At 67.5% G+C, this 55,417-nt stretch carries 54 protein-coding genes and 2 tRNA genes (1 of these 56 cut by a window edge); 29 read left to right on the plus strand and 27 right to left on the minus strand.

The annotated features are described in order from the left end of the window. Window positions 1-188 precede the first annotated feature (188 nt). The 4 genes from AADJ02_RS15600 to soxR all read right to left on the minus strand — a co-directional run bounded on the left by AADJ02_RS15600 (window position 189) and on the right by soxR (window position 2,348). Window positions 189-1,115, minus strand: a complete 927-nt coding sequence (locus AADJ02_RS15600) for a pirin family protein (protein ID WP_341213932.1) — start codon at window positions 1,113-1,115, stop codon at window positions 189-191. 87 nt (window positions 1,116-1,202) lie between these two features. Beyond that, window positions 1,203-1,278 (minus strand) — tRNA-Val (locus tag AADJ02_RS15605). A gap of 12 nt (window positions 1,279-1,290) precedes the next feature. Then, window positions 1,291-1,887 carry a histidine phosphatase family protein gene (locus tag AADJ02_RS15610; RefSeq protein ID WP_341213933.1) on the minus strand — a complete coding sequence of 199 codons (597 nt, stop codon included), beginning with the start codon at window positions 1,885-1,887 and terminating at the stop codon, window positions 1,291-1,293. Further along, a complete protein-coding gene (soxR, locus tag AADJ02_RS15615) occupies window positions 1,884-2,348 on the minus strand; it encodes a redox-sensitive transcriptional activator SoxR (protein WP_341213934.1) in 465 nt (154 codons plus the stop codon). Before soxR ends, AADJ02_RS15610 begins: the two co-directional genes overlap by 4 nt. A gap of 80 nt (window positions 2,349-2,428) precedes the next feature. On the opposite strand from soxR, the gene AADJ02_RS15620 reads away from it, so the two are divergent. Continuing rightward, a complete protein-coding gene (locus tag AADJ02_RS15620; RefSeq protein ID WP_341213935.1) occupies window positions 2,429-2,686 on the plus strand; it encodes a hypothetical protein in 258 nt (85 codons plus the stop codon). Between the two features lie 76 nt (window positions 2,687-2,762). Beyond that, window positions 2,763-3,686, plus strand: a complete 924-nt coding sequence (locus AADJ02_RS15625) for a 5'-methylthioadenosine/S-adenosylhomocysteine nucleosidase (RefSeq protein ID WP_341213936.1) — start codon at window positions 2,763-2,765, stop codon at window positions 3,684-3,686. A 41-nt stretch (window positions 3,687-3,727) separates the two neighbouring features. Here AADJ02_RS15625 and AADJ02_RS15630 read toward each other — a convergent pair. The 3 genes from AADJ02_RS15630 to AADJ02_RS15640 form a co-directional block, all read right to left on the minus strand. Then, window positions 3,728-3,802: transfer RNA gene (locus AADJ02_RS15630), tRNA-Val, on the minus strand. A gap of 105 nt (window positions 3,803-3,907) precedes the next feature. After that, window positions 3,908-6,322, minus strand: a complete 2,415-nt coding sequence (gene lon, locus AADJ02_RS15635; RefSeq protein ID WP_341213937.1) for an endopeptidase La — start codon at window positions 6,320-6,322, stop codon at window positions 3,908-3,910. A gap of 204 nt (window positions 6,323-6,526) precedes the next feature. Further along, window positions 6,527-7,624, minus strand: a complete 1,098-nt coding sequence (locus AADJ02_RS15640) for an alkene reductase (protein WP_341213938.1) — start codon at window positions 7,622-7,624, stop codon at window positions 6,527-6,529. A gap of 227 nt (window positions 7,625-7,851) precedes the next feature. Between AADJ02_RS15640 and AADJ02_RS15645 the strand changes: the two genes are divergently transcribed. Next, entirely contained in the window at window positions 7,852-8,286 is a 435-nt protein-coding gene (locus AADJ02_RS15645; RefSeq protein WP_341214025.1) for a GNAT family N-acetyltransferase, read from the plus strand. Between the two features lie 23 nt (window positions 8,287-8,309). Here AADJ02_RS15645 and tgt read toward each other — a convergent pair whose 3' ends face one another. Beyond that, entirely contained in the window at window positions 8,310-9,434 is a 1,125-nt protein-coding gene (gene tgt, locus AADJ02_RS15650; RefSeq protein WP_341213939.1) for a tRNA guanosine(34) transglycosylase Tgt, read from the minus strand. A gap of 82 nt (window positions 9,435-9,516) precedes the next feature. On the opposite strand from tgt, the gene AADJ02_RS15655 reads away from it, so the two are divergent. The 7 genes from AADJ02_RS15655 to tpiA all read left to right on the plus strand — a co-directional run bounded on the left by AADJ02_RS15655 (window position 9,517) and on the right by tpiA (window position 14,523). Beyond that, a complete protein-coding gene (locus tag AADJ02_RS15655; protein WP_341213940.1) occupies window positions 9,517-9,834 on the plus strand; it encodes a metalloregulator ArsR/SmtB family transcription factor in 318 nt (105 codons plus the stop codon). Then, window positions 9,831-10,505, plus strand: coding sequence for an MIP/aquaporin family protein (locus tag AADJ02_RS15660; RefSeq protein WP_341213941.1), 675 nt, complete (start codon window positions 9,831-9,833; stop codon window positions 10,503-10,505). Before AADJ02_RS15655 ends, AADJ02_RS15660 begins: the two co-directional genes overlap by 4 nt. Then, window positions 10,502-10,924, plus strand: coding sequence for an arsenate reductase (glutaredoxin) (arsC, locus tag AADJ02_RS15665; RefSeq protein ID WP_341213942.1), 423 nt, complete (start codon window positions 10,502-10,504; stop codon window positions 10,922-10,924). The genes AADJ02_RS15660 and arsC overlap by 4 nt, the downstream gene beginning before the upstream one ends. 141 nt (window positions 10,925-11,065) lie before the next feature. Further along, a complete protein-coding gene (locus tag AADJ02_RS15670) occupies window positions 11,066-11,422 on the plus strand; it encodes an SUF system Fe-S cluster assembly protein (RefSeq protein ID WP_341213943.1) in 357 nt (118 codons plus the stop codon). Window positions 11,423-11,559: 137 nt separating this feature from the next. Further along, entirely contained in the window at window positions 11,560-13,212 is a 1,653-nt protein-coding gene (locus AADJ02_RS15675) for a mechanosensitive ion channel domain-containing protein (protein ID WP_341213944.1), read from the plus strand. Window positions 13,213-13,275: 63 nt separating this feature from the next. After that, a complete protein-coding gene (locus AADJ02_RS15680) occupies window positions 13,276-13,656 on the plus strand; it encodes an iron-sulfur cluster assembly accessory protein (RefSeq protein WP_341213945.1) in 381 nt (126 codons plus the stop codon). Between the two features lie 117 nt (window positions 13,657-13,773). Continuing rightward, window positions 13,774-14,523, plus strand: coding sequence for a triose-phosphate isomerase (gene tpiA, locus AADJ02_RS15685; protein ID WP_341213946.1), 750 nt, complete (start codon window positions 13,774-13,776; stop codon window positions 14,521-14,523). A gap of 69 nt (window positions 14,524-14,592) precedes the next feature. On the opposite strand, the gene AADJ02_RS15690 is transcribed toward tpiA, so the two are convergent. The 6 genes from AADJ02_RS15690 to AADJ02_RS15715 form a co-directional block, all read right to left on the minus strand. Further along, entirely contained in the window at window positions 14,593-15,003 is a 411-nt protein-coding gene (locus tag AADJ02_RS15690) for a CBS domain-containing protein (RefSeq protein WP_341213947.1), read from the minus strand. A gap of 138 nt (window positions 15,004-15,141) precedes the next feature. Beyond that, on the minus strand, window positions 15,142-16,569 hold the full coding sequence (locus tag AADJ02_RS15695) for a TRAP transporter large permease (protein WP_341213948.1): 1,428 nt from the start codon (window positions 16,567-16,569) through the stop codon (window positions 15,142-15,144). A gap of 3 nt (window positions 16,570-16,572) precedes the next feature. Next, window positions 16,573-17,265 (minus strand): TRAP transporter small permease, encoded by a 693-nt coding sequence (locus tag AADJ02_RS15700; protein ID WP_341213949.1) that lies wholly within the window; start codon window positions 17,263-17,265, stop codon window positions 16,573-16,575. An 89-nt stretch (window positions 17,266-17,354) separates the two neighbouring features. After that, the gene (locus tag AADJ02_RS15705) at window positions 17,355-18,359 is read right to left on the minus strand and encodes a DctP family TRAP transporter solute-binding subunit (protein ID WP_341213950.1); all 1,005 of its coding nucleotides are present in this window, start codon (window positions 18,357-18,359) and stop codon (window positions 17,355-17,357) included. Between the two features lie 215 nt (window positions 18,360-18,574). Continuing rightward, on the minus strand, window positions 18,575-19,822 hold the full coding sequence (locus tag AADJ02_RS15710) for a sigma-54 dependent transcriptional regulator (protein ID WP_341213951.1): 1,248 nt from the start codon (window positions 19,820-19,822) through the stop codon (window positions 18,575-18,577). Beyond that, on the minus strand, window positions 19,819-21,534 hold the full coding sequence (locus AADJ02_RS15715; RefSeq protein WP_341213952.1) for an ATP-binding protein: 1,716 nt from the start codon (window positions 21,532-21,534) through the stop codon (window positions 19,819-19,821). The genes AADJ02_RS15710 and AADJ02_RS15715 overlap by 4 nt, the downstream gene beginning before the upstream one ends. Before the next feature lie 59 nt (window positions 21,535-21,593). Here AADJ02_RS15715 and AADJ02_RS15720 point away from each other — a divergent pair, with 59 nt between their 5' ends. Continuing rightward, a complete protein-coding gene (locus tag AADJ02_RS15720) occupies window positions 21,594-22,760 on the plus strand; it encodes a cytochrome P450 (protein ID WP_341213953.1) in 1,167 nt (388 codons plus the stop codon). A gap of 7 nt (window positions 22,761-22,767) precedes the next feature. Here AADJ02_RS15720 and AADJ02_RS15725 read toward each other — a convergent pair whose 3' ends face one another. After that, on the minus strand, window positions 22,768-23,229 hold the full coding sequence (locus tag AADJ02_RS15725; RefSeq protein WP_341213954.1) for an Lrp/AsnC family transcriptional regulator: 462 nt from the start codon (window positions 23,227-23,229) through the stop codon (window positions 22,768-22,770). A 141-nt stretch (window positions 23,230-23,370) separates the two neighbouring features. On the opposite strand from AADJ02_RS15725, the gene AADJ02_RS15730 reads away from it, so the two are divergent. Genes AADJ02_RS15730 through AADJ02_RS15750 form a run of 5 tightly spaced genes read left to right on the plus strand, consistent with a single transcriptional unit; the run spans window position 23,371 to window position 27,428 of the window. After that, window positions 23,371-23,670, plus strand: a complete 300-nt coding sequence (locus AADJ02_RS15730; RefSeq protein WP_341213955.1) for a DUF2849 domain-containing protein — start codon at window positions 23,371-23,373, stop codon at window positions 23,668-23,670. A 2-nt stretch (window positions 23,671-23,672) separates the two neighbouring features. Further along, on the plus strand, window positions 23,673-25,355 hold the full coding sequence (locus AADJ02_RS15735) for a nitrite/sulfite reductase (protein WP_341213956.1): 1,683 nt from the start codon (window positions 23,673-23,675) through the stop codon (window positions 25,353-25,355). Further along, window positions 25,345-26,088, plus strand: coding sequence for a phosphoadenylyl-sulfate reductase (locus AADJ02_RS15740; RefSeq protein ID WP_341213957.1), 744 nt, complete (start codon window positions 25,345-25,347; stop codon window positions 26,086-26,088). Before AADJ02_RS15735 ends, AADJ02_RS15740 begins: the two co-directional genes overlap by 11 nt. A gap of 47 nt (window positions 26,089-26,135) precedes the next feature. After that, window positions 26,136-26,543, plus strand: coding sequence for a DUF934 domain-containing protein (locus tag AADJ02_RS15745; protein WP_341213958.1), 408 nt, complete (start codon window positions 26,136-26,138; stop codon window positions 26,541-26,543). A 54-nt stretch (window positions 26,544-26,597) separates the two neighbouring features. Further along, window positions 26,598-27,428: a ferredoxin--NADP reductase gene (locus tag AADJ02_RS15750; protein ID WP_341213959.1), complete on the plus strand. Its 831-nt coding sequence runs from the start codon at window positions 26,598-26,600 to the stop codon at window positions 27,426-27,428. 102 nt (window positions 27,429-27,530) lie between these two features. Here AADJ02_RS15750 and AADJ02_RS15755 read toward each other — a convergent pair whose 3' ends face one another. Then, on the minus strand, window positions 27,531-28,112 hold the full coding sequence (locus AADJ02_RS15755; RefSeq protein WP_341213960.1) for a hypothetical protein: 582 nt from the start codon (window positions 28,110-28,112) through the stop codon (window positions 27,531-27,533). Between the two features lie 248 nt (window positions 28,113-28,360). Between AADJ02_RS15755 and infC the strand changes: the two genes are divergently transcribed. After that, complete coding sequence (infC, locus tag AADJ02_RS15760; RefSeq protein WP_341213961.1) at window positions 28,361-28,837, plus strand: translation initiation factor IF-3; 477 nt, start codon at window positions 28,361-28,363, stop codon at window positions 28,835-28,837. Between the two features lie 56 nt (window positions 28,838-28,893). Here the strand turns inward: infC and AADJ02_RS15765 are convergent, their stop codons facing one another. Further along, on the minus strand, window positions 28,894-29,868 hold the full coding sequence (locus AADJ02_RS15765) for an XdhC family protein (protein WP_341213962.1): 975 nt from the start codon (window positions 29,866-29,868) through the stop codon (window positions 28,894-28,896). Between the two features lie 96 nt (window positions 29,869-29,964). Next, entirely contained in the window at window positions 29,965-32,187 is a 2,223-nt protein-coding gene (locus tag AADJ02_RS15770; RefSeq protein WP_341213963.1) for an OmpA family protein, read from the minus strand. A gap of 247 nt (window positions 32,188-32,434) precedes the next feature. Between AADJ02_RS15770 and AADJ02_RS15775 the strand changes: the two genes are divergently transcribed. The 4 genes from AADJ02_RS15775 (at window position 32,435) to AADJ02_RS15790 (ending at window position 36,924) form a co-directional block, all read left to right on the plus strand. After that, window positions 32,435-33,388 (plus strand): hypothetical protein, encoded by a 954-nt coding sequence (locus AADJ02_RS15775; protein ID WP_341213964.1) that lies wholly within the window; start codon window positions 32,435-32,437, stop codon window positions 33,386-33,388. Between the two features lie 74 nt (window positions 33,389-33,462). Continuing rightward, the gene (gene pyrC / locus AADJ02_RS15780) at window positions 33,463-34,515 is read left to right on the plus strand and encodes a dihydroorotase (protein WP_341213965.1); all 1,053 of its coding nucleotides are present in this window, start codon (window positions 33,463-33,465) and stop codon (window positions 34,513-34,515) included. Between the two features lie 25 nt (window positions 34,516-34,540). After that, a complete protein-coding gene (locus AADJ02_RS15785; RefSeq protein ID WP_341213966.1) occupies window positions 34,541-35,215 on the plus strand; it encodes an orotate phosphoribosyltransferase in 675 nt (224 codons plus the stop codon). Window positions 35,216-35,427: 212 nt separating this feature from the next. Next, the gene (locus AADJ02_RS15790) at window positions 35,428-36,924 is read left to right on the plus strand and encodes a replicative DNA helicase (RefSeq protein ID WP_341213967.1); all 1,497 of its coding nucleotides are present in this window, start codon (window positions 35,428-35,430) and stop codon (window positions 36,922-36,924) included. A gap of 4 nt (window positions 36,925-36,928) precedes the next feature. On the opposite strand, the gene cueR is transcribed toward AADJ02_RS15790, so the two are convergent. Both cueR and AADJ02_RS15800 read right to left on the minus strand, forming a co-directional pair. Next, window positions 36,929-37,315 (minus strand): Cu(I)-responsive transcriptional regulator, encoded by a 387-nt coding sequence (cueR, locus tag AADJ02_RS15795; protein ID WP_341213968.1) that lies wholly within the window; start codon window positions 37,313-37,315, stop codon window positions 36,929-36,931. Further along, window positions 37,312-39,777 carry a heavy metal translocating P-type ATPase gene (locus tag AADJ02_RS15800; RefSeq protein WP_341213969.1) on the minus strand — a complete coding sequence of 822 codons (2,466 nt, stop codon included), beginning with the start codon at window positions 39,775-39,777 and terminating at the stop codon, window positions 37,312-37,314. Before AADJ02_RS15800 ends, cueR begins: the two co-directional genes overlap by 4 nt. 171 nt (window positions 39,778-39,948) lie before the next feature. On the opposite strand from AADJ02_RS15800, the gene AADJ02_RS15805 reads away from it, so the two are divergent. Together AADJ02_RS15805 and AADJ02_RS15810 are read left to right on the plus strand one after the other, a co-directional pair. Continuing rightward, the gene (locus AADJ02_RS15805) at window positions 39,949-40,149 is read left to right on the plus strand and encodes a heavy-metal-associated domain-containing protein (RefSeq protein ID WP_341213970.1); all 201 of its coding nucleotides are present in this window, start codon (window positions 39,949-39,951) and stop codon (window positions 40,147-40,149) included. 54 nt (window positions 40,150-40,203) lie between these two features. Continuing rightward, the gene (locus tag AADJ02_RS15810) at window positions 40,204-40,746 is read left to right on the plus strand and encodes a L,D-transpeptidase (protein ID WP_341213971.1); all 543 of its coding nucleotides are present in this window, start codon (window positions 40,204-40,206) and stop codon (window positions 40,744-40,746) included. On the opposite strand, the gene AADJ02_RS15815 is transcribed toward AADJ02_RS15810, so the two are convergent. Continuing rightward, entirely contained in the window at window positions 40,743-41,693 is a 951-nt protein-coding gene (locus AADJ02_RS15815; protein WP_341213972.1) for an NAD(P)-dependent oxidoreductase, read from the minus strand. The two genes, AADJ02_RS15810 and AADJ02_RS15815, sit on opposite strands and share 4 nt — an antisense overlap. Further along, complete coding sequence (locus tag AADJ02_RS15820; protein ID WP_341213973.1) at window positions 41,690-42,706, minus strand: glycosyl transferase family protein; 1,017 nt, start codon at window positions 42,704-42,706, stop codon at window positions 41,690-41,692. Before AADJ02_RS15820 ends, AADJ02_RS15815 begins: the two co-directional genes overlap by 4 nt. A 190-nt stretch (window positions 42,707-42,896) precedes the next feature. On the opposite strand from AADJ02_RS15820, the gene AADJ02_RS15825 reads away from it, so the two are divergent. After that, window positions 42,897-43,505 carry a copper chaperone PCu(A)C gene (locus AADJ02_RS15825; protein ID WP_341213974.1) on the plus strand — a complete coding sequence of 203 codons (609 nt, stop codon included), beginning with the start codon at window positions 42,897-42,899 and terminating at the stop codon, window positions 43,503-43,505. Window positions 43,506-43,542: 37 nt separating this feature from the next. Here AADJ02_RS15825 and argE read toward each other — a convergent pair whose 3' ends face one another. Together argE and AADJ02_RS15835 are read right to left on the minus strand one after the other, a co-directional pair. Further along, entirely contained in the window at window positions 43,543-44,667 is a 1,125-nt protein-coding gene (argE, locus tag AADJ02_RS15830) for an acetylornithine deacetylase (protein WP_341213975.1), read from the minus strand. Further along, window positions 44,664-45,848, minus strand: coding sequence for a M24 family metallopeptidase (locus AADJ02_RS15835; protein ID WP_341213976.1), 1,185 nt, complete (start codon window positions 45,846-45,848; stop codon window positions 44,664-44,666). Before AADJ02_RS15835 ends, argE begins: the two co-directional genes overlap by 4 nt. A 236-nt stretch (window positions 45,849-46,084) precedes the next feature. Between AADJ02_RS15835 and AADJ02_RS15840 the strand changes: the two genes are divergently transcribed. The 5 genes from AADJ02_RS15840 (at window position 46,085) to AADJ02_RS15860 (ending at window position 52,803) form a co-directional block, all read left to right on the plus strand. Then, window positions 46,085-47,908, plus strand: a complete 1,824-nt coding sequence (locus tag AADJ02_RS15840) for a PAS domain-containing protein (protein WP_341213977.1) — start codon at window positions 46,085-46,087, stop codon at window positions 47,906-47,908. A gap of 139 nt (window positions 47,909-48,047) precedes the next feature. After that, window positions 48,048-49,658, plus strand: a complete 1,611-nt coding sequence (locus tag AADJ02_RS15845; RefSeq protein ID WP_341213978.1) for a glucan biosynthesis protein — start codon at window positions 48,048-48,050, stop codon at window positions 49,656-49,658. Further along, on the plus strand, window positions 49,658-49,852 hold the full coding sequence (locus tag AADJ02_RS15850; RefSeq protein WP_341213979.1) for a hypothetical protein: 195 nt from the start codon (window positions 49,658-49,660) through the stop codon (window positions 49,850-49,852). Before AADJ02_RS15845 ends, AADJ02_RS15850 begins: the two co-directional genes overlap by 1 nt. Before the next feature lies 1 nt (window position 49,853). Continuing rightward, the gene (gene mdoH / locus AADJ02_RS15855; protein ID WP_341213980.1) at window positions 49,854-51,614 is read left to right on the plus strand and encodes a glucans biosynthesis glucosyltransferase MdoH; all 1,761 of its coding nucleotides are present in this window, start codon (window positions 49,854-49,856) and stop codon (window positions 51,612-51,614) included. Then, on the plus strand, window positions 51,607-52,803 hold the full coding sequence (locus tag AADJ02_RS15860) for an OpgC domain-containing protein (protein ID WP_341213981.1): 1,197 nt from the start codon (window positions 51,607-51,609) through the stop codon (window positions 52,801-52,803). The genes mdoH and AADJ02_RS15860 overlap by 8 nt, the downstream gene beginning before the upstream one ends. Here AADJ02_RS15860 and nadC read toward each other — a convergent pair. The 3 genes in view from nadC to nadA are tightly spaced (at most 7 nt apart) and all read right to left on the minus strand, a layout consistent with a single transcriptional unit that may run on beyond the window. After that, window positions 52,800-53,642: a carboxylating nicotinate-nucleotide diphosphorylase gene (gene nadC, locus AADJ02_RS15865; protein WP_341213982.1), complete on the minus strand. Its 843-nt coding sequence runs from the start codon at window positions 53,640-53,642 to the stop codon at window positions 52,800-52,802. The two genes, AADJ02_RS15860 and nadC, sit on opposite strands and share 4 nt — an antisense overlap. After that, on the minus strand, window positions 53,639-55,192 hold the full coding sequence (locus tag AADJ02_RS15870; RefSeq protein ID WP_341213983.1) for an L-aspartate oxidase: 1,554 nt from the start codon (window positions 55,190-55,192) through the stop codon (window positions 53,639-53,641). Before AADJ02_RS15870 ends, nadC begins: the two co-directional genes overlap by 4 nt. Before the next feature lie 7 nt (window positions 55,193-55,199). Beyond that, window positions 55,200-55,417, minus strand: partial view of a quinolinate synthase NadA gene (gene nadA, locus AADJ02_RS15875; RefSeq protein ID WP_341213984.1) — the 3' portion only. 835 nt of this gene lie beyond the right edge of the window; only the last 218 of its 1,053 coding nucleotides appear in the window; its start codon lies off the right edge, out of view; its stop codon occupies window positions 55,200-55,202.

A 55,417-nucleotide genomic window follows, 5' to 3' on the forward strand; every position in this document is an offset into this window, starting at 1 on the left:
CGACCCCCGGCGTGACAGGCCGGTACTCTAACCAACTGAGCTACAACCGCGCATCTTGTCGTCCGGCAGCGCCGAACGTGAGGCGGGTTCTAGGCAGTGCGGCGGGGGGCGTCAAGCGTCGATCTGTGCAAAATCGCCCCTTCCGCGAGATTGTCCGGCTGACCCTGGGGCAGCCTCTCGATCGGCCCTCAGGGCAGTGGAATATGCTCGCTTTCCCCCGGCGGCAGGCGAAAGCGCCCATGCGTGAAGTCGCCCGCGCGCCATGCGGCCTTGGCCGCCTCGATCCGTTCGGGCGACGAGGCCACGAAATTCCACCAGATGTGACGCGGTCCCGGCATCGTCGCCCCGCCCAGAAGCGCGATGCGCGCGCCTGCCGGCCCCGCACGCAACGAAATCCGGTCACCGGGACGAAACACCATCATCCGCCCCGCCTCGAACACCTGCCCTGCCACCTCGACGCTGCCCGAGAGCACATGCACGCCGCGGTCTTCGTGCTCGTCGGGAAGCGGCAGATGCGCGCCCGGCGCCAGCTCGGCGTCCGCGTGGAACAATTCGCCCGGCGCGGCGACCGGAGAGGCGGCCCCATAGGCGTTGCCCAGCATGAGGCGCAGCTTCACGCCCCCCTCCTCGATCATCGGCAGTGTTTCGGCGCCTGCATGTTCGAACCGCGCAGGCCCGTCCTCCATGTCGTCGGGCAGCGCCAGCCAGGTCTGCAGCCCGAACATACGGCCGCCATTGGCGCGCGCTTCGCCGTCGACGCGCTCCGAATGGGTGATGCCCTCGCCTGCGACCATCAGATTCACCGCACCCGGCGCGATCCAGCTGTCGGTGCCAAGGCTGTCGCGGTGGTGGATCTGTCCTTCGAGCAGGTAGGTCACGGTCGCCAACCCGATATGCGGATGCGGGCGCACGTCGAATCCCTCCCCGCGCAGGAACTCTGCCGGGCCGACCTGATCGAAGAAGATGAACGGCCCGACCATCTGGCGGCGCGGCGCAGGCAGGGCCCGGCGCACTTCGAAGCCGCCCAGATCGCGGGCGCGTGGCACGATGACGGTCTCGATCGCCTCCGCATCGACGCTGATGTCGAGTGGATCGAAGCTGGGGATCTGGCTCATGTCGGCCTCCTGTCCTTACAGGACCAACATAGCACTTCGCCGCCCGCGCGGTGAGGCGCAGCTTCGCAGGAGGGCTGTGCGGGAGTGTGGTGGGTGGTGAGGGGCTCGAACCCCCGACATCCTCGGTGTAAACGAGACGCTCTACCAACTGAGCTAACCACCCGCGCGGGTCGGTTTAGCGGTCTGCCTCGCGGGCTGCAAGGGCCACGGCGATCCTCTCGTGTCGACCCTGCGCCACCCGGAACACCACCCCCTGCCCGCCCGGCACCCGCGCCAGATCGGCCCGTGTGCCGCCTGTCGCGATGGTGCGCAGCACGCGCGAGGTCATGCCGTGGGTGACGAGGATGGCAGGGCCGTCGAGCGTGGCCAGCAGATCCGCACAGCGCGACCAGAGCGAGGCGAACCCCTCGCCGTTCGGCGCGCGCGCATAGAAATCGATAAAGTGCTCATCCTTTGGGCCGGGCCAGCGCGCATCGATTTCGGCGCGGTCGAGGCCGGACCAATCGCCCATCGCGATCTCGCGCAGCCTCGGGTCGGTCTGCGGGGGGGTGCCGAACGCCAGCCGCGCGGTCTCGACGGCGCGGCCTTGCGGCGAACAGAGCAAGCGATGGGTTTCGGGGCCTATGCCGCGCTGGGCGAGGCACCGCCCCATGGCGCGGGCCTGCGCCTGACCCTGCGCGGTCAGGGGCGAATCGAGCCCGCCCTGCATACGGCGCGCGGCGTTCCATTCGGTCTCGCCATGCCGCATCACGTAGATCTCGGGTATCGTCATGCGCGCTCCTCCCTCGGTCCGGTCCAGCGGCGTGGTCCGGGACCGGATCGGCCCAGCCGGTCGTCGGCGTTATAAAGCGGACAGCTGTCGATCGACAGGCAGCCGCAGCCGATGCAATACCCCATCTGGTCGCGCAGCCGCGTCATCAGCTCGATCCGCTCGCTGAGCATCTCACGCCAAGGCTCCGCCGCTGCGGCCCAATCGCGGGCCGAAACGGCGCGGTCGCGCGGCAATCCGTCGAGCACGTCGCGAATTTGCGACAACGGCACGCCGACCGACTGCGCCACCTTGATGATCGCCACCCGACGCAGCTCGCGCCGGTCATAGCGACGGTGGTTGGCAGGGGTGCGCCAGCTGCGGATCAGCCCTTCGGCTTCGTAGAAATGCAAGGTCGACACCGGCACGCCCGCGCGCGCCGCCATCTGGCCGACGCTGAGATCGCTTGGAACTGGTTTCGACATCGCGCTTGACCTCAACCTTACTTGAGGTCGCAGATTGAGGGCTCCGAAACGGAATCACAAGCCTCCGAGGAGCCCCGAACATGACCGTCACCCTGCCCCACCCGCGATTCTCCCTTCGCCTCCTGCGCCGCCTTGCCGCCCGGTTCGCGCCGCAGGGCCGCGCCCATGATCCGCTCGACGACGCGCTGTGCAACGAGTTGCAGTCGATGCGCCACGCGGATCAGGTGCTGCGCCTGCGGGATCTGCGCCGCGATACGCATCTCGCGCGCGACATGGGGCTCGAACCCGAAGCCGATCCCTGCCCACGCGTGCCGGGGCCGGGCGGCAGGCTCTTGTGAAACGCGGCGTGCGGGCACTGGACCTATATCGCCCGCGCGCCGTAGCAGGGGCCGAGAGACAAGCCCCGGAGTTCGCATGACGCAGTTTCCCATCGCCGCCGCCATCAGCGCCGCCACCAATGACGCAGCCGACACCGCCACCCGCGCCATACCCGCCGCCGCGACGGCGCCCGACGACCACCCGCGCATCGCGGTGATTTCGGCCTTCGCGCCCGAGATCGCGATTCTCGAGGCCGCGATCGAAGGAGCCGAGAGCCGACGCATCGGCCCTGCGACCTACATCACCGGACGGCTCGAAGGGCGCGAGGTCGTGTTGTTCCTTTCGGGCATCTCGATGGTCAACGCGGCGATGACCACGCAGGCGGCGCTCGATCATTTCAACGTCACCTCGATCCTGTTCTCGGGCATCGCGGGCGGGGTCGACCCGAGCCTTGGGATCGGCGACGTGGTGGTGGCCCAACGCTGGGGACACTACCTCGAAGGCGCCTTCGCGCGAGAGACGGAGGATGGCTATGCCCTGCCCGGCTGGATGGGCGCGCCGGTGGCGAACTTCGGCATGATCCACAGCCGCGGCGTCGACGTGGTGCCGCCCGGTGGAACCCTGCCCGAGAGCCGATTCTGGTTCGACAGCGACCCGGAGCTTCTGGAGATCGCGCGCGCGGCGGCGCAGGGCGTTGAGCTGCAAGCCTGCGGCGCGGCAACGCCGCAAGTGGTGATCGGCGGCAATGGCGTCTCGGGGCCGGTGTTCATGGACAACGCGGGCTTTCGCGACCACGCCTTTGCCTGCTTCGAGGCACGCGTGCTCGACATGGAGAGCGCCAGCGTCGCGCAGGTGGCCTATGCCAACGATGTGCCCTTCGTGGCGTTTCGCTCGCTGTCGGACCTCGCGGGTGGCGGCGATGGCGAGAACGAGATCGCGGCCTTCTTGTCGGTGGCGGCCGAGAACTCGGCGCGGCTGATGCGCGCGGTGCTGGCCCGGTTGCCCATACCGAAGGCCTGAGACGCAAAAGGCGCGCCCCGTGGGGCGCGCCTTCCGTATCATGGTGGGTGATAAGGGATTTGAACCCCTGACATCTTCGATGTGAACGAAGCGCTCTACCACTGAGCTAATCACCCGTTGGCGCGTCGTTTAGCGATCCCCGCCGAGCGGCGCAAGACCTCCCAAGCGGCAATTTCACCCAAATGCGAAAAGGGCGCCCCGAGGGGCGCCCTTCGCCTGGGTCAGTGATGCGCGGTCGTGCCCGCCCCGCCACCGGGGGTTTCGAGCGCGCGGGCGGCCGCAGCAGCCTCTTCGGCCTCCTCGTCCCACTCAATCGGCTCGGGCTGACGCACCAGCGCGTGGCGCAGCACCTCCGACACATGGGTCACCGGGATGATCTCCAACCCGTTCTTCACCACGTCGGGGATCTCCGCGAGATCCTTCTCATTCTCCTCGGGGATCAGCACCGTCTTGATGCCGCCCCTAAGCGCCGCGAGCAGCTTCTCCTTGAGGCCACCGATCGGCATGGCGTTGCCGCGCAGGCTCACCTCACCGGTCATGGCGATGTCCTTGCGGATCGGAATGCCGGTCAGGACCGACACGATCGACGTCACCATGGCGAGACCAGCGGACGGGCCGTCCTTGGGCGTCGCGCCGTCGGGCACATGGACGTGGATGTCCATGCGATCGAAGCGCGGCGGCTTCACGCCGATCTGCGGCGCGATGGAGCGCACGTAGCTCGACGCCGCGTCGATCGATTCCTTCATCACGTCGCCAAGCTTGCCGGTGGTCTTCATCCGACCCTTGCCCGGCAGGCGCAGCGCTTCGATCTGCAGCAGATCGCCACCCACGGAGGTCCAGGCCAGACCCGTGACCACGCCTACCTGATCCTCCTTCTCGGCCAGCCCATAGCGGAACTGCTTCACACCGAGATAGTCGGCGAGGTTCTCGGGCGTCACCTCAACGGTCTTGACCTCCTTGCGGACGATCTTGGTCACCGCCTTGCGGGCGATCTTCGACAGCTCGCGCTCGAGGTTCCGCACACCGGCTTCGCGGGTATAGGTGCGCACCATTTCGGTGAGCGCCGCGTCGTCGATCGAGAACTCGGTCGGCTTCAGCCCGTGGTTCTTGAGAACCTTGGGCATCAGGTGCTGACGCGCGATCTCGCGCTTTTCTTCCTCAGTGTAGCCCGCGAGGCTGATGATCTCCATCCGGTCGAGAAGCGGCCCCGGCATGTTGTAGGAGTTCGCCGTGGTCAGGAACATCACGTTGCTGAGGTCGTATTCCACCTCGAGGTAGTGGTCCGCGAAGGTGCCGTTCTGTTCAGGGTCGAGCACCTCGAGCATCGCACTCGCGGGATCGCCGCGGAAGTCCTGACCCATCTTGTCGATCTCATCGAGCAGGATCAGCGGGTTCGAGGTCTTGGCCTTCTTCAGCGCCTGGATGATCTTGCCGGGCATGGAGCCGATGTAGGTCCGGCGGTGACCGCGAATCTCGCTTTCATCCCGCACGCCGCCGAGCGAGATGCGGATGAACTCGCGCCCCGTGGCCTTGGCGACCGATTTGCCCAAGCTCGTCTTGCCGACGCCCGGAGGACCGACGAGGCACATGATCGGCCCCTTCAGCTTCTTGGAGCGCTGCTGCACCGCAAGATACTCGACGATCCGCTCCTTGACCTTCTCGAGACCGAAGTGATCGCCATCGAGCACCTTCTGCGCCAGCGCGAGGTCCTTCTTGGTCTTGGACGGGTTGTTCCACGGGATCGACAGCAGCCAGTCGAGGTAGTTGCGCACGACCGTGGCCTCGGCCGACATCGGGGACATCGACTTGAGCTTCTTGATCTCGGCCTCGGCCTTCTCGCGGGCCTCGTCCGACAGCTTGGTCTCGGAGACGCGCTTTTCGAGCTCGGCGACCTCGTTCTGGCCGTCCTCGCCGTCGCCCAGCTCCTTCTGAATGGCCTTCATCTGCTCATTCAGATAGTATTCGCGCTGGGTGCGTTCCATCTGTGATTTCACGCGGGTCTTGATCTTCTTCTCGACCTGCAGCACCGACATTTCGCCCTGCATCAGGCCATAGACCTTCTCGAGCCGCTGCGCGACGTCGAGCGTTTCCAGCAAGTCCTGCTTTTGCTTGACGTCGATGCCCAAGTGGCCCGCGACGAGATCGGCAAGCTTGGCCGGATCGGTCGCCTCAGTGACGGCCGCGAGCGCCTCTTCGGGGATGTTCTTGCGGATCTTCGAATAGCGCTCGAATTCCTGCGCAACGCTCTGCACGAGAGCGGTCACGATCTCCAGATCGCCCGGCATCTCGGTGAGATATTCGGCCTTGGCCTCAAAGAAGCTGTCGTTCTCCACGAACTCGGCGATGCGCACGCGCGACTTGCCCTCGACTAGCACCTTCACGGTGCCGTCGGGCAGCTTGAGAAGCTGCAGCACGTTGGCGAGAACTCCGGCCTTGTAGATGCCTTCGGACGAAGGGTCGTCGACGCCGGGGTCGACCTGGGACGACAGCAGGATCTGCTTGTCATCGGCCATGACCTCCTCGAGCGCGCGCACCGATTTCTCGCGGCCCACGAACAGCGGCACGATCATGTGCGGGAACACCACGATGTCGCGCAGAGGCAGCACCGGGTAGGAGGGGCTGAGGGGCTCTTGCATGCTCATTGTATCCTTATCTTGGCAAGACGGTCTGACCCCGCTGTGCGGCAGCCGTGTGACCATCTCCTGTCCGGGGTGTTACTTGGGTGAAGGAGCGCGCCAGTTCAAGCGTGTCTCGCCCGGCAGTCGCGCCAATGTGGCCCGGCGCGGCGGCGCGGGCAAGCTCCGAAGGCCTGCCCGTACCGATGTCGTGGCAAGACCCGATCAGGCCGCCTTGGTTTCCTTGAGGGTCGGGTAGTCGAGATATCCCTCGATGCCGCCACCGTAGTAGGTCGACTGGTCGCCCTCGTTGAGATCGGCGTCGATCTCCAGCCGCTCCGCGAGATCGGGGTTGGCGATGTAGGGCCGCCCGAAGGCCACGAAATCGGCCTGACCGTTCTTGACGACGCGGATCGCGCTGGCACGGTCGTAGCCCGCATTCGCGATATAGGCGCCTTCGAACATCTCGCGCAGCCGCGCGGTCTGCTGGCCGCCCTCTTGGTCGAGATCGCCCTGCGCGCCCGGCTCCACCATGTGGATATAGGCGATGCCACGGCGGCTCAGCTCGGGGATCAGGTAGCCATAGACCGTCATCGGGTCGCTGTCCTTCAGCCCCGCGACCTCGATCAGCGGCGACAGGCGAATACCGGTGCGGCCCGCGCCGTAAACCTCGACCACGGCATCAACCACCTCGAGAATCAGCCGCGCACGGTTTTCTGGGCTGCCGCCATAGGCGTCGTCGCGCTTGTTGGCGCCATCGCGCAGGAACTGGTCGAGCAAGTAACCATTGGCGGCATGGATTTCGACCATGTCAAAGCCCGCCTCCTTGGCGTTTTCCGCCGCACGGCGGTAATCCTCGACAAGGCGCGGCATCTCATCGAGTTCGAGCGCACGCGGCTCGGAGACGTCCACAAAGCCCTCTTCGGTCACGGTCTGGGCCTCGGCCTTGATCGCCGAAGGCGCGACTGGCTTCTGGCCGCCCTCCTGCAGCGACACATGGCTGATGCGACCGACGTGCCAGAGCTGCAGCGCGATCTTGCCGCCTTCGCCATGCACCGTGTTCACGACTTTCTTCCAGCCGTCGATCTGCTCGCGGCTGTAGATGCCGGGGGTCTGGATATAGCCCTTGCCCTCGGGGGTGATCTGCGTGGCCTCCGTGATGATGAGACCCGCGCCCGCGCGCTGGCGGTAATATTCGACATGGATGTCATAGGGCGCATCGCCCTCTTTCGAGGCGCGGTTGCGGGTCAGCGGGGCCATTAGCACCCGGTTCTTCAGCTCGACGTCGCCGAGCTTGCTGGAAGTGAAAAGCTTGTCGGTCATTCTTCGGTCCTCTCCGAAAAGGTTGGAGAGGACCTATGCCGCCGCAGCGAAGCCGCAAGCAGGGCATCCGCGCAGGGCGACTGTGCGCCTGCGCACCGCCCGGTAAGGGAACAAAACCGGCAATCTGATACCCTATTCGCAAGCTTCGGAAAAAGCTCGAACATGGGCCCGACCCGAGGAACGCCCTTCACCCGGCGAACTGACAAGGGTGCGACATGGTGACCGGCATGACGGAAGGGGTGATCTATCACCTGCTTGTTCACGGCAATGCCCACCGGCTGCACGGCTGCGACGCCTTCGATCATGCGGTCGATGCCCGCGAACTGGAACGCTTCGTGGGCGACCCCGGTCACGAGCTGGTCTTCGCCACGATCGACGACCTGGTCGTCGGCTTCGCCTCCGGCACGGTGCTGCGCCATCCCGACAAAGCCCCCGCCTTTTTCATCAACGAGGTCGGGGTCGATGTGCCATGGCGCCGCCGGGGCGTTGCGCGCGCCTTGTGCCGAAGGCTGATCGAACGGGCCCGCGCGATGGGCTGCACGGGCATCTGGCTCGCGACCGAAGCGGACAACGCCGCAGCACGCGCACTTTATCGCAGTTTGAGCGCGCGCGAGACTAGGGGCATCGTCGTCTATGACTGGGACGGCGCGATGGACGGCTAAGCGTCCACCGCCCGTGCCCCCGGTCAAAGCCGGTCGATGTCGCCCTCAGCCCGCTGCGCGTGAAACCGCGTCTCGAAGCCCGCGAAATCGTGAGCCGTAATCGCCGCGCGCATGTCGCCCATCAGCTCTTGGTAATAGTGCAGGTTATGCCAGGTCAGCAGCATGCCCGCGATCATTTCCTGCGAGCGGACAACATGGTGCAGATAGGCGCGGCTGTAGTTCGCACAGGCCGGACAGGTGCAGGCCTCGTCGAGCGGGCGCGGATCGTCGGCATGACGCGCGTTGCGCAGGTTGACCTGCCCGCGCCGGGTCCAGGCCTGCCCGGTGCGACCAGAGCGCGAGGGCAGCACGCAATCCATCATGTCGATGCCGCGCTTGACCGCGCCGACGATGTCGTCGGGCTTGCCAACGCCCATGAGATAGCGCGGCTTGTCCTCGGGCAATTGGCCGGGCGCGTAATCGAGGCAGCCGAACATCGCCTCCTGCCCCTCGCCCACCGCAAGGCCGCCGACGGCGTAGCCCTCGAAGCCGATCTCGCGCAGTTTCTCGGCGCTCTCCTCGCGCAGGTCGCGCTCCAGCCCGCCCTGCTGGATGCCGAACAACGCGTGGCCGGGACGGTCGCCAAAGGCATCGCGCGAGCGCTGCGCCCAGCGCATCGACAGGCGCATCGATTCGGCGATGCGGGTGCGATCGGCGGGCAGCGCGGGGCATTCGTCGAAGGCCATGACGATGTCCGAGCCCAAAAGCTTCTGGATCTCCATCGAGCGTTCAGGCGTGATCTCGTGCTTGGAGCCATCGATGTGGCTTTTGAAGGTGACGCCCTTTTCGGTGAGCTTGCGCAGGCTTGCGAGGCTCATCACCTGAAAACCACCTGAATCCGTGAGGATCGGCCGCTCCCAGTTCATGAACTTGTGCAGCCCCCCGAGCCGGTCGATCCGCTCGGCGGTGGGGCGCAGCATCAGGTGATAGGTGTTGCCGAGCAGGATGTCGGCGCCGGTCTGGCGCACGCTGTCGGGCATCATCGCCTTGACGGTGGCGGCGGTGCCGACCGGCATAAAGGCGGGCGTGCGGATCTCGCCGCGCGGGGTCGAGATGACCCCGGTGCGGGCGGCGCCATCGGTGGCGTTCAGGGAAAAGGAAAAGCTCATGGCGCAGCCGATAGCGCCCAATGGCGCGCCGCGCAATCGACATGGCTTGACCGGACCGCATCATATCGATATTTCCCGATACATGGAACAGACAGACGCCATCACCGCCCTCGCCGCCCTCGCCCAGTCTTCGCGGCTCGACGCCTTCCGCCTGCTGGTCAAAGCCGGTCCCGCCGGCATGGCGGCGGGCGAGATCGCAGAAGCCTTGGGCGCGCGTCAGAACACCATGTCGGCCAACCTCTCGGTGCTGCACGGCGCAGGGCTGGTCGAAAGTCGCCGCGAGGGCCGCTCGATCCGCTATTTCGCAGCGATGGAGCGGGTTTCAGCGCTGGTCGATTTTCTCGTCGAGGATTGCTGCGGCGGCCAGCCCGAACTGTGTCGCCCCGGAGCGGAGGCATGAGCCTCGCGCGTCGCCTCGTCGCTGAAGCCCTTGGCACCGGGCTTTTGGTCTGCGCCGTGGTCGGGTCGGGCATTATGGCCGAGAGCCTGACCGATGACGTGGCGCTGGCGCTCTTGGGCAATACCCTGCCCACGGGGGCGATCCTCGTGGTGCTGATCACATGTCTCGGGCCGGTGTCGGGCGCGCATTTTAACCCTGCCGTGACGCTGGCCTTCGCGGTGCGGCGGCACGCGCCGTGGCGCGAGGTCGGCCCCTACATCGCGGTGCAGATCCTCGGCGGCATCGCGGGCGCGCTGCTGGCGCATGGCATGTTCGATCTTTCGCTTTTGCAGACCGCGACCAAGATCCGCACCGGCGGGCCGCAATGGCTGGCCGAGATCGTCGCGACCTTCGGCCTCGTCTTCACGATCTTCGCCGGTCTCAAGCAGGCCCCCGCCGCGATCCCGTGGCTCGTGGGCCTCTACATCACCGCCGCCTACTGGTTCACCGCCTCCACCAGCTTTGCCAACCCCGCCGTCGCCATCGCCCGCAGCTTCACCGACACGTTTTCGGGCATCCGTCCCTTCGACCTGCCGGGCTTCGTGCTGGCGCAGGTCGTGGGCGCGCTGATCGGCGTGGTCGTGGCGGGCTGGCTCTTTGCCGCAGACACCCCTCAGGAGCCCCCCGCATGAGCATCGTCATCCACCACAACCCCGCCTGCGGCACCTCGCGCAATGTGCTGGAGCTGATCCGGGCTTCGGGCACCGAGCCGGTCGTGATCGAATATCTCGACACCGGCTGGACCCGGCCGCAGCTCCTCGCCCTTTTCGCCGCCGCCGGGCTGACCCCGCGCGAGGCGCTGCGCACTTCCAAGTCACCTGCCGCCGAGCTGGGGCTTCTCGACGAGAGCGTCGCCGACGAGGCCCTGCTCGACGCCATGATCTCGCATCCGGTGCTGGTGAACCGACCCATCGTCGCCTCGCCCAAGGGGGTGCGCCTGTGCCGCCCGTCCGAGCTTGTGCTCGATCTGCTCGACGTGCTGCCCCCCGGCCCCGTGGCCAAGGAGGACGGCAGCCTCGTGATCGACTCCCAAGGCCAGCGCGTCGGCTGATCACTGGGCGGCCTTGGAGGAACGGATTCGCGCAATGGCGAATAAACTCCGTGCTCTTTACCAACGGGGCCGCTTTTCCTATATGATCGCTCAGGTATCGGCGCCGCCAAAGCGCGCCACGCTCCAGCCCAAGGACAGCCCATGCCCGACACCCAACTCGAAGGCACGCCGCTGATCGCGCCCTCCACGACCGATCACCCGCTCTACGACCAGGTCGTCGAGGCGTGTCGCTCGGTCTACGACCCCGAGATCCCGGTGAACATCTACGACCTCGGCCTCGTCTACACGATTCATATCGACGCCGAGAGCGCGGTGAACGTGAAGATGTCGCTCACCGCCCCCGGTTGCCCCGTCGCGGGCGAGATGCCGGGCTGGGTCGCCGACGCGGTGAGCGCCGTGCCGGGCATCAAGCAGGTCGATGTCGATCTGGTCTGGGAGCCGCAGTGGGGCATGGAGATGATGTCCGACGAGGCGCGGCTGGAGCTTGGCTTCATGTAATTCTGCGCGCCCTCCGGGATCGCGGAACAGGGCGCCTTGGGCGCCCTTTTTCATGGGCGGGACGCAGTGGCAAAGGCGGAGGCGTTCGAGCGGGGGGAACCGCTTCGCTCCACCCCGGTTTGGCTCACATGTCCGCCATGCCACTCGCCCCCCGCCGCTGGATCGCCGTCGCCCTGATCTGGATCGCCACCGCCTGTGCCGCCACGGCGCAGGACGGCACCGCCTTCTTCGAGGTCGAGAGCCTGAACGAGGGTTTGGGCCCTGCGCCCGAAGGCTTGGACCGCGCCACGCCGCAGTCCACAATGGAGGCGCTCCTCGATCTCGTGGGTTCGGGCGACCGGGTGGCGGCGGCGCATCTGCTCGACCTGTCGGACATCCCCCCGGAGGAGCAGACCGCGAAGGGCCCGCGTCTTGCCGCCGATCTCGTGCAGGTGCTCAATCGCAAGGCGGTCATCAACTGGTCCGAACTTCTGGAGCGCCCCGACGCGCTCGAGACGCGCGGCAGCTCGGACAACCCCGTGGCGGGTCAGCCGCAGCGTTCGATCCTGATCGACATCGTGGATCTCGAAACCCGCCCCGTGGCATTGCGCCTCAACCGCATCAAGCCCGAGGACGGCGAGCCGGTCTGGGTCTTCGCCAGCCAGACCGTCGCCAACATCCCCGCGCTGCATGCGCTCTATGGCCCCACCTGGATCGAAGAGGAGCTTCCCGCCGCTTGGCGCGAAGAGGCGGCTTGGGGCCTGATGCGGTGGGAGCTGGTGGGCCTGCCGATCCTCATCGGCCTCGCGGCGCTGGCGGGGCTTGTTGCGGGGCGAATGCAGGCGGCCGTGGCCTCGCATGTGCGCAGCCGCACCCTGACCGATATTCTGCGCGCCACGCGGATGCCGATCATCATCGCCGTGGTCACCGGCACGGCGGCGCTCGTCACCGACGCGATCTTCATCTTCTCGGGCAAGATCGACACTGTGCTGACGCCGCTCATCGTGATGGGTTTCACGGCGGCGGCCATCGTCTTCGTGCTCAACGGCGTCGACGCGGTGCTCAACCGCATTGTGCCTTTCGACGACGACAAGCTGTTCAACGCCGAAATGGAGGACCGCCGCAATATCGCAACCCGCATCGCTGCCGGGCGGCGCATCCTGATCGTGCTGATCGTGCTGGTGGGCGGTGGCGTGGTGCTGTCGGAGGCAAACCTCACCAGCGCGCTGGGCCTGTCTCTTTTGGCCTCCGCCGGTGCGCTGACGCTGCTGATCGGCTTTGCCGCGCGGCATATCCTGGGCAATATCCTCGCCAGCCTGCAGATCGCGATGAACCGCTCGGCCAAGATCGGCGACACGGTGCTCTACCGCGACTACTGGTGCAACGTGGAGCGGATCAACTTCACCTATGTCCAGCTGCGCAGCTGGACCGGGGCGCGCATCGTCGCCCCCGTCTCGGAGTTCGTGAACGAGCCCTTCGAGAACTGGACCATGCGCGAACCTTCGATCATCCGGCAGGTCGAGATCCGCCTCGCGCATGACGCGGCCGTGGCCCCGCTGCGCGACACGTTCTACGAATTCGTCGATTCGGGCGACTTCGAGGGTCTGGGCGAGCGCGACTCGCACATGGTGCTCACGACAGGCCATGACGTGTTCGGCAAGACCGTGACCTTCTGCGTCGCCTGCGCGGATGCCAACAGTTCCTGGACCACCTCCTGCGCGATGCGCGAGGCGCTATTGGAACGCATGGCCGAGATGCAGGCCGAGGGCCGATCGGTGTTTCCACAGGCGACACCGGCCGAAGCGGTATAAGCGCGCCTTGAGACGGCCCCGCCCTGCCCTTATGTTGAAGGCGAGCCCAAACAGGAGGCACGCATGTTCTCGATCCCCGGCAAGCAGGCCGTCAGCATTTCCCCCGCCGCCGCGCGCCAGATCGCCCGGCTGATGGAGAAGGGTGGCCATGCGGGGCTGCGCATCGGTCTCAAAAAGGGTGGCTGCGCGGGCATGGAATATACCATGGAGTACGTCGACGCTGCCGATTCCAACGACGAAACGGTCGAGCAGGACGGGGCGCGGGTGATGATCGCGCCGATGGCGCAGATGTTCCTGTTCGGCACCGAGATCGACTATGAGACATCGCTGCTCGAGAGCGGCTTCAAATTCCGCAATCCGAACGTCGAGGACGCCTGCGGTTGCGGCGAATCGATCAAGTTCAAGGATGTCGCGGAGCTGACCGCCGAGCGTCAGGGCAGCTGATCCGCACCTCCATCGCCTTGTGAGGGGCCGGTTCCGAAAGGGACCGGCCCCTCGGCTTTTGCCGCTGGACCTTATGGTCTACACAGGCGCAACTCTTCTCACACGAAAGGACGACACATGCGTCGCAAACTTGTCGCGGGCAATTGGAAGATGAATGGCACCAACGCCGATCTCAAGGAGATCGAGGCGCTGGGCATCGCCTGGGCGGCGCCGCGCGTCGACATCGTGGTCTGCCCCCCCGCGACGCTGGTTTCGCGCATGGCCTTCGCCCTCGGCGGCCAGCCGATCCGTGTCGGTGGTCAGGACTGCCATGCCGAGGCCAGCGGCGCGCACACCGGCGACATCTCGGCAGAGATGCTCAAGGATTCGGGCGCGCGCTTCGTCATCGTCGGCCATTCCGAGCGTCGGGCCTCTCACCACGAGACCGACGACATCGTCCGCGCCAAGGCCGAGACCGCGCATAAAGCCGGTCTCACGGCCATCGTCTGTCTGGGCGAATCCGATGCACAGCGCGAGGCAGGCGAGACGCTCGACGTCGTGGGCGCGCAGTTGGAAGGCTCGTTGCCCGAGGGCACGACCGGGGCCAACACCGTCGTCGCCTACGAGCCGATCTGGGCCATCGGCACCGGCAAGGTGCCGAGCGTCGAGCAGATTGCCGAAGTGCACGGCGCGCTGCGTGCCAAGCTGCGCGAGCGTTTTGGCGATGAGGCCGATGCGATCCGCCTGCTCTACGGCGGCTCGGTCAAGCCCGACAACGCCGCAGAAATCTTTGGCGTGGCGGATGTCGACGGCGCGCTGGTCGGTGGCGCGAGCCTGAAGTCGACCGACTTCTCGCCCATCGTCTCGGCGCTCGAATCCTCGCTCTGAGCGGATCCCGAGCCACAAAAAAGGGCCGGCGCCTCAGCACCGGCCCTTTTTTCTCCGTGATTGCCACGCTTACATCGAAACGTCGCGCACCAGCTCGGCGGTGATGTCGCTGTTGGCTTTGCGCGCGATGTCGGCCTGAGCCACCATGCCGCAGCATTTGCCTTCGCCGTCGATCACGACCGCGCGGCGCACCTGACGCTCTTCCATCTTGTCGCAGCACGCCTCCACGTCGTCCTCTGGCGACACGGTCAGCACATCGCGCGTCATGACGTCCGACACCTTCGCGTCGCCGCCGCGGCCCTCGGCCACGCCACGGCAGCAGATGTCGCGGTCGGTGACGATGCCGACCGGGGCGTTGTTCTCATCGACCACCGGCAGCGCGCCGCAGTCGTGCTCGGCCATGAGCTTGGCGCTCTCCGACAGGCTGCTGTCGCTGCGGCAGCAGGCGGGGTTGCCGGTCATGATGTCCTGAACTCGCATGTCGACCTCCATCTAATATGAGTTGCCTTCCAACGCGGCGCGGCCCGCGTCGTTCCCCCCGGAGCCCCCTGCCTGCCCTCGAACGCGAAAGGGCACCCGAACGGGTGCCCTTTGCCTTGCGCCGCCTGAGTGGCCGCATCAGTTCACTATGATTTCCGGTCCCATCGCTGCATTGGGCAGCACCGTCGAGATCCACGGCACGTAGGTGATGATGATCAGGAACACGAAGAGCACCGCGAGGAACGGCAGCGCCGCGCGCACCACCCCCATCACCGACATCCCCGCGACGCCCGAGGTCACGAAGAGGTTGAGACCGACGGGGGGCGTGATCATGCCGATCTCCATGTTCACCACCATGATGATGCCAAGGTGGATCGGATCGATGCCGAGCTGGATCGCGATCGGGAACACCAGCGGCGCCACGATGACGATGAGGCCCGAGGGCTCCATGAACTGACCGCCGATCAGCAGGATCACGTTGACCACGATCAGGAAGGTGATCGGGCCGAGGCCCGCGCTAAGAAGCGCGTTGGCGATGTGCTGCGGGATCTGCTCGTCGGTCAGCACGTGCTTGAGGATCAGCGCGTTGGCGATGATGAACATCAGCACGATGGTCAGCTTGCCGCCCTCGAACAGCGTCTTGCGCGTGTCGCGGTGCACGAAGCCCGTGATCAGCGCCCATGGCGCGCGAAACAGCGAGGTCGGCCTGCCGCCCGGCTCCTTGGCCGCCAAAGGCCCCATGTCACGGTAGACGAATGTGGCCACGAGGAAGGCATAGACGGCGGCGACGGCGGCGGCTTCGGTCGGGGTGAAGGCGCCCGGAGCCCAAGTGATCGGGAAGCCGCCATCGAAGCTGATCCACGGATGGCCATAGATGCCGCCCATGATGATCGCGATCAGGAACAGACCCCAGAAGGCATCGCGGAAGCTGGCCCAGATCTCGCCCCAGCCCTGCCAGTCCCCGGCGGGCATGTCCTTGATCCGTGCCATGACGTAGATCGTGACCATCAGCATGACACCGGCGAGGATGCCCGGGATCACGCCCGCGAGGAACATCCGGCCCACCGACACATCGGTGGCCGAGGCATAGACCACCATGACGATCGAGGGCGGGATCAGGATGCCCAGGGTGCCCGCGTTGCAGATCACGCCGGCCGCGAATTCGCGGGTGTAGCCCACCTGCCGCATCGCCGCGATGACGATGGAGCCGATGGCGACCACGGTGGCCGGGGACGAGCCCGACAGCGCCGCGAACATCATGCAGGCCAGCACGCTGGCGATGGCGAGGCCGCCCTTGAGATGACCGACGCAGGCGATGGCAAAGCGGATGATCCGCTGCGCCACGCCGCCTGTCGACATGAAGGAGGAGGCGAGGATGAAGAAGGGGATCGCCAAGAGCGAGGGGTGACCGGCCATCGACTGGTAGAGCGACTGCGCGATCGAGGCCAGCGAGGTCTCTGAGAACAGCAGCTGGAAGATGATCGACGACAGGCCGAGCGCGATGGCGATCGGTACGCCGATCAGCAACAGCCCGACGATCATCAGGAAGAGAAGTGCGACTTCCATGGTTCAGGAGATCTCCCGGTTCAGATGCGCGACGTCCGCGACGGCATCCTCGGCTTCGTGGCTGACGATCAGGCTTTCGGACTCACCGCGCCAGATGCGGACCGTGGCCTGGATCAAACGGAACAGGATCAGCGCCGCCGAAATCGGTAGGATCAGATAGGGGATCACGCGCGGCATCTTGGAGTAGCGATCGCCGTAGTTGATCCAGTCCTCGAGAAACCGCAGCCAGCCGAACATCGGGATCTGGTCGGTTTCAAAATACGAGGTGGTGCGCGCGGCGGTGTCAAAGCCGGTGGGCAGCCATTTGCCGGTGGTCTTGGGTAGGTCGGCAAAGGGGGCCCAATAGTCCCAAGCGCCCTTCAGCAGCAGCACGCCGTAGGCCAGCGCCGCCGCGCAGGCGATCAGCGCCACGATCCGGCGCGGGCGCGCGGGCAGCAGGTTGATGACGGCGTCGACGCCCAAATGCGCGGTGATCTTGAAGCCGTAGGCGATGCCGAACAGCACCAGCCAGGCGAACAGCACCAGCACGGTCTCGAGGCTCCAGATGATCGAGCTGTTGAAACCATAGCGCATGATGACGTTGGTGCAGGTCAGCAGCGTCATCGCGCCCAGCAGGAAAGCGATGGTGCCTTCCTCGAATTCCTCGACGATGCGGGCGAAACGGCCCTTGTCGGGCCTGTTGTGGACGGCGTTCATCCCCCGTGTCCCCTCGTGTTGCCGTGTTGCGGATATGCGAGGGGCCGGGCCGCACGGCGGCGGCCCGGCCCCTGCTGGTCCAGTCTAGCTTACTTGCCCGCGTTCTGGGCGGCTTCGATCATGTCGGCGCCGACCTCTTCCTCGAACTGCGACCAGACCGGCTTCATGGTCTCGACCCAGGCCGCGCGCTGCTCTTCGGTCAGCTCGCGGATCTCGCCACCGGCGTCGAGGATCGCCTGACGGGCTTCCTCATCGACCTGGGTGACGGCGGCGTTGCGCTCGGCGGTCACTTCCTTGGTGATGGTGACGAACTGCTCACGCACCGCCGGATCGAGGCTGTCGAGGAAGTCGACGGAGGCCACGACCATGTAGTCGAGCACGCCGTGGTTGGTCTCGGTGATGCCGTCCTGCACCTCGAAGAACTTCTGGCCATAGATGTTGGACCAAGTGTTCTCCTGACCGTCGACGACGCCGGTCTGCAGCGCGCCGTAAACCTCGGCGAAGGCCATCGGCTGCGGGCTGGCGCCGAGCGCTTCCATCTGAGCGACCAGCACGTCGGAGGGCTGCACGCGGAATTTCAGGCCGTTGGCATCGCCGGGCTCGAGCAGCGGCTTGTTGGCCGACATCTGCTTCATGCCGTTGTGCCAGAAGCCCAAGCCCTGCACGCCGCGGCGCTGCATCTTGTCGAGCATGGCCAGACCGTCCTCGGAGCCCTGGAAGGCATCGACGGCGGCGATGTCATCGAACAGGAACGGCAGGTCGAACAGGCGGTAGGCCTTGGTGATCGACTCGAACAGCGACAGCGACGGGGCGGCCATCTGCACGTCGCCGCGCAGCATCGCCTCGATCACCTGCTCGTCGGTGTAAAGCGTGGAGTTCGGGAAGACCTCCATGCACATCGTGCCTTCCATCTCCTCGTTGATCCGCGTCTTGAGAAGCTCGGCGGCGATGCCCTTGGGGTGCTTGTCGGTGTTGGTGACGTGGCTGAACTTCACCACGGTCTCGCCGCTGTCGCAGCCCATCGGGTCGGCCTGAGCGGCCTGTGCAGCGATGGCGAGGGCAGCGGCGGTGGCGGCGAGGGAAAGGTAATTCATGTGTCTCCTCCCAGAGGACTTGGTTTCTTATCCGGCGAGAAAACAGGCAGGCGGCTCTCTGCTCAAGCCGGAAACCGCGCAGCGGGGAGATTGGTTATTATTCCTTACCGGACAGTGGTTTGGCGTATGAAGCTCAGCAAACCCCTACCACGGCGGGCGAAAATGGGCGAAGATCCGCACAACGCCCCGCTTAAACTGTGTGGAAATCCGCACAGTCAGTCGCGCCGATAGTCCTCCGCGCGCAGCTCATGGCGGGCCAGCTTGTCGTAGAAGGTCTTGCGCGGCAGCTTCAAAGCCTCGGCGGTGCGGGTGGCGTGGCCCTCGTGGCGACGCAGCGCCTCGATCAGCAAGCTGCGTTCTACGCGGGCCAGTTGCTCGGCAAGGCCCGGCTCCTCCTCGGTTGATGCGGCAGCGTCGAGGCCCGGATCGAGCCCCATCGCCACACGCATCGCCACCGAGGTCAGGGCGCGGGCGTTGCCGGGCCAATCGCGTGCCATTAGCCGGGCCAGCAATTCCGGCTCGATCTCGGGCATAGGAAGGTTGGCCTGTTCACAGGCCTGCGCGACATAGTGGCGAAACAGGACAGGGATGTCGTCGGGCCTCTCGCGCAGTGCCGGGATGGTGACGCGCATCAGGTCGAGCCGCCAGAACAGCTCGGCGTTGAGCCGCCCCGCTTCGGCCTCCGCGCCCGGATTACGGGTGCTGCCGCCGAGCACGCGGGGCCGCGCGCCGCCGCTCTCGAGCCGGTCGAGCAGAGCGTATTGCGTGGCGGGCGGCAGCGTCGCGATCTCGTCGAGATAAAGCGTGCCGCCGCCCGCCTCCTCCATCGCCGCCGCCAATCCGGCCTCGTCGAGCCCGTCGCCGGTGCGCTTCACAAAGGGCGCGCGGGCCGAGGCCGAGAGCAGGTGGATCACCTCGGCCACCTTGGAGGTGCCGCTGCCCGGCGGGCCACAGACCAGCGCCTCGGCCGAGGCCCGCGCGATGGCGCGCACGCGCGACCGCATTGCCTCGGCCTGCGGCGAGCGGCCCACCAGCATCCGTGCCGCCGCATCGCCCGCCACCTTGGCGGCCTGAGCGCGGCGCGCGGCCAGCACCTCGGCCCGCAGGCCAAGCGCCTGCCGCACGGCGGCGACGAACTCCTTGGGTCCGCAAGGCTTTTCGAGAAAGGCATGCGCGCCCTGCTCCATCGCCCGCACCGCCATCGGGATATCGCCCTCCCCGGTCAAAAGGATCACCGGCAGCTCGGGATCGACCCCCCGCGCATGCTCGAGCAGGTGAAACCCATCGCGCCCCGGCATGCGGATGTCGGTGACGACCACGCCGTCGAACTCGGGCACGATGTGGTCCTTGGCCGCGACGTAAGAGCCCGCGAGGATCGGGTCGAGGTCACACAGCTCCAATGTCTGGCCCAGCGCCTCGCGCACCTCGCGGTCGTCGTCCACCAGCAATACCTTGGTCGTCATGCCGCCTCGCTCGCCCTCGCGCGGTCGAGTTCCACCGTGAACTCCGCGCCGCCGTCTTCGTGATTGCGGCCTCGGATCGCGCCGCCAAAGCTCTGCACGAGGCCATAGGAGATCGACAGGCCGAGGCCCATCCCTTCGGAGGCCCCGACCTCCTTGGTGGTGTAGAACGGATCGAAGATCCGGTCCGGCTCGCCAATACCCGGCCCGCTGTCGCGCACGGTGAGCCGGATGCGGTCGCCGCCCTGCGCGATGTCGAGGCCAAGGCGCTTGCCCTCGCGGCCCTCCATTGCGTCGATGGCGTTACCGACAAGGTTCAGCACCACCTGCTGCAGCCGCACCTCGCCGCCGCGCACCAGCACAGGGGCTGTGGGCGGGCTCCATGTAATCTCGACCTCGGCCTGCCGGGCGCGGGCCGCCGCCATTTCCAGCGCCGCCTCGACCACGGCGACGAGATCGACGTCGACCACCGCCTCGCTTTCCTGTCTCGCAAAGGCGCGCAGGTTGCGGATGATCCGGCCCATGCGCCGGGCGAGTTCGGAGATCCGGCCCAGGTTGCGCCCCGCGGCCTCTGGGTTGCCGCGTTCGAGGAAGGTCTCGGCGTTTTCGGCAAAGCTGCGGATCGCCATCAGGGGCTGGTTCAGCTCGTGGCTGATGCCCGCCGACATCTGACCCAGCGCCGAGAGCTTGCCCGCCTGCACCAGATCGGCCTGCGCGCGGCGCAGGCGAGCCTCCGCCGCCGCCCGCTCGGCCACCTCGCGCTGCAGGTTGGCGTTGACCGCCTGCAGCGCCACGGTGCGCCGCGCCACGCGCTCTTCGAGCCGGGCATTGGCGCGCGCCAGCGTGCGCCGCCGGATCGTGGCAAGAAACAGCAGCGCCCCGAAGGCCAGACAAAGGGCAGCGGCAGCAGAGGCCTGCAACAGCGCGATGCGCCGGGCCGGTGCCGTGTCGAGCAGCGCCTCGCCGATTAGACCGATGACCGGGAGCGGCTGCGTCAGGTGCAGGCCGCGCTCCGGCAGGTAAGGCCCGGCGCGCAGGCGCCAGATCTCGTGACCGGCGGTGAATTCGCGCGACACGAGGCCAAGATCGGAGCGGCCCACCAGTTCGGAGCGGTTCGACACGAAGACCTGATCGGCGTCGTCGGTGAAGAACAGCGCCGGGCGATCGCCGCGCCAGCTCGCCTCGATTGCCTCGACATCGGTGATCACCAGAACCGCGCCGATGACTGGGCCGTCTTGGGAAAAGATCGGCGCGGCAAAGAAGAAGACCCGCCGCCCATAGCGACGGCTCGACAGATGCGCCACGCCCAGCGCGCCGTCCATCGCCCGCTCGAACCACGGGGTCCCGGCGTCCCGACGCCGTGTCACCCGGCCCGCCGCCGCGATCTCGCGCCCCTCGCGGTCAAGCAGCACGATATCGAGCGCGCCGGTCATGTCGGCGGTCTGGCGCAGCAGCCCCTCGGCGCGGCCAGCATCCGGCCCGGCCAGACGCGGCGCGAGATAGGGATGGCGCGCGGTGAGCACCGAAAGCTGCCGATAGCGCTGCAACTCCCCGGTGAGCCGGTCCGAGGCCAGTGCCAGATCGGCGGCACCCCGACGCGACATGTCGGTCAGGGCCGCGCGATAGCCCCAGTGCTGCACGGTCAGCGCAAGCCCCGCCACCAGTGCCAGAAATCCGAGCACCCGCAGCGCTCGCCTGATCCGCGACCCGTCCATCTTCGCATCCTACCGCTTGCGCGCTTGCCAAGACCAGAGCCACGGGTCACGGTCTTGTCATGCAAGAGTTAACACAATCCCCGACCGAGGCTGCCTTCGTGCAGGACCCCTACCCGTTCTATGACCGGGCGCGGGCGGTGGGGCCGTTGTTCTACTGGACCGACTACGAAATGGTCTGCGCCACTTCGCACGAGGCGGTCTCGCTGGTGCTGCGCGATCGGCGCATGGGCCGCGAGGCCCCCGTGGAGCGCGCGATCGAGGTCCCCGACCACCTCGCCGCCTTTTATGCCTGCGAAGCGCATTCGATGCTGGAGCGCGAGCCGCCCGCTCACACCCGTCTGCGCGGTCTGGTGCTGCGCGCCTTCACTTCGCGCCGCGTCATGGCCCTCGCGCCAGAGATAGAGGCGCTGTGCCACCGGCTGATCGACGGCTTCCCACAGGGCCCCTTCGACCTGCTCGACGCCTATGCGCGGCAGGTGCCGGTGATCGTCATCGCCCGGCTCATGGGCCTGCCCGAAAGCCGCGCTGACGACCTGTTGGCCTGGTCCAACGCGATGGTCGGCATGTATCAGGCCAAGCGCACCCGCTCGATGGAGGATGCCGCCGAGATGGCGACGCAGGCGTTCTGCGATTTCCTCGCCGTCTACATCGCCGACAAGCGCCGGACGCCGGGAGACGATCTGATCTCGGAGCTGATCGCCGCCGAGGAAAAGGGCGAAAAGCTCACCACCGAAGAACTGGTCTCGACTTGTATCCTGTTGCTGAACGCGGGCCATGAGGCGACGGTGCATTCCCTTGGCAACGCGGTGAAGACGCTGCTCGAGCACGATCACCGCGAGATCGATGCGCCTTGCGTCGAGGAGTTGCTGCGGATCGATCCGCCGCTGCACATGTTCACGCGCTGGGTCTACGAGGATCTGGAGATCTTCGGGCACCGCTTCAGGCGCGGCGACCGCATCGCCTGCCTGCTCGGGGCTGCGAACCGCGACGGCGCCGTCTATGCCGAGCCGCATCGCTTCGATCCGCGCCGCAAAGGCCCGGCGCATCTGGGCTTTGGCGCGGGGATCCATTTCTGCGTCGGCGCGCCGCTGGCACGGCTCGAGATGCAGATCGCCCTCACCTCCCTGATGCAGCACTGCCCCGACCTGAAGCTGGCCGAACCGCCGCGCTACGGCGATCTCTACCATTTTCACGGGCTGGAGCGGCTGATGGTACAGGCCTTCTAGATCCGCCTCACAGCGGCAGCGCCACCGTCGACTTGATCTCCTCCATCGACAAAAGCGCCGTGACGCTCTGCACCCGCACCTCGGCGATCAACGCCTGATAGAAGGCGTCGTAGGCGCGGGCGTTGCGCACCCTGACCTTGAGAATGTAGTCGATGTCGCCCGCAAGACGGTGCGCCTCCTGTACCTCGGGACGGTCGCGCAGCGTGGCCAGAAACTTGGCCTGCCAGTCGGCCTCATGCGCGCTCGTGCGGATCAGCACGAAAAAGCAGGCCTCGAAGCCCAGCGCCTCGGCGTCGAGGATTACGGTCTGCGGCCCGATGATGCCGCGCTCGCGCATTTTGCGGATCCGGTTCCAGACCGGTGTCTTGGACGACCCCACCGATTTTGCGATGTCATCGAGAGAGCGGCCCGCGTCGCGCTGCAATTCGATCAGGATCTTCCGGTCGATCTCGTCGGGCTGGAACGACATTCGCGGCTCTCCTTCAATTCGGAACGTATGTCCCCACAACGGCCCCTGACGGAACACGCATTCCTTATCTGCCCGTGCCGGTAGCCAAAAGCAATACATCTGTCCTATATCAAGCCCGGAACACAGGACGGAGATCGCGCCATGCCCCGCAAGTTCACGCCCAAGGTCGTGACCGCCAACCGCCTTCTCGAAGGCGATGCCGTCTGGCTGACCGCCGACGGGCGCTGGACCCCGGACATGCACGAGGCCGAATTGCTTGACGAAGAGGCCCATGCCGAGCTGCGGCTTCTGATCGCGCAGTCGGATGCGGCCACCGTCGTCGGCCCCTATCTCGCCGACGCCGTGTCGGGCGAGCACGGCCCCGAGCCGACGCATTTCCGCGAAACCTTCCGTACGCGCGGGCCGTCGAACTATGCCCACGGCAAGCAAGTGGAGCTCTGAGCATGTATCACTATAATGATTTCGACCGCGCCTTCGTCCAAGAGCGCGTCAACCAGTTCCGCGGACAGGTGGAGCGCCGCATCGACGGCTCGCTCACCGAGGAGGAATTCCGTCCCCTGCGCCTGATGAACGGGCTCTATCTGCAGCTTCACGCCTACATGCTCCGCGTGGCGATCCCTTATGGCACGCTCAACTCCGATCAGATGCGCACGCTGGCGCTTCTGGCCGAGAAGTGGGATCGCGGCTACGGCCATTTCACCACGCGCCAGAACATTCAGTACAACTGGCCCGCCCTGCGCGATGTGCCCGAGATGCTGCAGGCGCTGGCCGATGTCGGCCTGCACGCGATCCAGACCTCCGGCAACACCATCCGCAATGTGACCGCCGACCACTTCGCCGGGGCCGCCGCCGATGAGATCGCCGATCCGCGCCCCGTGGCCGAGCTGCTGCGCCAGTGGTCGACCGATCACCCCGAGTTCCAGTTTCTGCCGCGCAAGTTCAAGATCGCCGTGACCGGCGCGAGCCATGACCGTGCGGTGATTCAAGCGCACGACATCGGCATCCAGATCGTCGAGAACGCCCGCGGCGAGATCGGCTACAAGCTGCTCGTCGGCGGCGGCCTTGGCCGTACCCCGATGATCGGCAAGGTGATCGAGGAGTTCGTCTCTCAAGAAGACCTGCTGCCCTATTGCGAGGCGATCGTCGCCGCCTACAACCTGCTGGGTCGGCGCGACAACAAGTACAAGGCGCGCATCAAGATCACCGTCTTCGAGAACGGCCTCGATGCCTTCCGCGACGCGGTGAACGAGCAATTCGCCCGCACCAAGCCCGCCTTTTCGGGCATCGACGTGAAGCTGTTCGAGGAGATCAAGGCGCAGTTCGCCTCGCCCGCATGGCGCAACGCGCCACTCGCGGCCTATGACGATGCCTATGCCGCCGACCCGGTGTTCCGCTCCTGGGTCGACACCAACCTCACCGCGCACCGCGCCGAAGGCTACGCCATCGTTTCGGTCTCGCTCAAGAAGCACGGCGAGACGCCGGGCGACGCCACCGCCGAGCAGATGCGCGTTCTGGCCGATCTCGCCGATCTTTACGGGCACAACGAGCTGCGCATCAGTCACGAGCAGAACGTGATCTTGCCGCATGTCCACCGCTCGGACCTGCCCAAGCTGCACGCCAAGCTGCGCGAGCACGGCCTCGCCACCGCCAATATCGGGCTGGTGTCGGACATCATCGCCTGCCCCGGCATGGACTATTGCGCACTGGCGACGGCCCGTTCGATCCCCGTGGCGCAGCAGATCGCGCTGCGTTTCGAGGAGCTCAAGCTCGAGCATGACGTGGGCCCGCTCAAGATCAAGATCTCGGGCTGCATCAACGCCTGCGGCCACCACCATGTGGGCCACATCGGCATCCTCGGTCTCGATCGCGCCGGTGTCGAGAACTACCAGGTGACGCTGGGCGGCTCGGGCGACGAGACCGCCGCCATCGGCGAGCGCGCCGGTCCCGGCTTTTCGGCCGAGGAGATCGTGCCCGCGATCGAACGGCTGGTGCTGGGCTATCTCGACCTGCGCGCTAACCCCGAGGAGAGCTTCCTCGCGGCTTACCGCCGACTCGGGGCCGAGCCCTTCAAGGCGGTGCTCTACCCCGAGCAAGAGGCGAAACGGGAGCGGGCTGATGCTGCATGAAACGCCGCATCGGATCGACGAGACCGTCCGTGATCTGAATGCCCGCTACCGCCACCACGGCGCAACGGCGGTGCTCGAAAAGGCGCTGGCCGAGCATGCGCTCGGCCGGATCGCCATGGTCAGCTCCTTCGGCGCGGAATCGGTGGTGCTCTTGCACCTCGTCTCGGTGATCGACCGCACCACCCCGGTGCTCTTCGTCGACACCGAGATGCTGTTTCCCGAGACCCTCGCCTACCAACAGGATCTGGCGCAGCGGCTGCGCTTCACCGACATGCGGACCATCAAGGCCCGGCCCGAGGCGCTGGCCGAACACGACCCGCAGAACCTGCTGCACAAGTCCGATACCGACCTGTGCTGCGCGATCCGCAAGACCGAGCCGCTGCAACGCGCGCTGGGCGGCTTCGACAGCTGGATCACCGGACGCAAGCGCTATCAGGGCAAAACCCGTGCCGCGCTCGACTTCTTCGAGAACGAGGACGACCTGCGCATCAAGATCAATCCGCTGGCCCACTGGACCAGCGCCGACCTGCAGGACTATATCGCCGAGAACCGCCTGCCCCGGCACCCGCTGGTGGCCCAAGGCTACCCGTCGATCGGCTGCGCGCCCTGCACCAGCAAGGTAGCGGCGGGCGAAGATCCCCGCGCCGGGCGCTGGCGCGACAGCGACAAGGAAGAATGCGGCATTCACTTCGTGAATGGCCGGATGGTGCGCGGCAAGACGGCCGAGGCCTGAAACCGGACCCGCAGACAGACAGGGGGCATGGCCCCGATGAGGACGACATGACCGTGATCGTGACAGACAAGGGCTTTGCCCCCGACGACTTCACCGGCAGCTTCGTGGCATTGGCCGAGGTCGACGCCAACGACACCGCCATCGAGATCGCCCCCGCCGACGACCCGCGCGAGCTGGTGGGCCGGCTGGGCGAGATCGCGGCGATCCGCGTGACCTTTCCCGCCTTCTCCGACGGGCGCGGTTTCACCCATGCGCGCGACCTGCGGTCCTTGGGCTTCACCGGTCGGCTGCGCGCCGCGGGCCACGTGATCGCGGATCAATACGCGATGGCCCGGCGTTCCGGCTTCGACGAGGTCGAGATTTCCGACGATCTGGCCCAGCGCCAGCCCGAGGACCAGTGGCGCGCCCGCGCCGACTGGACCGCCCATGATTATCAGGCGCGGCTGCGCGGCTGATCGCCGCCTTTCCCCGACGCGCCCCATACCCTATTGAGCCTCAGCGAGAGACCCATGACCGAGCAAAGCCCAGTGACCCAGACCAACGCCGCCCGCGTCGCACAATCTCCCGACGGACAGGTCGTGACCGCCGTGCGCCACTACACCGACAGCCTGTTTTCCTTCCGGATCACGCGCCCCGCGAGCCTGCGCTTCCGCTCGGGCGAATTCGTGATGATCGGCCTGATGGGCGACAACGGCAAACCTCTGATGCGCGCCTATTCCATCGCCTCGCCCAATTGGGACGAGGAGCTGGAATTCTATTCGATCAAGGTCGCCGAAGGCCCGCTGACCTCGAAGCTGCAGCACATCCAGGAAGGCGACCACGTCATCCTGCGCCCCAAGCCAGTGGGCACGCTGGTGCATGACGCGCTGGTCCCCGGCAAACGTCTGTGGCTGTTCTCGACCGGCACCGGCTTTGCGCCCTTCGCCTCGCTTCTGCGCGACCCCGAGACCTATCAGAAGTTCGAGCAGGTCATCGTCACCCACACCTGCCGCGACGTGGCCGAGCTGACCTATGGCCGCGAACTGGTCGAAAGCGTCAAGAACGACGAGATGCTGCGCGAGCTGATCGGCGAGGAGAACCTCGACAAGCTGGTCTATTACCCGACCACGACGCGCGAGCAGAGCCCGAAGATGGGCCGGATCACGCATCTGATCGAGAACGGCGAAGTCTTTTCGGATCTCGGTGTGCCCGCGCTCGACCCGGCGACCGACCGCGCCATGGTCTGTGGCAGCCTCGGCTTCAACCTCGACATCAAGGCGCTGCTGGAAGGCGCCGGGCTGCGCGAGGGCGCCAATTCCGACCCGGCCGAGTTCGTGATCGAGAAGGCCTTCGTCGGCTGACCTTTTCGGCCTCGACACAAAAACGCCGCGCGGAGCGATCCGCGCGGCGTTGTCATGCGTGGGGTATGTGGCGGCCCGGCGATCCGGGCCGAGCCCGTCTTGTTATTCGACGCCCAGTTCGGCGCGGATGTCCTCGAGCAGCGAATCGCGGATCGCGGGGTAGCGGCTTGCCCGCTCGAGCGCGGTGGCTAGCTGCTCCTTGCGGGTGACCTCGATCGCGCTGTCGGAGATCGCCTGCTGCACCGCCTCGTAATCGAAGCTTTCGGGCTGCAGCGCCTCTTCGAGGATCGCGAGACCGTCGTTGGTGCCGGCAAGCTCGGTGTCGGCGGCGGCTTCGGCCTCAGCTTCCACCTCGGTGGCCAGCGCTTCGTCGTCGAGAAGGATCACCGGCTCGGTGCCGTCGACCTCGGCCTCGGTGTCGGCTTCTTCCATGACGGGTTCGGCTTCGGCCTCTTCCACGACGGGCTCGGCCTCGGCGGGCATCGGCTCCGCGCTGACCTCTTCGACCGGCTCGGGTTCGGCCACGACTTCGGCCTCTTCGGTGGGGTCAGCCACGGTGGCTTCGGCCTGCGCGTTCACGTCGCTTGCGTCATTGGTGAGTTCGGCGTCGTCACCGCCCCAGATCGTTGTCACCACGACGACCGCGAGCACCGCGGCGACGATGATGCCGACAATTTTCATCATTGTGCTCATCCTTGCTGAAAATCCTGAACCTTTGTCGGCCCACATAGCGCCCGATATGGCAGATGCCACCACAGGTGGGAAGCGTACGGTGCCAATTGGCCTTGTTTTGCGGCTTGAAACGCACTACCGGGGCGACTAGCTTTTGGCATAGCCAATCGAACAACCGAAGGACTTGCACCATAGCCCGCAGACCCCACAATGCGCCGCCCCAGCGCGACACCGGCCCCCGCGTCAACGATCGTATTCGCGTGGCCGAAATCCGATTGATCGGACAGAACGGCGAGAACGTCGGCGTCGTCACGCCAGAGCGTGGCCTTGCCTTGGCAGAAGAGGCTGGTCTCGACCTTGTCGAGATTTCGCCCAACGCCGTGCCTCCGGTCTGCAAGATCATGGATTTCGGCAAGTTCAAGTACGAGACCCAGAAGAAAGAGGCCGAGGCGCGCAAGAACCAAAAGACCTTCGAGATCAAGGAGGTCAAGTTCCGTCCCAACACCGACACGAACGATTACGACGTGAAGATGCGGAACGTGCTGCGATTCCTCGAGACCGGCGACAAGGTCAAGGTCACGCTGCGCTTCCGGGGTCGCGAAATGGCGCACCAAGAGCTGGGCCGCGAGCTGCTCGAGCGGGTTGCGGGCGACGTGTCCGAGATCGGCAAGGTCGAGAACATGCCCAAGATGGAAGGCCGCCAGATGGTCATGATGATCGGGCCGGTCCAGAAATAAGCCGATCGACACCACGTCGATCCGAAAGGCCGCCCCCTCGGGCGGCCTTTTGTCTGTCAGCCTCCCGGGGTTGGACGCCGCAACGCCGCGACGATTCCCGCGAGGATCGACACCGCGATTTCGGCCGGGCCACGCGCCCCGATATCGAGCCCCACGGGCGCGTCGAGCCGCTCCAACCCCGGCACCCCTGCCCCCATGAGACGCTCGACCCGTTTGGCATGGGTGCGGGTGGAGCCGAGACAGCCGATGTAGAAGGCCTCCGACCCCAGCGCCGCGCGCAGTGCTGGATCGTCGATCTTGGCGTCGTGCGTCAGCGTGACCACGGCCGTCCGCGCATCGAGCGCCAACGCCTCGAGCGCCGTGTCCGGCCAATCCCCCACCAGCCGCTCGCCCGGAAACCGGGCCTGAGCGGCAAAGGCATCTCTGGGGTCGACGATCACCACGTCGAACCCCGCGATCCGGGCCATGGGCACCAGCGCCTGTGCGATATGCACCGCCCCCACCACCACAAGCCGCAGAGGCGGATTGTGCAGGCCGACAAAGCGCCCGTCAGGATCGACGCCCGACCGATCCGTCGCAAATCGCGCATCATGTGCCTCTGGCCCCTCGAGCACGCGCCCCTCGCCCTCGAGATCGGCCACCAGCGCCACCGGCCGCCGCGCCGCGCGCGCTGCCACCAGATCCGCGAGCAGCGCCGTGCTCAGCGCCCCGCCCACCGGGTCGACCAGCACCCGAATGCGGCCGCCGCAGCCCAGACCGACCGCAAAGGCATCCTCGTCGGCCACGCCGTAGTCGAGCAGGCGCGAGCGCCCGTCCGCGATCGCGGCCATGGCCTCGGTGACCACCGCACCCTCGACGCAGCCGCCAGAGACGGAGCCCTGCATCGCACCCTCGCGGTCCACCACCAATTGGCTGCCAGCGGCGCGGGGTGCCGACCCCCAGGTTTCGATCACGGTGGCTATCGCGGCGCCGCGCCCGGCCTGGTGCCAGTCGAGAGCAGTGGCGGGGATGTCGGAGAAGCTGTCTGTCATGGCGCCAAGCTAAGCCCCGGCGAGACTGCGGCAAGATGCAAAGCGAACGGGCCGCCCCGAAGGGCGGCCCGTTGCATTGTCACATGGCAGATCAGCTTATTGTGCCGAAGCGACCTGCTGCAGCAACGGCGTGATCCGACGGACCGAAGCACGACGGTTGGCCTGCTCGTCGGTCTCGGTCTGCACCTTGAGGAACCGCTCACCATAGCCCTGAACCACGAGGTTCTCGGGCGGGATGTTGAAGTTTTCGGTCAGGGCCAGAGCCACCGTTTCGGCACGCCGATCCGACAGCGCCAAGTTGAAGGCGTCGTTGCCGACGGCATCGGTGTGGCCTTCGATCAAGAACACCTCGCGCGGGTTCTCGGCCAGACGGTCTTCGATCGTCAGGCCGAGGTCCACGAGGGTCGCGGCCTGTTCGGGACGCAACGCTGCCGACCCCGAAGCAAAGGTCAGCGTGTCGAGATCGATGGCCGGGACGAGGGCTCGAACCGCCTCGATCTCGCGCACCTGACGCAGGCTGTAGCTGCGGCCGGTGTCGACCGCCTGCTCGGCGCGCAGGGCTTCAAGCAGCGCTGCGCGGTCCGATTCGGCCGCCGACAGGGTGATCGGCGCCGGTTCCAGCTCGCGCAGGCTGCGCACGTCGACCGGGTCGGACTGGGCAAGATCGTCGAACAGCTCGACCTCGGTGCCATCGGCAAAGATCCGGCTGCGGCGCAGGACCTGGCCTTGCGCGTTGCGGATCGTCACCACTTGGGTGCCGTCCTCACGCGTCAGCGTAGAGCGGGACGAGCCGTCCGAGAAGGTTTCGGTGCGCAGATCGGCGCCCGGCTGGCGCAGCAGGGCATCGTCATCGCGGTAGATTTCGAGACCGTTGTCGCCTTCGACCACGACGCGGTCACCAGTATTGGCGACGACTTCGCGGTTGTTGTTGAGCAGCGAGCCCACGGCCACGGCGCCAATGCCCAAAAGCAGCGCTTTTTGGAAGTTGGACAGCCCATCGTCGTCATCGCTTTTCGCCGCGGCACCCGCCTCGGCGCTCACGGCAGCGGCGAACTCTTCGTCGCTCTGGCGCGAGTTGCTTTCGTCGATCTCGGTCTCGACGACCGTGGCTTCCCCCGCATCGGCGCTGGCGGCGGCGGCGATCTCCTGTTGCGGCTCTTCGGCAGTGGGATCGACCTCTTCCTGCTCGTCATCGGCGCGACGCTCGGCACGGCGTTCCGCCCGCTCAGCGCGACGCGCGGCCCGCTCTTCTTCGGTCAGGAGCGGTTCTGCGTCCTGCCCTTCAGCGACGGCGTCGTCGCCGGCCTCAGAAGCGGCTTCGGCTTCGGCTGCCGCTTCGAGTTCCGCCTGCATCTCGGCGGCACGAGCGGCTTTGAGAGCTTCTTCGTCTGCCGCGTCCTGATCGGCGGCGTTGGCTTCGACAGGAGCTTCGGCCTCGGCAGTTGCAGCCGCTTCGGCAGGGGCTTCAGCTTCAGCTGACGCAGCAGCTTCGGCTTGAGCCGCGGCTTCGAGCTCCGCTTGCATTTCGGCTTCGCGAGCAGCTTTGTCAGCCGCGTCCTGTTTCGCGGCTTCCGCATCTGCGGCCGCTTGTGCTTCGGCCGCGGCGGTGGCGTCGAGGGCCGCCTGCTTCTCGGCCTCAAGAGCGGCCTCGTCCGCGGCCTCCTGCTCTGCGGCTTCGGCTTCGGCGGCTTCGGCAGCGGCTTGGGCCTCGGCTTCGGCTTGAGCTTCGGCTGCAGCCGAAGCTTCGAGCTCGGCCTGCAGTTCGGCTTCGCGGGCGTCTTTGTCCGCAGCCTCTTGCGCGGCCGTCTCGGCAGCGGCAGCAGCAGCGGCCTCAGCGTCGGCCTGCGCCTGAAGTTCGGCCTCGGCGAGTGCGGCTTCGTTCGAAGTGGCCTCGACCTCAGCTTCCATTTCAGCGGCTTCGGCTGTAGCTTCGACTTCAGCGTCGGCCGCATCACTCTTCGCTGCCGCCTTGGCGGCCTCGCTTTCGGCCTTGCGCGCCTCTTTCAACGCCTCGCGGACGTCCTTTTCCGAGCCGTCGCGCAGCAGCTCGATCGACAGGCCGTATTCGGCCAGCAGTGCGGGATCGAGACGGTCTTCGGCGGCCAGAGCCTGCAGCGCCTCGACCGGCAGATCGAGCAGCGGCGTGCCTTCCTGCGGCTCTTGCGCACAAGGGGGCGTCGCCCCGTCAAGACAGATGAACGGACCGGCGGCGTCGGACCCGCCCGACGCACCCTGCGCTTGGGCAATCGCGCTTCCGTAGGGCAGCATCAGCGACAGGCTGGCCACAAGGGCCGTGCTGGTTCGATAGGTACGCTTCATTCGATTCTCCTCTCGGGCCGGTCTCCGCATGCCGCGGCGATGGCGTCGGCAATGCAACGCTCCCGGCACTGCCCCCAGTTCCATCGCCCCCCATGGCTATGCAATAACAGTGCATCGACATTGGGCAACAGACGGCCTGATACGACGGAAAATGAGCACCCGCCTTGCCAACTTCCGCCGTAATCGCGCAGGATTTTTACGAGCCATGGGACAGCGCGTCACGCGTCCCCCAGCAACGGAGCGCCAGATGACCGAAACCATGCCCGTTCTGGACACAGATCTGAGCGGCCTCACCGTACAAGATTGGCACGAGGGTCTCGACCGGATTGGGGATGAACACGGGTATTACGAGCGGCTGGGGCCGGAGCATGCGGCGCTGTTCATCGATGCCGGGCCGCGACTGCTGGTCACCTTCGAGACCCGCGATGCGATTCGCCGTACACCGCGTGCCCTACCGCGCGGCTTTGACGCGGTGGCGCGCAGCGGTTGGTCGCTGCTGGCGCTGATCTCGGACGGAGATGGCCTGTTTCGTGCACCGCGGGTCTGGGGCTATGTCGATCGCCTCGTCGACGAAGGATTCTTCGAGGATTTCGAGCGCGTCCTGTTTTATGGCCACCACGCGGGCGGCTATGCCGCTGCCGCCTATTCGGTCGCGGCCCCCGGTGCGCGGGTGCTGGCACTGCGTCCCCTTGCGACGCTCGACCCCGAGATCGCGGGCTGGGACCGGCGCCACCTCGGCTCGCGTCGGCTCGATTTCACGAGCCGCTATGGCTATGCGCCCGACATGGTCGACGCCGCCTCGCATGTGACGATCCTGCACGATCCCCACCATGCCGCCGACGCGATCCACGCAGCGCTGTTCCGGCGCTCCAACGTCACCTCGCTGCGCGCTGCCCATGCGGGCACGCGGCTTGAGCAGATCCTCGATCAGGCCGGGGCAATCGCGCCGCTTCTGGATCTGGCGATGGAGGATCGGCTCGACCGCACCGCCTTTGCCCGGCTCTGGCGTGCCCGTCGCAACAATGCGGCCTACCTGCGCGGCCTGATGCGACAGCTCGAATCGGCGAACCGGCCCGAGCAGCTGGCCCGGTTGTGCCGTCACGGGCTCACCACCCCCGAGGCGCAGCAGTTCGCGCGCAAGCTCGAGGCATTGTCAGCACCGGCGCGGCCCGCCTCTGCCGCCATTTCGCGCGTCGGCTGATCCACCCGTGACCCGAGGGGCGCAAAGGCCGTGACCTATGGTCAGGCCCGGCGGGCCGGTGTAAGGCAGCGGCCATGAAAGACGCACGCCAAGACCGGATCACGATCCGACGCCCCGACGACTGGCACCTGCATCTGCGCGACGGCGCGATGCTCGAGGCCGTGGCCCCCGAGAGCGCCCGCCATTTCGGCCGCGCCATCGTCATGCCCAACCTCGTGCCACCCGTGGTCACCGCCCAGCAGGCCGAAGCCTACCGCGAGCGCATCCGCGCCGCCCTGCCCGAAGGCTCGGGCTTCACGCCGCTGATGACGCTCTATCTCACCGAAGACACCGACCCCGAGGAGGTGCGCCGCGCCCATGCGGACGGCATCGCCACGGCGGTAAAGCTCTACCCGGCGGGGGCCACAACCAATTCCGCCTCCGGCGTGCGCGATTTCGACCGCGTACGGCCCGTGCTCGAAACCATGGCCGAAATCGGCATGCCGCTGTGCGTGCATGGCGAGGTCACCGACGGCAGCGTCGACATCTTCGACCGCGAGGCGGTGTTCATCGACAAGGTGCTCAAGCCGATCCGCCGCAAGACGCCGGATCTGCGCATCGTGATGGAGCATGTGACGACGGCCGATGCCGTCGACTACGTGCGCGACAGCCCCCGCAACCTCGCGGCGACGATCACCACGCACCACCTGATCATCAACCGCAACCACATCCTCGCGGGCGGCATCAAGCCGCATTTCTACTGCCTGCCGGTGGCCAAGCGCGAACGCCACCGCGTGGCGCTGGTGCAGGCGGCGGTCTCGGGTGATCCGCGCTTCTTCCTTGGTACCGACAGCGCACCGCACACGGACCCGGCCAAGCTGCAGCCCTGCGGCTGCGCGGGCATCTTCACCGCACCCAACACCATGTCCTGCCTTGCCGAGGTGTTCGAGGCCGCGGGCCGGCTGAGCCATCTCGAGGCCTTCACCTCGCTCAACGGGCCGCGCTTTTACAAGCTGCCGGCGAACGAGGAGACCATCACCTTGGTGAAGGGCGCGCCCGTTAGCTATCCTGCGCGGATCGAGACCGGCGACGGCCCCGTCACCGTGTTCGACCCCGGCTTTGCGCTGCATTGGCGCGTCGAAGACTGACCCTGACACAGACGAAGAGTTCGAGATGATCCCCACCGGCTACCCCCCGAAGGACGAGATCGCGCGGCTGACCGCGCGAATGCTGCTGGAAATCGGCGCGGTGAAGTTCAACGCGACCGAGCCCTTCACCCATGCCTCCGGCAAGCAGGCGCCCACCTACGTCGATTGCCGCATGCTGATCTCTTTTCCGCGCATCCGCGCCACGGTGATGGACTTTCTGGCTGTCCAGATCATGCGCGAGGCGGGCTTCGAGGCCTTCGACAACATCGCCGGCGGCGAGACGGCCGGCATTCCCTTCGGCGCGATGATCGCCGAGCGGCTGGCCCTGCCGATGACCTATGTGCGCAAGAAGCCGAAAGGCTATGGCCGCAACGCCCGGATCGAGGGCGTGATGAAAGAGGGTCAGCGCGCGCTTCTGGTCGAGGATCTGACCACCGATGGCGGCTCGAAGCTAAGCTTCGTCGAGGCGATCCGCGACACCGGGGCCAGCTGCGACTGGACCGCCGTGATCTTCTACTACGGCATCTTCGAAGGCGTGACCGAAGCGCTGGCCGAAAAGGGCATCGGCCTCATTCACCTGTGCACCTGGTGGGACGTTCTGGCCGAAGCGCGCACCTCCGAGGCCTTCGACACGGCCACTCTCGACGAGGTCGAGCGCTACCTTCGAAATCCCGCGGGCTGGGCCGCCGCGCGTGGCTGAGAGGTGACGGTCGGCCAGCAATGGCCGACCACCCCTCCCCTTACGTCAACCAGATGTTGACCCGAGGGTCGCCTCCGGGCCAAGATGTGGCAGGACGCGACCTCTCCACAGGTTATCCACAACCTTATACAAGTTGCGTCCCCGTCCCGTCGCCGTCTATCAGCGACGATACGCGCCGCGGGCACGGCGCGCGGGGCCATGGGGTAGATGCAATGAACGAGATCACGACATTCCGTCCGGGCGCGCTCGAAGAGGCGAAACCGGACCAGATGCCGCATTCGATCGAGGCCGAGCAGCAGCTTCTGGGCGCGATCCTTACCAACAACGACGTGTTCGACCGGATCGCGATGATCGTGTCGAAGGATCATTTCTATGACCCGGTCCATTCGCGCATCTTCGACGTGGCCGCCCAGCGTATCGCCAAGAACGCGCTGGCCTCGCCTGTTACGCTCAAGACCTTTCTCGAAGACGACGAGGGTCTGAAGGAGCTGGGCGGACCCGCCTATCTCGCGCGTCTCGCCGGGGCCGCGATCTCGGGCTTTGCCGCGCGCGATTACGCGCAGATGATCTATGATCTGGCGATCCGACGCGAGCTGATCATGCTGGGCCGCGACATCGCCGACCGTGCCGCCAAGGTCGAGGTTTCGTCCGAGCCCAAGGAACAGATCGTCGAGGCCGAGCAGAAGCTCTACAAGCTGGCCGAGCAGGGCAGCTCCGAAAGCGGTTTCCAGTCGTTCCTGCGCGCCGTGACCGACGCGGTGAAGGTCGCCAATGCCGCCTACCAGCGCGACGGCGGCCTTGCAGGCGTGTCGACCGGTCTCGTCGATCTCGACAAGAAGCTCGGCGGCCTGCACCGCTCGGACCTTCTGATCCTCGCGGGGCGCCCTTCGATGGGCAAGACATCGCTCGCCACCAACATCGCGTTCAACATCGCCAAGGCCTACAAGCGCGGCACCACGCCCGATGGCAGCGAGGGCGCGATCAACGGCGGCGTCGTGGGCTTTTACAGCCTCGAGATGTCGGCCGAGCAGCTTGCCGCCCGTATCCTATCCGAGGCCTCCGAAGTGCCCTCCGAGCAGATCCGTCGCGGCGACATGACCGAGACCGAATTCCGCCGCTTCGTCGATGCCGCGAAACAGCTCGAAAGCTGCCCGCTCTACATCGACGACACCCCCGCCCTGCCGATCTCCCAGCTTGCCGCCCGCGCGCGCCGGCTCAAGCGGACGCATGGGCTCGACGCGCTCTTCGTGGACTATCTGCAGCTGGTGAAGGGCACCGGCAAGGGCGAGAACCGCGTCAACGAGGTGTCGGAGATCACCCAAGGCCTCAAGGCCATCGCCAAGGAGCTCGACGTGCCGGTGGTGGCGCTGTCGCAGCTCTCGCGTCAGGTCGAAAACCGCGAGGACAAGCGTCCGCAGCTCTCGGACCTGCGCGAATCCGGCTCGATCGAGCAGGACGCCGACGTGGTGATGTTCGTGTTCCGTGAGGAATACTACAAGGAGCGCGAGAAGCCGGGCGACCACGAGATGGACAAGATGGCGGTCTGGCAGGACGAGATGGAGCGTCTGCACGGCAAGGCCGAGGTCATCATCGGCAAGCAGCGTCACGGCCCCATCGGCTCGGTCGATCTGAGCTTCGAGGGCCGCTTCACCCGCTTTGGCAACCTCATCAAACCCTGGCAGGACGGCAACGCCCCGCGCGAGTTCTGAGCCGCTAGCGCCCCGCGAGATCCCTGAGGATCGGACAATCGGGCCGGTCGTCGCCCGCGCAGGCGTGGATCAGCTCGCCCAGCGTCGCGCGCATCTGTTCGAGCTGTGCGATGCGCGCGTCGATCTCTCTCGCGTGGCGCTGCGCCAGCGCGCGGACCTCGGCGCTGGCGCGGGCGCGATCCTCATAGAGCGACAGCAGCATGCGGCAGTCCTCGATCGAGAAGCCCAAGCCCCGCGCGCGGGCGAGGAAGGCGAGCTTGTGCACCTCCTTTTCGCCAAAGCGCCGGTAGCCATTGGCGTCGCGTGGCGGTGAGACGAGACCGATCTCCTCGTAGTAGCGGATCGTCTTGGCGGGCAGCCCCGCGCGGCTTGCGGCCTCTCCGATGTTCATGAGGTTTCTCCCATAACCGATGTCATGCCGCGCAGGCGCAGCGCGTTCGACAGCACCAGCACCGAGGAGGCCGACATCGCCGCCGCCGCCAGCACCGGCGACAACAGCATGCCGTTCCACGGATAGAGCACCCCTGCCGCCACCGGGATCAGCGCCACGTTGTAGCCGAAGGCCCAGCCGAGGTTCTGGCGGATGTTGCGCATCACGCGGCGGCTCACCGCCAGCGCATCGACCGCCGCACCGATGCGACCCGAGGAGAGCACCACCTCGGCGCTTTCGATCGCGACCTCGGTGCCGCCACCCATGGCAAGGCCGACGTCCGCCGCCGCCAGCGCCGGTGCATCGTTGATCCCGTCGCCGACAAAAGCCACGGGGCCGCGGGCGCGCAACGCCTCGACGGCGGCGAGCTTGCCCTCGGGCAGCACTTCGGCCTCGACGTGATCGATGCCAAGCTCGGCGGCGATGGCTTGGGCCGTGACGCGCGCGTCGCCGGTGATCATCGCCACCTCGACGCCCATCGCCTTCAGTTCGGCCACTGCCGCACGCGCCTCGGCGCGCACCGGGTCGGCCACCGCGAGGGCCGCGACAGGCACGCCGTCGATGGCGACGAGCACCGGAGTCCGGCCTTTGGCGGCGTGGGCGCCGGCAAGATCGGCAAGCGGGGCCACGTCGATCCCGGCCTCGGTGAGCAATCGGGCATTGCCGACCAAAAGATTGCGCCCGTCGACCCGGCCCCTGAGGCCCCGTCCCGGCACCGCCTCGACGCCTTCGGCAGACCCGAGCGACAGGCCCCGTGCCTGAGCGGCGGCGACGATTGCCGCGCCGAGCGGGTGCTCGGATTGCGTCTCGAGCGCCGCGACATCGGCGAGCATCGCCTCCTCGTCAACGCCGGAGAGCAGGGCGATGTCGGTGAGCGCGGGTCGACCCTCGGTCAGCGTACCGGTCTTGTCGAAGGCCACGATCCTGACCCCGTCAAGCGCCTGCAGCGCGTCGCCACGCCGAAACAGCACCCCAAGCGAGGCCGCGCGCCCGGTGCCCACCATGATCGAGGTCGGCACCGCGAGGCCCATGGCACAGGGACAGGCGATGATCAGCACCGATACCCCGGCGACCAGCGCATGGGTGAGCGAGGGCTCAGGCCCGAAAAACAGCCAGACGCCAACAGTCAGCGCCGCCAGCACCAGAACGGCGGGCACGAAGCGCAGGGTGATGCGATCGACGAGGCCCTGGATCGGCAGCTTGGCGCCTTGGGCCGCCTCGACCATACGGATGATCCCGGCAAGCCGCGTCTCAGAGCCGACGCAGGTGGCGCGAACGCGCAGCGCGCCGGTGCCGTTGACGGTGCCGCCGGTGACGGGGTCTCCCGCGCGCTTGGCCACCGGGACAGGCTCGCCCGTAAGCATCGCCTCGTCGACCCGGCTCTCGCCCGAGACAACCTCTCCATCCGTGGCGATGCGGTCGCCGGGGCGGACCAGCATGATGTCGCCGGGGACCAGCGCGCCGGTTTCGATCTCGACTGTCTCGCCGTCGCGCTCGACCCGCGCGACCGGGGCTTGCAGGTCGATGAGTGCCCGGATCGCGGCCCCGGTGCGGCCCTTGGCCCGCGCTTCGAGCGCCCGGCCCAGCAGGATGAGCGTCACGATGACGCCCGCCGCCTCGAAATAGACCGCCCGCGCGCTTTCGGGCAGCAAAGCGGGCGCGAAGGTGGCGACGGTCGAATAGACCCAGGCCGCCAATGTGCCCAGCGCCACGAGGCTGTTCATGTCGGGCGCGCCGCGCATCAGCGCCGGCAGACCACGGGTGAGAAAGATCCGCCCCGGAAGGGCCAGCACCAGCGTCGTGAGCGCGAACTGGATCAGCCAACTGGTCCAGATGCCGATCGAGCTTTCGATCGCCATGTGAAAGCCGGGGATCACATGCGCGCCCATCGCCAGCACCACGACCGGCAGCGTCAGCGCCGCTGCGAGCCATGTGCGACGGCTCAACGCCGCGGCCTCCACGGCCTTGCGATCCTCGGGGCGATCCTCGGGCGTGGCCGCTTTGGGCCAGTCTTCGGCGTCGCGCGCGGCATAGCCCGCCGCCTTCGCCGCCGCGACAAGATCCGGCATCCCCGCAGATCCGGCCAGACGATCCACCTCCGCCGTTTCGGCGGCGAGGTTCACCCGAGCCGCCACGACACCCGGCACGGCGGCCAGCGCACGCTCGACCCGGCCCGAGCAGGAGGCGCAGCTCATGCCCTCGATGCGCAGGCGCACCGTCTCGCGGCGCGGTGGGTAGCCCGCGTGTTCGAGCGCAAGGGCAAGCTCACCCGCCTGCCCGCCCTGCACCTCGGCGCGCTCGGAGGCGAGGTTCACCCGCGCCTCGGTCACGCCAGACACGGCGCGCAGGCTGCGCTCCACTCGCCCGACGCACGAGGCGCAGGACATGTTGTCGATCTGGATTGAAAGCGGTTGGACGGTCATCCGGGGTTCCTCCGATAAGGCCATCGGTGGGGCCGATCCACCAGATAAGGGTTCCAGTCATAGGAAGGTCAAGGGGGCATCGCATCTGTCATCGGATAACAGCCCCGTGCCCCTTGACCGAACCGCCGCACGCCCCCTCATATCGAAGGCAGATGATCCATCGGAGGCCTCATGACCACCTACTCGATCCCCGACATGACCTGCGGCCATTGCCGCGCTGCTGTCGAAGCCGCGATGCGTGATCTCGACCCTTCGGCCACCGTCGCGGTCGATCTCGAAAGCCGCACCGCCGAAATCGCGAGTGCTGCACCCGAGGACGCGGTGCGCGCCAAGCTCATGCAGGCGGGATACCCGGCGCAGATCGCGGGTTGAGACGGCCCGAGGCCAGACGGGACAAGCGCAGACGGAACCGACGAGGACGACCAGATGACCATCACACGCCGCAGCCTTCTTCTTGCCGGGCTCATGACGCCGCTTGCGCGCACGGCGCAGGCGCATGACCGTTCGGCCTTTCTTCCGACCGAGGTACGTGTGCATCCGGGTCTGACGCCGGGCGACATCTATGTGATCCCCGAGGATTACCACCTCTATCACATCCGCCGTCCCGGTGTGGCGATGCGCTACGGCGTCGGCGTCGGTCGTGCAGGGCTGGAGTTCAAGGGCGCGGCAGTGATCCAGCGCAAGGCGGAATGGCCCTCGTGGCGGCCCACGGACGACATGATCGCGCGCGAGCCTGACAAATACGCGCAATACGCCGATGGCGTGCCCGGAGGCCCCGAAAACCCGCTAGGGGCACGGGCGCTCTATCTCTACCGCGACGGGCGCGACACCTATTACCGCATCCACGGCACCACCAACCCCGAGACCATCGGCTCGCCGGTGTCGAACGGCTGCATCCGGCTGCGCAACGAGGACGTGATGGCGCTTTATGACAACGTCACGCTCGGCACCCACGTCACCGTGGTCTAGGCCACGCCCGGCACGTGCTCGACCGAGAGGTCGCTCAGGGATGCAAGCTCTGGCGGCATGACCGCCCCGGCGCCGGGGGCGAGCACCACGACCCGGCTCCCTTCGCGCGCGGCGCTGAGGGCTGCGGAAACCGGGTCGTCCGAGATCAGGCGCTCTGCGTCGCGACGGGCCAATTCGAGGATGCCGGGGGCAAGGTCGGGGCCATGCACCACGAGATCCGCCTCCTGCATCCGGCGCACGCCGCGCAGGGATACGAGATCCGCGTCGCCCGGCCCGGCTCCGACATAGGCGATGGAGCCCGAAGCGGGACCGGGGCCCTCCTCCAGCCGCGCCTTCAGGAGCTGCGCCGCCCGCCGCTCGGAGCCCGTCGCATGGGCGCTGCGTACCGGCCCGGAAAACACCCAGACCCAGAAGTCGCGCCGCGCCCGTGCCGAGAGCCTCTGGCCCACCGCGCCGCGCATCCGGCCCGCGAGTGCTGCCAGAGCGCCCAGACGGGGCTCGAGCATCGTCTCGATCGCGGTCTTGATCTGACGGCCCAGCACCGGGGCGGTGCCCTCGGTGCCGATCGCCACCACCACCGGATCGCGGTCGACGATCGAGGGCGTCAGCGCGTCGCACAGCGCGGGCCGGTCGACCACGTTGACCACAGGCGCGCCCAGCGCCTTGGCCAGCGCATGCAGCGCCCCGTCGGCCCCGGCCGAGCCCGTAGCCACGAAGACGATGGCCGCGCGCTCGAACAGATCGGCGTGGATCTCGCGGGCATCGGCGAGGCGGATGCGCCCCTCCTCGGCCAGCGCCTGCAACTCCTCGTCGAACGCAAAGCCCGCCACGACGATTTCGGCGTCGGTACGGATGACCAGCCGCGCCTTCTGCGCCGCCTGCTCGCCGCCGCCCAGGATCACGATCCGCCGACCCGTCGTGGCAAGGAACATCGGAAAGGCCTTCATGCCGCGCCCTCGCCCGGCAGGGCATCCCGGTCGCGTGCCTGCCACAGCGCCTCGGCCAGCGCCTCGGCCCGAGCAAGGCCCGGGGCCGCGCGCAGCGCCAAGAGCGCCAGAGCAGCGGTGCCGGTGACCAGTGCCGTGGCAAAGGCATCCGCGCTCTCGCCAGTCCAGAGACGGCGCAGGTCCTGCGGCTGACCACCCGGATCAGCGAGGCGGCGGGTCTCGTCGCGCAGCGCCTGCGCGGTCAGGTCGACCTCCTGCCCGTCGAGCAGGCCGAACAGCTCGATCTCCTTCGAAGGGTTGCGTTCGAACTCGCCACCCGCGCCCTTGAGGATCATCAGGTTGCTCTGGCCCATCAGCGCGCCCGTATCGGTCTGCAGCCCCCGGTAGGAGGGGTGGAACACGCCTTGGACCTGTGCGCCCGCACCGAAGGGGTTGGCGACGCGCAACACCGTGTTGATGCACGAGCGCAGCCCGAAGACTTCGCGCAAGCGGATCAGCCGGTGACCGCCGGGCGACCAAGCTTCGAGCGGCACATAGGCGATGGCCTGGGCATCGAGCCCGCGCGCCAAGGCATCGCCGCTCTCGGCCACGGGGATGCCGAGGCCCGGCAAGGCGCCCCGGATCTCGTGGCGATGCGCGTTCCAGCCATGCAACGCCACCCGGTGCCCCGCCCCCGCCACCAGCTTGGCCGCGAGCAAAAACCACGGCAGGCCACGGGTACGGCCCGCGGCATAGGAGGGCCAGTCGAGCGCGGGTGCGGCCTGCCGCCAGTCTGCACCACTGGCCAGCGCGTCGGCGAATCCGGCGATTTCGTCCGCGTTTTCCCCGCGGTAGCGCATCACCATCAACAGCGCACCCGCCGCTTCGGGCGCGGCGGAGCCGTCGAGGATCAGCCGCAGCGCCTGCGCCGCCTCCTCACGGGTGAGGTGCCTGCCGCGCCCCGGCCCGCGCGCCACGGCGGCCACAAAGGGTGCGAGCGCGCGGGCGTCCTGCTGTGCGGATGGCTGTGTCATGGTCCCTGCCCCCTGCATCGGTATTCTGTCTCAGACTAGGCCGACACAGGCGCAGAGGAAGGGGCCGGGGTCAATGCGCGGCGGCCCGCGTGCCGTGGCGGGGTGCGACGAGGGGCCGCTTTTTGCGGCAGAGCGGCGCTGATATGAGCAGGCAGCGCCGTCGAGGCGTGCCCGGTTTCAGGAAGCCCCCATGACTCTCCGCTCTCTTGCCCTCCTCGCGGCCATAGGCCTTGCCAGCGCAGCACAGGCGCATGATTTCCAGACCGGTGGCCTGACCGTGCTGCACCCCTTTGCCATCGAGACCGCCACCCACGCCACCACTGGCGCGGGCTATCTCTCGATCCGCAACGACGGCGAGACGGAAGACGCGCTGATCGCGGTCGAGGCGGAGTTCCCGAGGGTGACGCTGCACACATCGGTCGAGGCCGACGGCATGATGACGATGCAGCCGCTGGATCGGCTGGAAATCGCGCCGGGCGAGACGGTGACGCTCGCCCCCGGCGAGGGCGGGCATGTGATGTTCATGGGGCTCGACGCGCCGTTCGAGGCGGGGTCGCGGTTTCCGGCGAGGCTGGTGTTCGAGAGGGCGGGCGAGATCGCGGTCGAATTCGTGGTCGAGACACGTCCCGTTGCGGGCGCGCATGAGGGTATGGATCACGGGGACATGCATGGCGGCGATGCGGGCGAGATGATGCATGACACGATGGATCACGAGACGATGGACCATGGCGACATGGATCATGAGACGATGGGTCACGACGACATGACCCACGACATGGCGACGCCCGCCGCCGAGTGAAGCACATCTCCAGCCAAGCTGCCCACGTCAGGGCAGCCTAGGTCCGGGCGGCCAGCGCCTCGAGCATATCGAGGCAGGCGGCGAGCTGGCTTTCCTCCAGATACTCGTCGGGTCGGTGCGCCTGCGCGATGTCGCCCGGCCCGCATAGCACCGCATCGAGCCCGAGGCCCTGCCAGATCCCGGCCTCGGTGCCGAAGGGCACGAGACCCGGCGCGCCGCCCACCACCCCCAACAGCAGGTCGCGCGCGGCATTGCGACGGCGCGGCTCCAACCCCGCCACTTCGCCAAAGCACTCGGTCTCGATGCCAAGACCCGGATGCGCCGCCACCTCGGCCTCGACATGCGCGCCCAGCGCGTGTTTCACGTGACGCGCCTCGGCCTCGCTCACGGGTCGCATTTCCCACTCCACCGCCGCCTGACCGGCGATGACATTGCGCGCCACGCCCGCCTCGACCCGCCCGACGCTGATCGTGCTCCAAGGCGGGTCAAACACGCCTTGGGGGCGCATTTCGCGCAACTCCGAAGCCAGCGCGTCGAGCCGCACCGCAAAGCGCGCCGCCGCTTGGGCGGCGTTGATGCCCCGGTCGGGGGCCGACCCGTGACCGTCGCGCCCGGTAAAGCGGGTGGTGTATTCGAAACAGCCTTTGTGCCCTTCGATGACCCGCATCCGCGTCGGCTCACCGATGATCGCCATGGCCGGGCGTGGCCCCTCGCGCGCCATCTGTGCCGACAACGCCTGTGCGCCGAGACAACCCACCTCCTCATCATGGGTGAGCGCGAGATGCACTGGCCCACCGCGCGCCGCCAGTTGCGGAAGCAGGATCACGGAGGCGGCGACGAAGCCCTTCATGTCGCACGTGCCGCGCCCATAGAGCCGCCCACCCGTGCGGCGCAGCCGAAACGGGTCCGAGGTCCAGCCTGCGCCCGGCGGCACCACGTCGAGATGTCCCGACAGCAGCAGCCCGCCGTCGCCCTCGGGGCCAAGGCTGGCCAGCAGGTTGGCCTTGGTGCCGCTGGCGTCGGGCAGGATGCGGACCCGCGCGCCCTCCGCGCGCAACCGCATCGCAAGGACATCCACCAATTCGCGGTTGCCGCTGTCCGAGACGGTCGGATGCGCGATCATCTCGGCCAGAAGCGCGATGGTCGGCTCCAGCGCGCTCATGGCTTGACGAAGAGCTTGCGGTCGAGGTCGCACAGCGTCTCGGCGGGGCCGTCCTCGCGGATCAGGATCGTCTCGGTGGTCTCGAGACCCCAGTCGTCCATCCAGATCCCCGGCATGAAGTGGAACGTCATGCCCGGCTCAAGCACCGTCAGATCGCCCTTGCGCAGGCTGGCGGTGCGCTCGCCCCAGTCGGGCGGATAACTCAGCCCCACGGGGTAGCCGCAGCGGTTGGGCCGGTGGATGCCGATGCGTTTCAATGGCGCGTGCAGCGCGGCGGCGATGTCCTGCGCGGTGTTGCCGGGGCGCGCCGCCGCGAGCCCCGCTTCGAGCCCCTCGCACAGCGCCTCGGAGGCGCGGGCCATCTCCTTGGGTGGCTCGCCCAGATGCACCGTGCGGCACAAGGGCGCGTGGTAGCGGCGCACGCAGCCCGACAGCTCGAAGAAGGTCGCCTCGCCGCGTTTCATCTCCTCGCCGTTCCAAGTGAGATGCGGCGCGCTGGCGTCCGCGCCCGACGGCATCAGCGGCACGAGCGCCGCGTAATCGCCCCAATCCTCGCCCACGCCGCGCACGGCGGCGCGCATCACCTCGCCCACAAGCTCGTTCTTGCGCAGGCCCGGTTCGGCCAGATCGATCGCCAGCCGGGCGATGGTCTCGGAGATCCGCGCCGCGCGCCGCATCATCGCGATCTCGGGCTTGGATTTGACCAGACGACACCAGTTCACCAGCGCCGTGGCATCGACCAGCGCGGCCTGCGGCAGCGCGGTCTCCAGAACCGCATGCGCCTTGGCGGAATAGTAGTAGTTGTCCATCTCCACGCCGATCCGCCCACGCCCCTGCCCCATGCCGATGAGCCGCGCGGCGAGATCCTGCATCGGGTGGCGCGTCGTGGACTGCACGTAGTGGTCGTCGTAGCCGAGGATCTGGCCCTCCTCCATCCAGACGGTGCGCTGCGCCCCGGCGGTGTCTTGCCTCCGGCCCCACCAGACGGGCGCGCCGACAAGCGGCAGGATGACGCCCTGATGTACATAGAACGACCAACCGTCATAGCCGGTGAGCCAGTTCTGGTTCGACGGATCGGTGACGAAAAGCAGATCGATCCCGGCCCGCGCCATCGCGGCACGCGTGGCGGCGAGGCGGCGGTCGTATTCGGGGCGGTCGAAGGGGGCGGCATGCGGTCCCATGGGGCACTCCTGAAGGCACTTCGACAGGCGAGCGCGCCCATGTTCTTGGGTCAATGCCTGCAGCGTCGTTTCGAAGTACGAAACCGACCCCTGCTCCTACTGCGGAACGTTGCCGCATCGCTGCGCAATTCGGCGTCGATCCGCCGACAATGACCTTGCGGCCAGCTCCCTTGGCAAGATTGCGAAGTTGCGGCTACACCAAAGGATATAGATGTGGCGTGTGACAGGCGAGGTTCATGGAAGCTATCGACGCGGAGGCAACCTACAGGTCAGGCGACAACCGCGAAGACGCGGCCTTTCTTGCCGCCCTCGATCAGGCCCCCTTGCCGATGTGGCTTTCGAACCCCGACTACGAAGGCACCTATTTCAACAAGGCCTGGCTCGAATTTCGCGGACGATCCCTCGCAGAGGAGATCGGTGGCGGCTGGATCTCGGGCATCCACCCCAATGATATGCCGGGCCTCGACAGCTATGCTTCGGCGCTGCTGGATGGTCGTCCGTTTCAGGTCGAATACAGGCTGCGGCGGCACGACGGGGTCTGGCGATGGTTTCTCGACACCGGCAAGCCGCGCCTGTCGGACTGTGGCCGGCTGATCGGTTTCATCGGCACCTGCGTCGACATCACCGATCGCCGTCACACCGAAGAGGCGCTCCGTCGCACCGAGGCGCGGTTGCAGCTGGCGCAGGAAGGCGCGGCGCTCGGCATCTATGACTGGGACATGGTAGCGGACCGCATCACCTGGTCGCCCGAGATGTTTCGGCTATACGGCCTCTCGCCCGATCTCGGTGCGCAGGCCAGGCCCGACGCGCTGATTTCGGCATGGCTCGATCGGCTCCACCCCGGGGATCGGGACCGCTGTGCGTCGGAGTTGAGCGCCTGCATGGAGTCGCGCGACGCCAGCCAGCTCACCATGTCGTTCCGGGTCAACCATCCCGAGGCCGGTCCGCGGTGGATCGAAGGGCGCGGACGGCTGTTGCGCGATGAGCAGGGCCGACCCCTGCGGCTGATCGGCGTGAACTTCGACGTGACCGAACAGCGCGAGCGCGAAGCCGCCCGCGAACGGGCGGCGATGATGCTGCGGATGAGCATCGAGGTCGCGGCCATCGGTACTTGGGAGTTGGACCCCGCGAGCCTCGAGGTCGTCACCTCGCCCCGCACCGATGCGCTGTTCGATATCGCCCCGCATGGCGGCCCGAGGCCGATGGCGGACTACCTCGCCCGGATCCACTCCGAGGACCGCGAGGCGTTGCGCGCGGGCGTGCAGGACGCGATGATCGAGGGTGGCGAGACGGCGCGGGTTTACCGGGTGCTTGGAAAGGAGAACGAGACGCGTTGGGTCAGCACGCGCGGGCGCACGGTCAAGCTTGCCGATGGCAGCACCCGGCTCATCGGGGCCATGACCGACATCACGGCGGCCAAGCGTCATGAGGCCGAGCGCGAGGCCGAGTTGGCGCGTCGCCAGATGCTGCTGACCGAGCTGAACCACCGCATGAAGAACAACCTGCACCTGATCCTGTCGATGCTGCGGCTCGAGGCAAACCGCTCGGGCCACCCCGAGTGTTTTGAGTCGGCAACCAAACGGATCGAAGCGGTGGCCGACCTGCACGCGCAGCTCGGTTTCTCCGACGGCGCGGGGCGCTTGTGCTTTGGCGCCTATATCGAGGATCTGGCCGAAAAGCTGCGCCGCTCGGTGTTGGTACAGAGCGACATCAAGCTCGATTGCGAAGCGGTGCCGGTCGAGCTCGACCTCGACCGTGCGGTACCGTTGGGGCTGGTGGTGAACGAATTGGTGACCAACGCCATCAAGCACGCCTTTCCGCAAGGCACCGGGCGGATCACTCTGCGCCTCGAACACGCCCCCGAAGCCGGGCTGCGCGTCATCGTGGCCGATGACGGGGTGGGCCCGTCAGAATGCGTGACGGAAACGGTGCCCGGATCGCATCGCAATTCGGGCCTCGGCGCGGGGCTTGTCGCCGGGCTCTGCGGCCAGATCGGCGCAAAGCTCGAGAGCCGCAGCCTGCCCGGAATGCGCCATGAGATCACGCTTCCGCCACTCTGACAGGCGGGGCGGGTCAACTCCCTCTGAACGCATGACAGCTCCCCCGATAACCGCATTGCAACCCGCGCCGCACTGCCGCATGGGAGAACGAACCGCACCGGGCGATTCCGGTCGCGCTCCCAACGTCCAAAGATCTGACATGCCCGATTTCGACACCTCCACACCGCGCTTTGACCGCCGCGGACTGCTGCGCGCCATCGGCGCCTCCGCCACGCTGCTCGCCGGTCTTGGCGGGCCCGGCATGCTGCACGCCGAAAGCCCGCGCCCGCAGGTGATTCCCCCCGCCGAAGAAGACATGCCCCGGCCCTTCGACTTCGAAAGCCTGACCGAGGAAATGCGCGCCCGTGCGGCCAAGGCCCCGCCCGCGCCCGAAAAGGCGGAGCTGCCGCTGGGCCCCTTGGGCTATGACGATTACCGCCTCATCGCCTTCAAGCCCGAACGTGCACGCTGGCGCGGCGCCAAGACGCCGTTCCGTCTGCACGCCTTTCACATGGGCTGGCTGTTCGAGGAGCCGGTCCGGCTTTTCCAGCTGCATGAGGGCATGGCCCGACCGATGCATTTCGGCATGCAGGACTTCGACTACCACGGGCGTCTGGGCAAGAAGGCCGACAAGATCGCCGAGCTTCCCGGCGTCGCGGGGTTCCGGCTCAACGCGCCGCTGAACCGTCCCGACCGCGAGGACGAGCTGGTGGCCTTTCTCGGGGCCAGCTACTTCCGCGCGCTGGGCCGCGAGAGCCGCTATGGCATCAGCGCGCGCGGCGTCGCCATCGACACCGCCACCTCGCGCGCCGAGGAGTTTCCGCGCTTCACCCGCTTCTGGCTCGAGACGGGCGACACGGCCGTCACGATCTATGCAGCCCTCGAGGGCGAGACGTTGACCGGGGCCTACCGCCTCGTCGTCACGCCGGGCCAAGACACCGAGATCGAGGTGACGGCGCGGCTGTTCTTCCGCAGCGCGCCCGAGCAGCTCGGCATCGCGCCGCTGACTTCGATGTTCCTGTTTTCGGAAAAGAACCGCGCCGAGTTCGACGACTACCGCCCCGCTGTGCATGACAGCGACGGGCTCCGGATCGAGCGGCGCGACGGCGACGTGATCTGGCGTCCGCTCAACAACCCGCCGCGCCTTGCCTCGTCGTATTTCGGCGAAGAAAGCCCGCGTGCCTTTGGCCTCTATCAGCGCGACCGCGACTTCGAAGCCTATCAGGACAGCGGTGCGCGCTACGACCGGCGTCCGTCGCTTCGGGTCGAGCCTCTGGGCGATTGGGGCCGTGGCGCGGTGCGGCTCGTCGAGATTCCGACCGATTTGGAGGCAAACGACAACATCGTTGCCTTCTGGGTGCCCGAGGGCAAAATTTCCGCAGGCGATGAGCGGGAGTTCTCCTATCGCCTGCACTGGGGCGACCTGCCCCCTGACCCCGCCGCCGAGATCGCACATGTCGCCGAAACCCGCGCAGGCGCGGGCGGCGTGTCTGGTGTCGAGAGCACCGCCAACACCCGGAAATTCGTCATAGATCTTAAGGGTGGCGCGCTGGAGCGGCTGTCAGGCGATGCCGAGGTCGAGCTGAAGGCCGAGGCGCATGGCGGCAAGATCCTGTCGCAGACGCTCGAACGGATCGAAGCCTCCGGCCAATGGCGCGCGGTGCTTGACGTCTCTGCGGCAGCCGATGCCACGGTCGAACTGACCGCGCATGTGGCCGGTTACGACCGCAAGCTCTCGGAAAACTGGCTCTATCAGTGGATCAACGCCTGATGCTCGACCGGACCCTCCCGCCGCACGACACCGATACCGACACCACCATCACTTCCTTTGAGGCCGAGGCCGCCCGTCGCGGCGCGCTGCCCGACGCGCCGCTTGCCATGCCGCGCCAGCGGCTGGAGCGGGGCGTGGCACCTGCGCTTATGGCGCGGCTAAGGGCGCTCATGGCGCCGCGACTGGACGCCTGACATGACCCGATCCGGCCCGACGCGGGCACGGGCGGTGGCGCTGGGCGCGAGCCTCGCGCTCGCCGCCGGTGCCTTTGCGCTGTTCTTCGCCCAACGCCAGACCGGCGGCCTCTGGGTCGAGTTCGCGCGCAGTCTGCTGATCCTGATGGCGACCTTCTGGCTTGCTTGGGGGGCGGCACAGGCGGCACTCGGCCTCTGGCCGGGCCGCGCGGCCGCACCGCGCCGGGCCGAACCCACGGGCCGCTGCGTGATCCTCGTGCCGGTGCACGAGGAAGACCCGCGCGCCACCTTCGCCCGCATCGCCGCGATGGACGCGGCGCTGGCCGAGACACAGCAGGCCGGGCTGTTCGACTTTGCGATCCTGTCGGACACCCGCTCGCCCACCGGCGCGGCGCGCGAAGCGGCGTGGTATCTTGCACTCTTGCGCGCGCGCGACGCCGAAGCGCGCATCTTCTACCGCCGCCGCACCTCCAACCACGGCCGCAAGGCGGGCAACATCGAGGACTTCATCAAAACCTCGGGGGCGGCCTACGAGTTGGCGCTGATCCTCGACGCTGACAGCCTGATGTCCGCCGGGACCATCGTGGAGATGGCTCGCCGCATGGAAGGCGAGCCGCGCCTTGGCCTGTTGCAGAGCCTGCCCGGTGTGATCCGGGCCGAGTCGTTCTTCGGCCGCGCGATGCAGTTCTCCGCCGCGCTGCATTCGCCGATCTTCGCGCGTGGCGTGGCGCGTTTGCAGGGCGAGACCGGCCCGTTCTGGGGCCATAACGCCATGGTGCGCGTCGCGGCTTTCGCCGAGAGCTGCGCGCTGCCGGACCTGTCCGGCCCGCCCCCTTTCGGCGGCCATATCCTGAGCCACGATTACGTCGAGGCGGCGCTTCTGGCGCGGGCAGGCTGGATCGTGCGTCTCGACGAGGATCTCGCAGGCTCCTTCGAGGAAGGCCCCGAGAACATCCTCGCCCATGCCAAGCGCGATCGTCGCTGGTGCCAAGGCAATCTGCAGCACGCGCGGCTTCTGACGGCCCCCGGCCTGCGCCCGTGGAGCCGCTTCGTGTTCCTGCAAGGCATCCTGGCCTATATCTCGTCGCTGTTCTGGCTCGGTTTTCTTGCGACCTCGATCCTCGCGCCTGCGCTGCGCGTCGAACCGGATTACTTCCCGCTGCAAGGCTGGTCCTTCCCGGTGCTGCCGCCCAACGAGACGGCGCGCACCGCGGGTCTCATCGTCGGGGTGCTGGGCCTGTTGATCCTGCCCAAGCTCCTGATCGCGCTGCAGGCGGTCCGGTCGGGCCGGGCAACGGGCTTTGGCGGGACGTGGCGGCTCATGGGATCGACGCTGGCCGAGATCGCCATGTCGAGCATCACCGCACCGATCTTTCTGATGTTCCAGACCCGCTCGGTGCTGCAGGTGCTGTCGGGCCGCGATGGTGGCTGGCCGGCTTCGGCACGCGGCGAAGGGCGGCTGAGCCTTGTGGAGAGCTGGCAGGCGAGCCGCTGGATCTCGCTCACCGGCCTCGGCGGGCTCATCGCCTCGTGGCGCCTGTCGCCCGAACTCGTGGGCTGGCTACTGCCGGTGGCAGGGCCGATGATCGCCGCGCCGCTGGTGATCTGGCTCACCTCCCTACCCTGCCGCGCGCTGTTTTCCGTGCCCTCCGAGATCAGCCCCGATCCGATCCTCGCCCGTCAGGACGGGGTACTCGCCATTTGGGCCCCGCTGACCGACACCGACGCCGCCCCACCCCGGCAGGAGCCGCAACATGCCTGACGCCCCCGTCTCCATTCCCGTGGCACAGAGCCTGCCGAAGTTTCGCGACCCGCGGCTCGACGTGCTGCGCGGGATCGCGCTGGTGATGATTTTCATCAACCACGTGCCGGGCAACTTCTGGGAGGACTGGACCAGCCGCAACTTCGGCTTTTCCGACGCCGCCGAGGGGTTCGTGCTGATGGCCGGGATCTCGGCCGGGCTGGCCTATTCGGCAGGTTTTCGGGTGCGTTGGCCTTGGCAGGGCGTGGCCAGGATCTGGCGGCGGGCCTGGACGCTCTATCTCGTGCATCTGTTGATCACCTTCGGCGCGCTGGGGATCGCGGCCTCGCTCGCGGTCTTTGCCGATGTGCCGGGAATGCTGTGGAAGCATGGCATGGGCCTGCTGTTCCGCGATCCTCTGGGATTCCTGATCGGCGTGCCGACGCTCGGCTTCCAGATCGGCTTTGCCAACATCCTGCCGCTTTATTTCGTGCTGCTGATGGGTGCGCCGCTGGTTCTCTGGGCGGCGGTGCGCCGCCCCGCCCTGACGCTCGCGGCCTCGGCCCTGTTGTGGCTGGCGGCGACGCATTTTCGCCTGACGTTGCCCCACTATCCCACGGGCGGCTGGCAGTTCAGCCCGCCCGCGTGGCAGGTTCTGTTCGTGTTGGGCATGGTCACCGGCATCGCCGCCAAGCAGGGCCGCCGCCTCGTACCCGCGCGGCCTTGGCTCATGGGTCTGGCCGTAGCGTTTTTGCTGCTGTCGCTGGCGTGGATGAATGTTCCGATCATCGGCAAGACCGGCAACCATCTGTTGTGGATGGCCAATCAACAGGGCCTGCCGGGCTTCATGACCAGCTTCAACAAGCCCTACCTGAACCTGCCGCGTCTTTTGCACCTGCTGGCGCTGTTCTACGTTCTGGCCTCATGGGGCGCCGTGCGACGCGCCTGCGCGTCGCGCATCGCCGCCCCCTTCGCCCTACTGGGACGACAGGCACTGCCGGTCTTCGCGCTGGGCTCGATCACGATCTACCTGATCCAAGGCATCAAGACCCAGACCGGCGAGAACTTCGCGCTCGACACAATGATGCTGGGCGTCGGGCTGGCGCTGCAACTCGCCTTCGCGGCGGCGCGGCATTACTGGCCTTCTGATCGTGGAGCGGCGGGCAAGACTGCCGTCGCCCCGCCGCCCGCGCAAGCGCTCGCGGCCTAGAAGTCGAGCCCGAGATCGAGGGTGCGCGCCGAATGCGTGAGCGCGCCCGAGGACACATAATCGACGCCGGTGGCGCAGACCTCGGCGATGCGCTCGCGCCGCATGTTGCCCGAGGCCTCAGTGACGAGGCGGCCCGAGACCATCTCGACCGCGCGGGCGAGATCGGGCGTCGACATGTTGTCGAGCAGCACGACATCGGCACCGCCGACCTCCAAAACCTCGGAGAGTTGGTCGAGCGTGTCGACCTCGATCTCGATCTTGAGCATATGCGAGGCCGAAGCGGTTGCCGCCCCCAGAGCCGCGCGGATGCCACCCGCTGCCGCGATATGGTTGTCCTTGATGAGGATCGCATCCGACAGACCGTAGCGGTGATTGAAACCGCCGCCATGCTGCACCGCGAGCTTCTCGGCGGCGCGCAGGCCGGGCGTGGTCTTGCGGGTGCAGGTGACGCGCGTGGCCGTGCCTTGAGTCTCCTTCACGAAGGCGGCGGTCAGCGTGGCGATGCCGGTGAGTCTGCCCGCGAAGTTGAGTGCCACGCGCTCGGCCGAGAGGATTGAGGCGGCGGAGCCCTCGATCTCCATCAGCGTATCGCCGGGGGCGCAGGGCTGGCCGTCGGCGACGTGGGTGGTGACCCGCAACGCCGGGTCGACGAGACGAAAGGCGATGGCCGCGATCTGCATGCCCGACACGACGCCCGGCTCGCGCGCGTTGATCCGCGCGGCATAGCGCGTGCCCTCGGGGATCACGGCGCGGGTCGTGACGTCGCCATAGGCGCCGAGATCCTCGTGCAGCGCGTGGCGCACCATCGGCTCAAGCAGCAGGTCGGGGATCTGGGTCATGCGGTCTCCGTGGCCACGCAGGTCGCGCGGATGGTCAATGCGTCTTCAAGCGTCAGGCGGCTGCGATGCGCCTGAGCGGGGTCGGTCTCGGGGTGATCGGTGCGGCAATGGCCGCCCCGGCTTTCGGTGCGTCGGAGCGCCGCGGCGGCGATAAGTGTCGCGGTCGCGGTCATGGTGTGGAAGGCGGGCGCGCGATCGGCCTGCTCCAGCGCGGCGATGCCCGAAAGCGCACGGCGCAGCCCCGGCCCATCGCGCAGCACCGCGACATGGTCGGTCATCAGGCGGCGCAGACCGGCCACGGCTTCGGGCGCAGGGCGCTGGCCGCCCGGCGCGAAGGCGATCGCCAGTTCGGGAGCGTTTTGGGGGCCCGGCCCGATGTCCTCTGCGCAGCGGCGTGCGAAGACCAGCGCTTCGAGCAATCCGTTCGACGCAAGGCGGTTGGCCCCGTGCAGGCCGGTCGAGGCGGCCTCACCACAGGCCCACAGGCCCGAGAGGCTGGTGCGGCCCCGCGCGTCGGTCTCGACGCCGCCCATGTGGTAATGCGCCGCCGCCGCGACGGGGATGGTGCCGCGCACCGGGTCGATGCCCGCTCTTGTGCAGGCCTCGGCCACCGCCGGAAACCGCTCGACCACGCTGGCGCCCAGCGCCGCGCGGGTGTCGAGCGCCGGATCGCGACCCGCCTGACGCTCGGCAAAGACGGCGCGGGCGACGATGTCGCGCGGCGCCAGCTCGGCATCCGGATGCAGGGCTGTCATGAACCGCTCGCCTCGGTGGTTCACAAGCCAAGCCCCCTCGCCGCGCAGCGCCTCGGTGGCGAGCGGCAGCGGGTCTTCGCCGGTGGCGATGGCGGTGGGGTGGAACTGCACGAACTCGGCATCGGCGATCACGGCACCGGCGCGGGCCGCCGCCCCGATGACCTGTCCCCGGATACGGGGCGGATTGGTGGTGTGCAGCCACAGCCCACCCGATCCGCCACCCGCGAGCAGCACGGCGGGGGCCTCGATGGTGACGGGGGCCGAGCCCTCGACAGCCTCGATCTCGACGCCGGTGACGCGGCCCTCCTGTGCCTCGATGCCGGTGAGCAGCGCGCCGGGCAGCACCTGCACCGACGGGGTGCGCGCGAGCGCTGCGATCAGCGCGTCCATGATCTGGCGGCCCGCCTGATCGCCCTTGACCCGCACCACACGCGCCGCGCCATGCGCCGCCTCGCGCGACAGCACGTAGCCGCCCGCCGCGTCGCGGTCGAACGGGGTGCCGAGGTCCGTGAGTTCGACGATGTGATCCCGCGCGGCCTGCGTGACCATGGCGGCGATGGCGGCGTCGACGGTCCCCGCCCCCGCGGCCACCGTGTCGGCGGCGTGGGCCTCGGCGCTATCGGTCTCGGCCATGGCAGCGGCGACGCCGCCCTGCGCCCAGGCCGAGCTGGCCCCTTGCCCCGGCGGTTCGGGTGCGATCATCAGCACCGGACGCGGGGCCAGCGCAAGGGCGGCGGAAATCGCGCCGAGACCGGCGCCGATGATGACGACGCGCTCGGTGCGCAGGCGGCTCATGCCCGTGTCACGCCTTGGCCAGGCTGCGCGACAGATCGATCATCCGCTCCACCGCGCGGCGGGCGGCCACCGCGATCTCCTCGGGGACGATCACTTCGGGCGACATGGTGTGCAGCGACCACAGCACCTTTTCGAGGCTGATCATTTTCATGTAGGGGCACATGTTGCACGGCTTTTGGAAGGCCACGTCCGGGAAGGCGTCGGTGATGTTCGAGGCCATCGAGC

This window comes from uncultured Limimaricola sp. (genome assembly GCF_964022235.1).
Lineage (GTDB): Bacteria > Pseudomonadota > Alphaproteobacteria > Rhodobacterales > Rhodobacteraceae > Limimaricola.

Coding starts and splice junctions, on each gene's coding strand:
- AADJ02_RS15610 (WP_341213933.1), bottom strand. CDS start 1,887: ATGACGATACCCGAGATCTACGTGATGCGGCATGGCGAGACCGAATGG.
- soxR (WP_341213934.1), bottom strand. CDS start 2,348: ATGTCGAAACCAGTTCCAAGCGATCTCAGCGTCGGCCAGATGGCGGCG.
- tgt (WP_341213939.1), bottom strand. CDS start 9,434: ATGAGCTTTTCCTTTTCCCTGAACGCCACCGATGGCGCCGCCCGCACC.
- AADJ02_RS15785 (WP_341213966.1), top strand. CDS start 34,541: ATGATCCCCACCGGCTACCCCCCGAAGGACGAGATCGCGCGGCTGACC.
- AADJ02_RS15870 (WP_341213983.1), bottom strand. CDS start 55,192: ATGAGCCGCCTGCGCACCGAGCGCGTCGTCATCATCGGCGCCGGTCTC.
- AADJ02_RS15750 (WP_341213959.1), top strand. CDS start 26,598: ATGACCGAGCAAAGCCCAGTGACCCAGACCAACGCCGCCCGCGTCGCA.
- AADJ02_RS15730 (WP_341213955.1), top strand. CDS start 23,371: ATGCCCCGCAAGTTCACGCCCAAGGTCGTGACCGCCAACCGCCTTCTC.
- nadC (WP_341213982.1), bottom strand. CDS start 53,642: ATGACCCAGATCCCCGACCTGCTGCTTGAGCCGATGGTGCGCCACGCG.
- AADJ02_RS15600 (WP_341213932.1), bottom strand. CDS start 1,115: ATGAGCCAGATCCCCAGCTTCGATCCACTCGACATCAGCGTCGATGCG.
- AADJ02_RS15745 (WP_341213958.1), top strand. CDS start 26,136: ATGACCGTGATCGTGACAGACAAGGGCTTTGCCCCCGACGACTTCACC.
- AADJ02_RS15820 (WP_341213973.1), bottom strand. CDS start 42,706: ATGACACAGCCATCCGCACAGCAGGACGCCCGCGCGCTCGCACCCTTT.
- AADJ02_RS15720 (WP_341213953.1), top strand. CDS start 21,594: ATGCAAGAGTTAACACAATCCCCGACCGAGGCTGCCTTCGTGCAGGAC.
- AADJ02_RS15625 (WP_341213936.1), top strand. CDS start 2,763: ATGACGCAGTTTCCCATCGCCGCCGCCATCAGCGCCGCCACCAATGAC.
- AADJ02_RS15825 (WP_341213974.1), top strand. CDS start 42,897: ATGACTCTCCGCTCTCTTGCCCTCCTCGCGGCCATAGGCCTTGCCAGC.
- AADJ02_RS15810 (WP_341213971.1), top strand. CDS start 40,204: ATGACCATCACACGCCGCAGCCTTCTTCTTGCCGGGCTCATGACGCCG.
- AADJ02_RS15860 (WP_341213981.1), top strand. CDS start 51,607: ATGCCTGACGCCCCCGTCTCCATTCCCGTGGCACAGAGCCTGCCGAAG.
- AADJ02_RS15805 (WP_341213970.1), top strand. CDS start 39,949: ATGACCACCTACTCGATCCCCGACATGACCTGCGGCCATTGCCGCGCT.
- AADJ02_RS15845 (WP_341213978.1), top strand. CDS start 48,048: ATGCCCGATTTCGACACCTCCACACCGCGCTTTGACCGCCGCGGACTG.
- cueR (WP_341213968.1), bottom strand. CDS start 37,315: ATGAACATCGGAGAGGCCGCAAGCCGCGCGGGGCTGCCCGCCAAGACG.
- mdoH (WP_341213980.1), top strand. CDS start 49,854: ATGACCCGATCCGGCCCGACGCGGGCACGGGCGGTGGCGCTGGGCGCG.
- AADJ02_RS15740 (WP_341213957.1), top strand. CDS start 25,345: ATGCTGCATGAAACGCCGCATCGGATCGACGAGACCGTCCGTGATCTG.
- AADJ02_RS15645 (WP_341214025.1), top strand. CDS start 7,852: ATGACGGAAGGGGTGATCTATCACCTGCTTGTTCACGGCAATGCCCAC.
- pyrC (WP_341213965.1), top strand. CDS start 33,463: ATGAAAGACGCACGCCAAGACCGGATCACGATCCGACGCCCCGACGAC.
- AADJ02_RS15695 (WP_341213948.1), bottom strand. CDS start 16,569: ATGGAAGTCGCACTTCTCTTCCTGATGATCGTCGGGCTGTTGCTGATC.
- AADJ02_RS15710 (WP_341213951.1), bottom strand. CDS start 19,822: ATGACGACCAAGGTATTGCTGGTGGACGACGACCGCGAGGTGCGCGAG.
- AADJ02_RS15640 (WP_341213938.1), bottom strand. CDS start 7,624: ATGACCGACAAGCTTTTCACTTCCAGCAAGCTCGGCGACGTCGAGCTG.
- AADJ02_RS15700 (WP_341213949.1), bottom strand. CDS start 17,265: ATGAACGCCGTCCACAACAGGCCCGACAAGGGCCGTTTCGCCCGCATC.
- AADJ02_RS15755 (WP_341213960.1), bottom strand. CDS start 28,112: ATGATGAAAATTGTCGGCATCATCGTCGCCGCGGTGCTCGCGGTCGTC.
- AADJ02_RS15815 (WP_341213972.1), bottom strand. CDS start 41,693: ATGAAGGCCTTTCCGATGTTCCTTGCCACGACGGGTCGGCGGATCGTG.
- AADJ02_RS15670 (WP_341213943.1), top strand. CDS start 11,066: ATGCCCGACACCCAACTCGAAGGCACGCCGCTGATCGCGCCCTCCACG.
- AADJ02_RS15765 (WP_341213962.1), bottom strand. CDS start 29,868: ATGACAGACAGCTTCTCCGACATCCCCGCCACTGCTCTCGACTGGCAC.
- AADJ02_RS15835 (WP_341213976.1), bottom strand. CDS start 45,848: ATGGGACCGCATGCCGCCCCCTTCGACCGCCCCGAATACGACCGCCGC.
- AADJ02_RS15680 (WP_341213945.1), top strand. CDS start 13,276: ATGTTCTCGATCCCCGGCAAGCAGGCCGTCAGCATTTCCCCCGCCGCC.
- AADJ02_RS15660 (WP_341213941.1), top strand. CDS start 9,831: ATGAGCCTCGCGCGTCGCCTCGTCGCTGAAGCCCTTGGCACCGGGCTT.
- AADJ02_RS15735 (WP_341213956.1), top strand. CDS start 23,673: ATGTATCACTATAATGATTTCGACCGCGCCTTCGTCCAAGAGCGCGTC.
- arsC (WP_341213942.1), top strand. CDS start 10,502: ATGAGCATCGTCATCCACCACAACCCCGCCTGCGGCACCTCGCGCAAT.
- AADJ02_RS15725 (WP_341213954.1), bottom strand. CDS start 23,229: ATGTCGTTCCAGCCCGACGAGATCGACCGGAAGATCCTGATCGAATTG.
- AADJ02_RS15770 (WP_341213963.1), bottom strand. CDS start 32,187: ATGAAGCGTACCTATCGAACCAGCACGGCCCTTGTGGCCAGCCTGTCG.
- tpiA (WP_341213946.1), top strand. CDS start 13,774: ATGCGTCGCAAACTTGTCGCGGGCAATTGGAAGATGAATGGCACCAAC.
- AADJ02_RS15850 (WP_341213979.1), top strand. CDS start 49,658: ATGCTCGACCGGACCCTCCCGCCGCACGACACCGATACCGACACCACC.
- lon (WP_341213937.1), bottom strand. CDS start 6,322: ATGCAAGAGCCCCTCAGCCCCTCCTACCCGGTGCTGCCTCTGCGCGAC.
- AADJ02_RS15790 (WP_341213967.1), top strand. CDS start 35,428: ATGAACGAGATCACGACATTCCGTCCGGGCGCGCTCGAAGAGGCGAAA.
- argE (WP_341213975.1), bottom strand. CDS start 44,667: ATGAGCGCGCTGGAGCCGACCATCGCGCTTCTGGCCGAGATGATCGCG.
- AADJ02_RS15675 (WP_341213944.1), top strand. CDS start 11,560: ATGCCACTCGCCCCCCGCCGCTGGATCGCCGTCGCCCTGATCTGGATC.
- AADJ02_RS15705 (WP_341213950.1), bottom strand. CDS start 18,359: ATGAATTACCTTTCCCTCGCCGCCACCGCCGCTGCCCTCGCCATCGCT.
- AADJ02_RS15690 (WP_341213947.1), bottom strand. CDS start 15,003: ATGCGAGTTCAGGACATCATGACCGGCAACCCCGCCTGCTGCCGCAGC.
- AADJ02_RS15715 (WP_341213952.1), bottom strand. CDS start 21,534: ATGGACGGGTCGCGGATCAGGCGAGCGCTGCGGGTGCTCGGATTTCTG.
- AADJ02_RS15800 (WP_341213969.1), bottom strand. CDS start 39,777: ATGACCGTCCAACCGCTTTCAATCCAGATCGACAACATGTCCTGCGCC.
- AADJ02_RS15775 (WP_341213964.1), top strand. CDS start 32,435: ATGACCGAAACCATGCCCGTTCTGGACACAGATCTGAGCGGCCTCACC.
- AADJ02_RS15655 (WP_341213940.1), top strand. CDS start 9,517: ATGGAACAGACAGACGCCATCACCGCCCTCGCCGCCCTCGCCCAGTCT.
- AADJ02_RS15620 (WP_341213935.1), top strand. CDS start 2,429: ATGACCGTCACCCTGCCCCACCCGCGATTCTCCCTTCGCCTCCTGCGC.
- AADJ02_RS15840 (WP_341213977.1), top strand. CDS start 46,085: ATGGAAGCTATCGACGCGGAGGCAACCTACAGGTCAGGCGACAACCGC.